This is a genomic window from Sorangium sp. So ce145 (assembly GCF_051525985.1).
GTDB lineage: Bacteria > Myxococcota_A > Polyangia > Polyangiales > Polyangiaceae > Sorangium > Sorangium cellulosum_B.
On the sequence record NZ_CP150315.1, the window covers coordinates 1,727,627 to 1,785,297 of the forward strand.

At 70.3% G+C, this 57,671-nt stretch carries 40 protein-coding genes (2 of these 40 running past the window's edge); 25 read left to right on the plus strand and 15 right to left on the minus strand.

Annotated features, from left to right (window positions below; translation table 11 throughout):
• Positions 1-654, minus strand: the 5' portion of a protein-coding gene (locus tag WMF34_RS06510) for an SDR family oxidoreductase (RefSeq protein ID WP_437992754.1). The gene continues 225 nt to the left of window position 1, outside the view; the window shows 654 of its 879 coding nt (coding positions 1-654); its start codon is at positions 652-654; its stop codon lies off the left edge, out of view.
• A gap of 251 nt (positions 655-905) precedes the next feature.
• Here WMF34_RS06510 and WMF34_RS06515 point away from each other — a divergent pair, with 251 nt between their 5' ends.
• From WMF34_RS06515 to WMF34_RS06540, 6 genes are all read left to right on the plus strand, one after another.
• Entirely contained in the window at positions 906-1,937 is a 1,032-nt protein-coding gene (locus WMF34_RS06515) for an AraC family transcriptional regulator (RefSeq protein WP_162143974.1), read from the plus strand.
• A 138-nt stretch (positions 1,938-2,075) separates the two neighbouring features.
• Complete coding sequence (locus WMF34_RS06520) at positions 2,076-3,317, plus strand: MFS transporter (protein ID WP_437992755.1); 1,242 nt, start codon at positions 2,076-2,078, stop codon at positions 3,315-3,317.
• Between the two features lie 54 nt (positions 3,318-3,371).
• Positions 3,372-3,797: an ester cyclase gene (locus WMF34_RS06525; protein WP_012233858.1), complete on the plus strand. Its 426-nt coding sequence runs from the start codon at positions 3,372-3,374 to the stop codon at positions 3,795-3,797.
• Between the two features lie 798 nt (positions 3,798-4,595).
• Positions 4,596-6,284, plus strand: coding sequence for a chemotaxis protein CheA (locus tag WMF34_RS06530; RefSeq protein ID WP_012233860.1), 1,689 nt, complete (start codon positions 4,596-4,598; stop codon positions 6,282-6,284).
• Between the two features lie 55 nt (positions 6,285-6,339).
• Positions 6,340-6,894: a chemotaxis protein CheW gene (locus tag WMF34_RS06535; protein WP_437992756.1), complete on the plus strand. Its 555-nt coding sequence runs from the start codon at positions 6,340-6,342 to the stop codon at positions 6,892-6,894.
• Between the two features lie 166 nt (positions 6,895-7,060).
• Positions 7,061-8,740 carry a methyl-accepting chemotaxis protein gene (locus tag WMF34_RS06540; protein ID WP_437992757.1) on the plus strand — a complete coding sequence of 560 codons (1,680 nt, stop codon included), beginning with the start codon at positions 7,061-7,063 and terminating at the stop codon, positions 8,738-8,740.
• 159 nt (positions 8,741-8,899) lie between these two features.
• Here WMF34_RS06540 and WMF34_RS06545 read toward each other — a convergent pair whose 3' ends face one another.
• The 3 genes from WMF34_RS06545 to WMF34_RS06555 all read right to left on the minus strand — a co-directional run bounded on the left by WMF34_RS06545 (position 8,900) and on the right by WMF34_RS06555 (position 12,637).
• The gene (locus WMF34_RS06545; protein WP_437992758.1) at positions 8,900-9,772 is read right to left on the minus strand and encodes a hypothetical protein; all 873 of its coding nucleotides are present in this window, start codon (positions 9,770-9,772) and stop codon (positions 8,900-8,902) included.
• Between the two features lie 96 nt (positions 9,773-9,868).
• Complete coding sequence (locus WMF34_RS06550; RefSeq protein WP_437992759.1) at positions 9,869-11,650, minus strand: hypothetical protein; 1,782 nt, start codon at positions 11,648-11,650, stop codon at positions 9,869-9,871.
• A gap of 360 nt (positions 11,651-12,010) precedes the next feature.
• Positions 12,011-12,637 (minus strand): TetR/AcrR family transcriptional regulator, encoded by a 627-nt coding sequence (locus WMF34_RS06555; protein WP_437992760.1) that lies wholly within the window; start codon positions 12,635-12,637, stop codon positions 12,011-12,013.
• A 68-nt stretch (positions 12,638-12,705) separates the two neighbouring features.
• Here WMF34_RS06555 and WMF34_RS06560 point away from each other — a divergent pair, with 68 nt between their 5' ends.
• From WMF34_RS06560 to WMF34_RS06570, 3 genes are all read left to right on the plus strand, one after another.
• Complete coding sequence (locus WMF34_RS06560) at positions 12,706-14,142, plus strand: FAD-dependent monooxygenase (protein WP_437992761.1); 1,437 nt, start codon at positions 12,706-12,708, stop codon at positions 14,140-14,142.
• Positions 14,143-14,330: 188 nt separating this feature from the next.
• Positions 14,331-15,977 carry a bifunctional metallophosphatase/5'-nucleotidase gene (locus tag WMF34_RS06565; protein WP_437992762.1) on the plus strand — a complete coding sequence of 549 codons (1,647 nt, stop codon included), beginning with the start codon at positions 14,331-14,333 and terminating at the stop codon, positions 15,975-15,977.
• Positions 15,978-16,104: 127 nt separating this feature from the next.
• Positions 16,105-17,283 carry a hypothetical protein gene (locus tag WMF34_RS06570; RefSeq protein WP_437992763.1) on the plus strand — a complete coding sequence of 393 codons (1,179 nt, stop codon included), beginning with the start codon at positions 16,105-16,107 and terminating at the stop codon, positions 17,281-17,283.
• 95 nt (positions 17,284-17,378) lie between these two features.
• Here the strand turns inward: WMF34_RS06570 and WMF34_RS06575 are convergent, their stop codons facing one another.
• Complete coding sequence (locus WMF34_RS06575) at positions 17,379-18,044, minus strand: DUF3455 domain-containing protein (protein WP_012233869.1); 666 nt, start codon at positions 18,042-18,044, stop codon at positions 17,379-17,381.
• Between the two features lie 192 nt (positions 18,045-18,236).
• On the opposite strand from WMF34_RS06575, the gene WMF34_RS06580 reads away from it, so the two are divergent.
• The 3 genes from WMF34_RS06580 to WMF34_RS06590 all read left to right on the plus strand — a co-directional run bounded on the left by WMF34_RS06580 (position 18,237) and on the right by WMF34_RS06590 (position 24,112).
• Entirely contained in the window at positions 18,237-20,690 is a 2,454-nt protein-coding gene (locus WMF34_RS06580) for an FG-GAP repeat domain-containing protein (protein WP_437992764.1), read from the plus strand.
• Between the two features lie 381 nt (positions 20,691-21,071).
• A complete protein-coding gene (locus tag WMF34_RS06585; RefSeq protein ID WP_437992765.1) occupies positions 21,072-23,156 on the plus strand; it encodes a PEP/pyruvate-binding domain-containing protein in 2,085 nt (694 codons plus the stop codon).
• 11 nt (positions 23,157-23,167) lie between these two features.
• The gene (locus WMF34_RS06590) at positions 23,168-24,112 is read left to right on the plus strand and encodes a lamin tail domain-containing protein (protein WP_437992766.1); all 945 of its coding nucleotides are present in this window, start codon (positions 23,168-23,170) and stop codon (positions 24,110-24,112) included.
• A gap of 175 nt (positions 24,113-24,287) precedes the next feature.
• Here the strand turns inward: WMF34_RS06590 and WMF34_RS06595 are convergent, their stop codons facing one another.
• From WMF34_RS06595 to WMF34_RS06605, 3 genes are all read right to left on the minus strand, one after another.
• Complete coding sequence (locus WMF34_RS06595) at positions 24,288-24,959, minus strand: bifunctional 4-hydroxy-2-oxoglutarate aldolase/2-dehydro-3-deoxy-phosphogluconate aldolase (protein ID WP_012233873.1); 672 nt, start codon at positions 24,957-24,959, stop codon at positions 24,288-24,290.
• 8 nt (positions 24,960-24,967) lie between these two features.
• Complete coding sequence (locus WMF34_RS06600; protein ID WP_437992767.1) at positions 24,968-26,056, minus strand: PfkB family carbohydrate kinase; 1,089 nt, start codon at positions 26,054-26,056, stop codon at positions 24,968-24,970.
• A gap of 424 nt (positions 26,057-26,480) precedes the next feature.
• Positions 26,481-26,621 (minus strand): hypothetical protein, encoded by a 141-nt coding sequence (locus tag WMF34_RS06605; protein ID WP_157906486.1) that lies wholly within the window; start codon positions 26,619-26,621, stop codon positions 26,481-26,483.
• Between the two features lie 339 nt (positions 26,622-26,960).
• Here WMF34_RS06605 and WMF34_RS06610 point away from each other — a divergent pair, with 339 nt between their 5' ends.
• From WMF34_RS06610 to WMF34_RS06625, 4 genes are all read left to right on the plus strand, one after another.
• Entirely contained in the window at positions 26,961-27,992 is a 1,032-nt protein-coding gene (locus WMF34_RS06610; RefSeq protein WP_012233875.1) for an amidohydrolase family protein, read from the plus strand.
• Between the two features lie 195 nt (positions 27,993-28,187).
• A complete protein-coding gene (locus WMF34_RS06615) occupies positions 28,188-29,201 on the plus strand; it encodes a zinc-binding alcohol dehydrogenase family protein (RefSeq protein WP_012233876.1) in 1,014 nt (337 codons plus the stop codon).
• Between the two features lie 36 nt (positions 29,202-29,237).
• A complete protein-coding gene (locus WMF34_RS06620) occupies positions 29,238-30,368 on the plus strand; it encodes a D-mannonate oxidoreductase (RefSeq protein WP_012233877.1) in 1,131 nt (376 codons plus the stop codon).
• A gap of 202 nt (positions 30,369-30,570) precedes the next feature.
• Positions 30,571-31,884 carry an MFS transporter gene (locus WMF34_RS06625; RefSeq protein ID WP_437992768.1) on the plus strand — a complete coding sequence of 438 codons (1,314 nt, stop codon included), beginning with the start codon at positions 30,571-30,573 and terminating at the stop codon, positions 31,882-31,884.
• A 97-nt stretch (positions 31,885-31,981) separates the two neighbouring features.
• Here the strand turns inward: WMF34_RS06625 and WMF34_RS06630 are convergent, their stop codons facing one another.
• Genes WMF34_RS06630 through WMF34_RS06640 form a run of 3 tightly spaced genes read right to left on the minus strand, consistent with a single transcriptional unit; the run spans position 31,982 to position 36,774 of the window.
• Positions 31,982-33,475, minus strand: a complete 1,494-nt coding sequence (locus WMF34_RS06630) for a UxaA family hydrolase (RefSeq protein ID WP_437994620.1) — start codon at positions 33,473-33,475, stop codon at positions 31,982-31,984.
• Positions 33,472-35,781, minus strand: a complete 2,310-nt coding sequence (locus WMF34_RS06635; protein ID WP_437992769.1) for a family 43 glycosylhydrolase — start codon at positions 35,779-35,781, stop codon at positions 33,472-33,474. Before WMF34_RS06635 ends, WMF34_RS06630 begins: the two co-directional genes overlap by 4 nt.
• Before the next feature lie 42 nt (positions 35,782-35,823).
• Entirely contained in the window at positions 35,824-36,774 is a 951-nt protein-coding gene (locus tag WMF34_RS06640; RefSeq protein WP_437992770.1) for a glycoside hydrolase family 43 protein, read from the minus strand.
• A 40-nt stretch (positions 36,775-36,814) separates the two neighbouring features.
• Between WMF34_RS06640 and WMF34_RS06645 the strand changes: the two genes are divergently transcribed.
• Positions 36,815-37,237 carry a hypothetical protein gene (locus tag WMF34_RS06645; RefSeq protein ID WP_437992771.1) on the plus strand — a complete coding sequence of 141 codons (423 nt, stop codon included), beginning with the start codon at positions 36,815-36,817 and terminating at the stop codon, positions 37,235-37,237.
• 573 nt (positions 37,238-37,810) lie between these two features.
• Positions 37,811-38,254: a hypothetical protein gene (locus tag WMF34_RS06650; RefSeq protein ID WP_437992772.1), complete on the plus strand. Its 444-nt coding sequence runs from the start codon at positions 37,811-37,813 to the stop codon at positions 38,252-38,254.
• A 48-nt stretch (positions 38,255-38,302) separates the two neighbouring features.
• Here WMF34_RS06650 and WMF34_RS06655 read toward each other — a convergent pair whose 3' ends face one another.
• The 3 genes from WMF34_RS06655 to tssC form a co-directional block, all read right to left on the minus strand.
• Positions 38,303-38,935 (minus strand): glutathione S-transferase family protein, encoded by a 633-nt coding sequence (locus WMF34_RS06655; protein WP_437992773.1) that lies wholly within the window; start codon positions 38,933-38,935, stop codon positions 38,303-38,305.
• 33 nt (positions 38,936-38,968) lie between these two features.
• Positions 38,969-41,083 (minus strand): M13 family metallopeptidase, encoded by a 2,115-nt coding sequence (locus WMF34_RS06660; RefSeq protein ID WP_437992774.1) that lies wholly within the window; start codon positions 41,081-41,083, stop codon positions 38,969-38,971.
• Between the two features lie 82 nt (positions 41,084-41,165).
• A complete protein-coding gene (gene tssC, locus WMF34_RS06665; RefSeq protein WP_437992775.1) occupies positions 41,166-42,638 on the minus strand; it encodes a type VI secretion system contractile sheath large subunit in 1,473 nt (490 codons plus the stop codon).
• A gap of 592 nt (positions 42,639-43,230) precedes the next feature.
• Between tssC and WMF34_RS06670 the strand changes: the two genes are divergently transcribed.
• From WMF34_RS06670 to WMF34_RS06685, 4 genes are all read left to right on the plus strand, one after another.
• Positions 43,231-43,491, plus strand: a complete 261-nt coding sequence (locus tag WMF34_RS06670) for a hypothetical protein (protein ID WP_437992776.1) — start codon at positions 43,231-43,233, stop codon at positions 43,489-43,491.
• A 46-nt stretch (positions 43,492-43,537) separates the two neighbouring features.
• Entirely contained in the window at positions 43,538-44,140 is a 603-nt protein-coding gene (locus WMF34_RS06675; RefSeq protein ID WP_437992777.1) for a hypothetical protein, read from the plus strand.
• Positions 44,141-44,142: 2 nt separating this feature from the next.
• The gene (locus WMF34_RS06680; protein ID WP_437994621.1) at positions 44,143-46,296 is read left to right on the plus strand and encodes a heavy metal translocating P-type ATPase; all 2,154 of its coding nucleotides are present in this window, start codon (positions 44,143-44,145) and stop codon (positions 46,294-46,296) included.
• A 65-nt stretch (positions 46,297-46,361) separates the two neighbouring features.
• Positions 46,362-46,934 carry a cytochrome C gene (locus WMF34_RS06685; protein ID WP_437992778.1) on the plus strand — a complete coding sequence of 191 codons (573 nt, stop codon included), beginning with the start codon at positions 46,362-46,364 and terminating at the stop codon, positions 46,932-46,934.
• Positions 46,935-46,987: 53 nt separating this feature from the next.
• Here WMF34_RS06685 and WMF34_RS06690 read toward each other — a convergent pair whose 3' ends face one another.
• Positions 46,988-52,069, minus strand: coding sequence for a sensor histidine kinase (locus tag WMF34_RS06690; protein ID WP_437992779.1), 5,082 nt, complete (start codon positions 52,067-52,069; stop codon positions 46,988-46,990).
• A 409-nt stretch (positions 52,070-52,478) separates the two neighbouring features.
• On the opposite strand from WMF34_RS06690, the gene WMF34_RS06695 reads away from it, so the two are divergent.
• The 3 genes from WMF34_RS06695 to WMF34_RS06705 all read left to right on the plus strand — a co-directional run.
• Positions 52,479-53,609, plus strand: coding sequence for a serine/threonine-protein kinase (locus WMF34_RS06695; RefSeq protein ID WP_012233891.1), 1,131 nt, complete (start codon positions 52,479-52,481; stop codon positions 53,607-53,609).
• Between the two features lie 197 nt (positions 53,610-53,806).
• On the plus strand, positions 53,807-54,922 hold the full coding sequence (locus WMF34_RS06700) for a prephenate dehydrogenase/arogenate dehydrogenase family protein (protein ID WP_012233892.1): 1,116 nt from the start codon (positions 53,807-53,809) through the stop codon (positions 54,920-54,922).
• A gap of 712 nt (positions 54,923-55,634) precedes the next feature.
• Positions 55,635-57,671: the 5' portion of a hybrid sensor histidine kinase/response regulator gene (locus tag WMF34_RS06705; protein ID WP_012233894.1), read on the plus strand. Its footprint extends 105 nt past the window's final position; only the first 2,037 of its 2,142 coding nucleotides appear in the window; the start codon lies at positions 55,635-55,637; its stop codon lies off the right edge, out of view.

Below are 57,671 nucleotides of genomic sequence, written 5' to 3' on the forward strand. Positions count from 1 at the left end.
CGCCTCCTTGATGGTGAGCGGCTCGGGCCCCTGCACGACGTACTCTCGCGACGCGTCGCCGGGCAGCGCGAGGGCGCGCGCGACCTGCTTGCCGTAGTCGCGCGCCGAGATCCAGTACGCCTTCTCGCGCGCGCTGCCGGCGAGGTTGATCCGGCTGCCCTGGCGGCTCCGGTAGGGGATCGACTCGATGAAATTCGACGGGAAGAAGACCGTGCTCGGGATCCCGCTCTCCTTCAGGATCGAGAGCGCCTCCCGCTTCATGTCGAAGACCCACCAGCGGAAGCCGTCGTATCGGTGCAGCAGCGAAGACAGGTAGGCGATCCGCTTGATGCCCGCCTCGCGCGCGGCGGCGACGATGTTCTTCATGCCCTCCGACTCGACGCGCCACGCGCTCGCCGATGCGGTGATCGGCACCGCCAGGCTCACATAGACGATGTCGTGCCCGCGGAAGGCCGCCGTCAATCCCTTCACGTCGCTCACGTCGCCGGCGACGAGCGTCACGCCCGCCGGCAGCCGCTTGCTCGCGCGGGTCGCCTCGGGGTCGCGGACGAGGGCGGTCACGGCGAAATCGGCGGCGACGAGCTCCTGGGTCACGGGCGCGCCGAGCATGCCGGTGCTCCCAATCACGACGATGCGAGGAGAAGCGCTGCTCATGAAGATCTCTCCTGAGGTCTCGGGGGTACAGCGGTACCCATGAACGGTCGTCTCGGCGCGCGGCGCTGACTGCACGCCGCGCCGGGTCCGCTCCGGCCCGCCGGCGGGGGCCGGAGCGCCGGACATGCGCCGATCTGTAGCGGCCAGGCGCTGGCGCATCCATGCGATTTTGGCTCGATCCCTTTCGAGATCGTCCACCGCGGCGGCGGATTGATGGACCGTCTCGGGTCCTCTATCCTGGCGTGGATCGCATGGACCTCCTCAGCGAGATCGTCGGCGAGCTCCGCCTCGAGAGCGTGTCGTACTGGCGGCTGGAGCTCACGGCGCCCTGGGCGCTCCGCTTCCCGGCCGGCGGGCGGGGCATCCACATCGTCACGCGCGGGAGCTGCTGGCTCGAGGTCGATGGAGGGCGGGCGCCCGCCGCCGTCGCGAGCGGCGATCTCGTCGTGATGCCGAGCGGCCGCGGGCACGTGCTCCGCGACGCGCGCGGGCCGCGTAAAGCGAGCCTTATCGAGGAGCTCGTCCGGGGCGCGTCGCCGGGGCGCGCGATCGAGCACGGCGGGGCCGGCCTGCCGACCACCATCGTGTGCGGGCAGTTCCGCTTCGGCACCCTCGGGCACCCCGCGCTCGAGGCGCTGCCGCCGGTGCTCCACCTGCGCGGCGACGAGCGGATCGGCCCCTTCATCCAGGCGCACACGCAGTGCATCGCCGCCGAGGTCAGCGCGCCGGCCGAGGGCGCGGCGATCGTGACGGCGCGCCTCTCGGACGTCCTGCTCGTGCAGGCGCTGCGCGCGTACCTCCGCGACGTGCCCGCCGACGAGCGGGGGTGGCTGCGCGGCCTCGCCGATCCGCAGATCGGGCGCGCGCTCGCGCGGATGCACCGGAGTCCGGAGCTCGACTGGTCGGTGCCCGCGCTGGCGCAGGAGGCCGGCATGTCGCGGGCGGCGTTCTCCGCGCGCTTCTCCGAGCAGATGGGCGTGTCGCCTGGCAAATACCTCGCGGACTGGCGCATGTACCGCGCGAAGGTCCTCTTGCGATCCGGGCCGGCCCTGGTGGCGGAGGTCGCCGCGGCGGTCGGCTATCGCTCGGAGGCCGCGTTCTCGTTTGCCTTCAAGCGGCTCGTGGGCTCGTCGCCGTCGGCCTACCGGGACGACCATCGCGCCGCCAATGTTGCAACTGCAACACGCGAACAGCAGCCGCTGCTGCGCCCGCAGCAGTCGCGCCTCGATCGCGGCGCCCTCGGTCGCCGTCTTGGCGTGCGGCTGAAGCGGCGTCTCCCGTGATCGGCGGCCGCCGGCCTCGGCGCGGAACTTGATAAGTCGAGGCCGCCGGCGGGGGAGCGTGGCAGTCCTGGCGCGCCGCGGAGGGCCGGAGCCGTCGCGTCCGCGAGCTCCCGCCTCGATCGGAGGAGCAGAACTCTCATGGCCACCCGTGATGTCGAGAAGACGCCGCTCACTCCCTACCAGTGGCGGCTCCTCGCGTTTCTGAGCGTCGCCTCGTTCTTCGAGGGCTATGACCGACTGGCGATCACGCAGATCCTGCCGAACCTCGGCGCGGAGATGGGGCTCTCCGCGAAGGGGGAAGGGCTCCTCATCGGGGTCATCAGCTTTGGCTCGATGCTCGCCTTCCTCCTCGTCCGCAAGGCGGACCACTGGGGCCGGCGGCGGCTCCTGACGATCACCATCGCGGGCTACACCTTGTTCTCCCTGCTCACGGGCCTGGCGCCGAACGTCTTCGTGTTCGCCGGCTGCCAGCTCCTCGCGCGCGTCTTCCTCGTCGCCGAGTACGCGGTCAGCGTGGTCTACGCGGCCGAGGAGTTCCCGAAGGACCGGCGCGGGCTGGCGATCGGCCTCATCGAGGCGTTCTCCAGCCTGGGCACCATCACGTGCGCCGGGCTCGTCCCGCTGTTCCTCTCGACCCCTCTCGGGTGGCGGACCATCTACTTCGTCGGCGCCATCCCCCTCGTGCTCGTCGCGCTGGCCCGGCGTGGCCTCCGCGAGACAGCGCGGTTCGAGCGGCTCGCGCTCGAGCGGAGGCACGAGGAAGCGCAGCCGTTCACGCGCATCCTCAGCTCCGAGTACCGCGGGAGGATGCTGAAGCTCGCGCTGATCTGGGGGCTGATGTTCGTCTGCGTCCAGAACGCCGTCACGTTCTGGAAGACGTTCGCCACCCGCGAGCGCGGGCTCACCGACGGTCAGGTGGGCACCAGCATCATGATCGCAGCGATCGTCGCCATGCCGTTCGTCTTCACGTCGGGGAAGCTGCTCGACGCCGTGGGCCGCCGCAAGGGCGCGGTGATCGCCTTCGCGCTCGCGTCCGCCGGCGTGTTCGGCGGGTACTCGCTCCGCTCGCACGCGGGGCTCACGGCCGCGCTGGCGCTGTGCATCTTCGGCGGGAGCGCCGTGCTCCCCGTGCTGAACGCGTACACGACCGAGCTGTTCCCGACGCACCTCAGGAGCGACGCGCTCGCCTGGTCCAACAACCTGCTCGGCCGGACCGCGTACATGCTCTCCCCGGTCTTCCTGGGCATCGCGGCGGAGCGCGTCGGCTGGGGACCGGCCATGTCGGCGACGGTCATCTTTCCGCTGATCGCGCTGGGGCTCATCCTGTGGTTCCTCCCGGAGACGCGGGGCAAGGAGCTCGAGGAGACGGCGCGCGTCTGACTGCGCACCGCGCGCCGCGCTTTCCATCGAAGAGACGAAGAAGGAGCTTTGGCCATGAGCACGCACGATCTCAAGTCGCTGTATCGGGAGTACGTCGAGGCCGTCTGGCACCGGAGGAACGTCGCCGCGGCGGACGACTACTTCACCGACGACGTGGTCGACCACGCGGCGCCGCCGCAGCAGGGGCCTGGGCTCGCCGGGCTCAAGGCGACCTTCGCGATGTTCCTCGAGGCGTTCCCCGACTTCCACATCACGATAGAGGACCTGATCGCGGAGGGGGACAAGCTGGTCGCCCGCGTCTCCTTCACAGGCACGCACCGCGGCGCGTACCACGGCATCCCGGCGACGAACCGCGCGATCGCGTCCGGCGGAACGCACATCGTGCGTTACGTCGGCAAGAAGGTGGCCGAGCACTGGGCGCACAGCGACGATCTGCGCACACGACAGCAGCTGGGTCTCCTCCCGGCGCCCGGGCAATAGGCCTCGACCATGTGCGCCGCGCTGGATGCCCTCGGCGTCCGTGATGGCGATCATGTCGCTGGTGACCGCCGAGCTGGATCGGCCGGGCCCGGGGAGCGAGGAGCTGGTGCACCACCTGTTCGACGCCCTGCTCCTGTAGATCCTGCGCGCGTGGGCGGACGGCGGATGACTCTGCCCTGGGCTCGACATCCGAACGCACCCGTGCGTCGCTCCTTCAGGCTTGCTGTGCGTTGTTGCTGCGCACATCCTTTGCTTCCCTGCTACATGCCTCCCTTCCAACTGCCTTCGACCTCCATGAGCTCCCGGTCGCGGAGCTCGCGCGCCTGGTCCCCGCGCGATCGCTGGCGCTGCGGAGATGGCATCTCCACTCGAGGCCGCGCGCTCCGGCTGCAGGCCTACCAGCGCCTGCCCGCCCGAATGCCACAAGAGCCGCGGCCGCGAACCTCATGGCGAAGATCCGGGGGCGCCGGGAAATCATCGCGACCGACAGGGACCAGATGCGTGCCTGCTGCAAATTTCTACTGGAGATTCCGTCTGCTCTCGTGGTAGGGTGATCCTGCTCGGGGGAGACGCCCTGCTGGCAGGTGGAAGAGGGGGAGTCGTGCTCATGCGCGATGGCACGGCTGCGCCATGTCCGCTGAATCGGATCGAGGGGGGCAACGATGCTTCGGAAGAAGATTCTGCTGGTCGACGATTCTCGGACCATCCTGCGTATCGAGCAGGTGGCGCCGAGCAAGCACTGAAGATCGTCTTCCGGACGAGCGACGGCGCCACCTCGATCCAGCCTCTGTGAGCCGCATGAACAGCGATCGCGACGAGCTGCTCCAGACGTTCACGCCGGAGGCGCACGAGCTCCTCGACGAGATCGAGCGCGCGCTGCTGCAACTCGAGACCGGCCGCGACGCTCACGAGGTCCTCCAGCGCGTCTTCCGCGCCACCCATACGCTCAAGGGGAGCGCCGGCTCGGTAGGCCTCGGCGGCTTGAGCGATCTCGGGCACGCCGCCGAGGACGTCATCGAGGCGCTCTGCCGCGGCGAGGTCTCGCTCTCGACGCCCGTGGTCTCGCTGCTGCTCGAGACGGTGGACGCAGCCCGCCGGCTCGTTGCCGAGGTCGAGCGGGGGCGGGCCGAGCGCAGCACCTCGTACAGAGAGGTCGTCGCGCGCCTGGAGGAAGCGCGGCGCGGAGGGCTGAAGGCGAAGGAGGACGCGGGGGCGACGAGCGCGCGCCGCGCGACCGAGGACGACGCGGAGGGGGCGACCGGCATCAAGAGCATCCGTGTCGCCGTCGAGAAGCTGGATTGCATGGCGGATCTCATCGGAGAGCTCACCCTCGGCCGGAACAGGATCGCTCGGACGCTCCGCGCGGTGCGCGGCGACGCCGGCGCTGCGCTGCGCGACGAGATGGAGGAGCAAGATCGGCTCTGCAAGGAGCTGGAGGAGGCGGTGCGCGCCGCGCGCATGGTGCCGGTCGGCCCCTGGTTCCGGCACTACGAGCGCACGGTGCGCGATCTCGCCCACGCCCACGGCAGGCAGGCGCGCCTCCTCGTCGTGCACGGCGACGTCGAGGTGGACACGGCCGTGGTCGAGCGGTTCCGGGATGCCCTGACGCACATCCTGCGCAACGCGATCTGTCACGGCATCGAGCCGCCCGAGGCGCGGCGCGCCGCGGGCAAGGACCCCTGCGGCACGATCACCCTGCGCGCCGCGCACGAGCGGGGCGGCATCGCGCTCCGGATCTCCGACGACGGCGCCGGGATGAGCCGCGAGCGCATCGCCGCCCGCGTCTGCGCGCTGGGGAGGCACCCGGAGCCCGAGACGCTCCCCGATCATGAGCTCTTCAACCTCGTGTTCGAGCCCGGGTTCTCCACGGCGGCGGAGTCGTCCCTCCTGGCGGGGCGCGGCATGGGCATGGATGTCGTGCGGCGCAGCGTGGAGTCGATCCAGGGTACGATCCGGATCGAGAGCCGCGAAGGGCAGGGCACGTCGCTGTCGATCCAGCTCCCGCTCACCCTGGCCACCATCGAGGGGCTCTCCGTCGGGATCGGCGGCGAGCGGTACGTGATCCCGCTCCGCGCGGTGCTCGCCTGCTGCGATCTGCCCCGCGGCGCGCTCGCGCACGGCGGCGCCCGGGGGCTCATGATCCGGCGCGGACGCGCGCTGCCGTGCGTCCGCCTCCGGGCGCTCTTCGGGCTCGGCGGATCTCCCCCGCCGGATGAGCGCGTCGTCATCGTTGCGCACGACGGCTCCGAGGCCGGCCTCGTGGTCGACCTCCTCGACGGCGAGGGGCGCACGGTGGTCAAGCCGCTCGGCCAGCTGTTTCGGCGCGTCCGGGGCGTCACCGGCTCGACCATCCTCGGCGACGGCAGCGTGGCGATGATCCTCGACGTCGACGCGTTGCTCGGCGGCGTCCTTGGGGACCTCGGCCCGGTCGACGTCCCCGACGAACGCAGGGCAGCGCCATCGGCCGCCGGAGGCAGCCCAGGATGAGCCGGCGCCCCGGCGCGCAGGGCGCCCGCTCGCCGTCTCTCTCCATGGAGGCGTCATGATCTCCGACGCGTCGAGCCCCGTGTCTCAATACATCTCCTTCGTCATCGCGGGGGACGAGTACGCGGTGAACATCCTCCGTGCGCGGGAGATCGTCGAGCACAGCGTCACATCGCGGGTCCCGATGATGCCAGCGTGCATCGTCGGCGCCATGAACCTTCGGGGCAGCGTCGTGCCGGTCATCGATCTCGCGGTCAAGCTCGGGCTGCCGCCGACGAGGGTGAGCCGGTGGACGTGCGTCCTCATCGTCGAGACCGCGCTCGACGGCGAGAACACCCGCCTCGGCCTGCTCATCGACGGTGTGGGCGACGTGCTCACGCTCTCCGAGGACGAGATAGAGCACGCGCCGGCCTTTGGCGCGCAGGCGCGCGTGGATCAGCTGCTCGGGATGGCGAAGGTGGGCCAGAAGCTCGTGCTGCTGCTCAACATCGACCGCATCCTCTCGCCGGCGGAGCTCTTGGCCTCGACGACGCCCGGCCCCTCGGCCCCCGGGGCCCCGCCGGCGCTCCCAGGCAGCCACGGTGCGCCGGCCGGCGGAGGGGACAGGCCATGATCTCGCTCGCCGAGCTGGGCCCGCGCGCCCTCAGCGACGAGGAGCTCGCGCTGCTCCAGAGGCTCGTCGAGCGCGCCTCGGGCATCGCGCCATCCGTTTGTTTATCGGCTCCTGCCCCTGGCGGGCTCGAAGGAGGCCGCACCACATCTAGCCCGGAGCATGCATCATGCTTGCGCATATCGGAGTAGGCCGGAAGCTCTACCTCGGCTTCGCCGTCATGGTCGTCATCGTCCTCGGACTGGCGGGCACGGCCTACCAGAGGTTCGCGGAGCTCGACGAGGCCCGCTCGTGGGACCAGCACACCTACGAGGTGATGCTCACGACGAGAGAGATCATGGGGGCGCTGCTCGACTCCGAGACAGGAGAGCGCGGCTTCGTCATCACCGGGGTGGAATCGTTCCTGGAGCCGTACCGCAGCGGGCGAGAACGGTTCGAGCAAAGCCTGAGCCGTGCCCGGGAGCTCACCAGGGACAACCCGCGCCAGCAGGTGCGCCTCGAGAAGATCGACAAGCTCCATGACGAGTGGCTCTCCTCCGTGCTGGAGCCGGCCATCCAGCACCGCCGCAACGCGGACGAGGCGAAGGCGCTGGCGGATCGCGCCGTCGAGGAGGTCAGGCGGGGGCGCGGAAAGAGCCTCATGGACCAGATGCGCGGGGCGCTCAAGGAGATCGACGACGAGGAGATCTCCCTCCTCGGCCAGCGGCAGGCGGCGACGAACGCGCTCGTCAGGACGATGTACGTGACGCTGCAGATAGGAGGTCTGCTCGCGGTCGTCGTCGCCGCCGTGCTCGCCGTCGTCTTCAGCAGGATGATCCTCTTGCCGCTCACCCAGGCGGTGTCGATCCACCAGCGCATCGCCGGGGGCGACTTCACGGGCGACGTCAGGGTGAAGAGCTCCGACGAGTTCGGCCAGATGCTCGGCGCCGTGAAGGCCATGTCGGAGCGCCTGGCGGGCCTCATCGGCGAGGTCCGGAGCGGCGCGGTCTCGGTCTCCTCGGTCTCGGTGCAGCTCTCGGCGACGGCGCAGAGCCTGTCGCAGGGCACCAGCGAGCAGGCGGCGTCCGTGGAGGAGACGATGTCCAGCCTGCAGCAGCTGAGCGGCACGATCGCGAAGAACGCCGCCAACTGCAAGCAGGTCGAGGAGACGGCGCACCGGAGGACGAGGGACGCGGAGCAGAGCGGTCAGGCGGTCCGGGAGACGGTCGAGGCGATGAAGGCGATCACCCAGCGGATCGTGATCATCGAGGAGATCGCGTACCAGACGAACCTGCTCGCCCTGAACGCCGCGATCGAGGCGGCTCGCGCGGGCGAGCATGGCAAGGGCTTCGCCGTGGTTGCCACGGAGGTGCGGCGGCTGGCCGAGCGAAGCCGGGACGCGGCGAAGGAGATCGGCTCGTTCGCCGCGTCGAGCATCGTCGTCGCGGAGCGCTCGGGACAGCTCATCGCGGAGCTCGTCCCGTCGATCCGGGAGACCGCGGAGCTGGTGCAGGGCGTCGCCGTGGCATCCAAGGAGCAATCGAACGGCGTGGCCCAGATCAGCGGGGCGGTGGAGCTGATAGAGCAGGCCACGCAGCGCAACGCGGCGATCTCCGAGGAGCTCGCCAGCACGGCGGCCGAGCTCTCGGCGCAGGCGGAGCAGCTCCAGAACGTGATGGCGTCGTTCCGCCTCGCGCAGGAGAGCGAAGGCGACCCGGGCCAGCGGCCTGCGGCGCCGGGGCGTTTACCGGACCGCCGCGGCGGCAAGGCGCTGTGGAGGCCGCCGCAGAAGGGCCCCCCGAGCGGCGGCGCATCGAGCAACGGGCGCGTGCCGCACGCCGCAAGCGATCAGGATTTCGTCCCCTTCTAGAGCGGCGGTCGCCCGCTTCGGATACGGGCCCACCTCGACGTTCTCGGTGCTCAGCGCACTGGAGCGCGCTTGCGCGCCGAAAACGCCGATCTGGACCCGTCTCCTGTGCGGGTGACCGCCGCTCTGCGACGCTCCTACCAGGCTCAGCTGAAAACCGCTCTAGCGCGGCGGCTCGGGCACGAACTCGGCACCAAGCCGGAAGATCAGGAAATCCTTGATCACGTTGTCGCTGGCGTTGGGCCAGATGAACGGGCTGCCGCCTGTGCGGTTCGGGTTCCACTCGTACCACATCCACCGGGCCGCCTCGTCGATGCCGCAGACGATCGGGAACTCGTTGCCGGGCTGCGGGACGTCCGTGGCGGTGTCATTCGCCTCGCCGAACACGACATGGCCGCGGTCGGACACCTCCGTCGTCACCCAGCCGGCGCTGGTCGTCTGCGGATCCAGGCCTCCGCCGTTGCAGCGCGCGATGTGCTGGTCGATCGTCTCCAGCGTCGGCCCGCGCGAGCCGAGGTCGTAGTCCTCGCCGGTCGCGCAGACCTCCCACGCGCCGTTGCCCGTGAAGACGGGCTCCGCGCCCTCGCGGAAGAACTGGCCGATCACGCCCTGCGTCGTGGACATGTCGGCGTAGGTGACGATGTAAAGATAGTGCCCGGCGTCCGCGGACGGCGCCGGCACCGTGTACGACTCGGGCCCATGGCCGACGGGACACGAGAAGATCTCGTCGGCCAAGGCGTTCTCGATGCCGCCGAAGTAATTCAGGAGCTTGTCGCCGGTCCCGTAGCCGAAGCCGTACGCGTTGTCGGCCGTGATGATGACGTTCACATCGGTCGTGAGCCCGCTCCCCCCACCGACGCCGGCGATCTCGCCGAGCTCGTTCCCGCCAGCGCCCCCTGTGCCCCCGCCGCCGGAGCCGGCCTGGGAGCCGCCGGAGCCGCCGGAGCCGCCGGCGTTGCCGGTTCCAGCATCCGAACATCCGGAACCATGGAGCGCGACAGCGAGAGCCAGAGCAGGAGCGAGACGCAGGTGCATTGCACGAGGATCGGCGAAGGCGCGACGTGCGTAAAGCCCCCGTCGCGGCGCCCGTTCGCGAGATCCCGGCGTCGCGCGCGCACGCGGCGTCCACCCTCACCGGGGCGCGTCGCGCTTCTTGAACCACTTGGAGAGGTAGCGCTCCTCGAGGTCGATGAAGGCTTCGCGCATCATGGCCTCGTAGACGATGGCCTCGAGGACCCCGGGGCGCGGGGCGGGGGTCTGCTGCTGGATGAGCCCGGCCGGGACCCGCCGCGAGATCTTGTAGCTCGCGAGCAGCGGCTCCGCGTCTCCGGGCAAGATGAGCTCCGTTTTGAACAGGAACTTGAGTCCCATGATGATGATCTGCGGCTTCTTGCTGGCATGGGCGATCCCGGACGACTCGACGCGATAGCTCACCACGAGGGAGGGGGCGGTCACGGTGAGCTGCTCCTCGGCGGCGCCCTCGAAGGGCGGGCCCGGCTCGAAGGTGACGAGCTCCGGCTCGAACCCCCGCGCGAGCCCCTCCACCAGGGCCGACGCGGTCCGCTTCTCCTGGGGATCGAGGCGCGTCGCATCCACGTAGCGGCTCGGCAGGGACGCGGCGCCGCTGAACATCGGGATCTTCCTGACGATATCGTCGGCGCGCTCCAGGTCCTGCGACGGAAGCCGCCGGAAGCGGACCTGGACGGCCGGGCCGCGGAGGCCCTGCGGCGTGCTCCTGGGCCCCACGCGCTCCGCGTAGGCGAGGAGCCGCCGCACGAAGTCCGCGTTCTGCTCGCTCCCTTCGGGCATCTCGCTCTTGTACCGATCGAGCGCGCGCGCATAGAGCGCGTGCCGGGCGTCGTTGAACGCCTTGTCCAGGCCGTGCTTCGGGTAGCGCTCCGCGAACGCCAGCAGCGCAGCGAGCGTACCCACCTCCCGCGCCCGCTCGAGCTCCGCGGCGAGCGCGGCGTGGCGGGCCGCGGCCACCTCGGCCTGGATGCCCGTCCTGGGGTAGGCGCGGAGGAAGTCGTCGATGGCCTCGACCGAGCCTTTCGCCACCGCGAGGCGCAGCTCGGCCCGTGGCAGCAGCACCTGCGAGACGACCTCCGCGTGGCCGCGGCCGCGCGCCATGTAGCTCTGGTACGCGGCGACGTCGTCGCGCTCCCGCGCCGCCGCGTACATCCGCGCGTCGCTCATCCGGTTGCGGAGGAAGAAGAGCCCCAGGCCGAGGGCCACGCCGACCGCGGCCGCGAGGAGCCATGCATAGCTGTGCCACCCCGGGACCTCGCGCGAGAGTGGGATCGGCGACGCGAACGGGCTCTGGATGGCAGGCGGCTCGAAGGGATCGAGCCGGCGCAGCTCCGCGGCGTCGGGCTTCGCTCTCATGCGGCTGCACGCCGCTTCGACCTCCCGGATCACGTCGTCCGAGCGCGACGGGTCCTCGAGGGGAAAGGCGTGCTGCGTGCCGCCGAACGTGAGGACCACGGCGCCCCGAGGGTCCGCGGAGACGCGCGAGAGCTCCGCGAGCGAGAAGACCCGGAGCCTGTGGTCGCGCGCGTCGACCAGGTTCGCGGGGAAGACGAACAGGCCGGGCGCGAACGGCAGCGTGACAAGGTCGGCGTTGTAGGCGAGCGCCCGGAGCACGCCGATGACGGTGGTCGCGGCGAGCAGCACGTACGCGGCGGCCGCCGACCTCGGGTGGAGCGCGAGAGCGCTGTTGACGTCGCCCAGGCCGGCCGCACAGAGCCCCGCCAGCAGGAGGCCCGAGGCGGCGCTGACCGCGAGCCAAGCCACGATGGTGCGCCGCGTCCCGAGCCGGCTCACGATCGGCGCCGGCGCGAACCGCCCGCGGAACGCCTCGATCACGCCGTCCTGGATGGTACGCGGAAGCTTGTAGAAATTGATCTCGTTCATCGCGCTGCTCCCACCCGGCGCCGGAGCGCGGCGCCCTTCCACGCCTCGACCTGCCGATCGACTCTAATGCATTTCGCTCCGAGCTCCGAGAGCGGAGATGGCAATTCCTTGCAGCAGGAGCGTGCGGCGATGCGTCGACTTCTGCTCCTCTGGCACTTATGCAGTCTCGCCGGCGCCGGCGCTGGCGCTGCGATGCGCTGCAGCGATGACGAGCCCCGGAGGGATCGTGCGCCCAGCGCCAAGGGCATGTCGCTGATGCTTGGCGGAAGGCTTACAGGATCTCGAGCTCGCCGAAGCGGGGGAGGGGAGCGCCGCCAGCACCGGAGTGGTGAGGCAGCGGGCTCCCTGGATCGGGATGGGTCATCCGGCCGCCTGCCAGCACGAGCCCGCCGCCATTCCGTGAGCGGCCGCAAAGCCGCGATCGATCAGCGCGATGAACGCAGCGTTCGCCTTCTTCGCAGAGCCCCCTCGCTCGAACACGCGGATCGCTTCGCCGTACGCCGTGCGCCACGTCAGCACGACCATGCCGGCGACGAGCCGCGCGAGGCCATCGGGCTTCGGACCGGCGAGCTCGACCGCGAGCCCCTCGATCACCTCGTCCCCGATCTCGCGGAGGCGCGCCTTGAGCGACGGGCTCTCCGCGACGACGCGCCACCAGCCGACCGTCTGGCTGTCGATGCGAGCGAACGGATGCTTCTGCTCGCACAGCCTGTCGACGAGGCGGCGGAGCGCGTCGAGCGGCGGCTGCCCTTGCGGCCTCCCGCGGATTGCCTCGCGCAAGAGCAGCTTCACCTCGTCCTCGCGATCCAGGAGGAGGTCCTCCTTGCGCGCGAAGTAGTTGAACACCGTCATCTTGGAGACATTGGCGGCGGCGGCGATCTCCTCGACCGTCACCGCGTCGAAGCCGCGCGCGAAGAACATCGCCGTCGCGACGTCGGAGATCCGCTGCCTGGTCTCGCGCTTCTTGCTTTCGCGGAGCTCGCCCATGGATCAAATAGTAGACCGAGATAAAAATTTTGTCTTGCTAAAAATTTTACCGAGTATAATATTCACGTATGACGCACGATGTGGTCATCGTAGGCGCTGGCCCGGTCGGGCTTTTCCTCTCGATCGAGCTCGCGACCGCGGGCGTGAGGCCGCTCGTGCTCGAGCGGCTCGCGGAGCCCGACCGCACGATCAAGGCCGCCGGGGTCGGCGCGGTGGCCGCCGAGGCGCTGGAGCGACGCGGGCTCGCGCGTGCGCTCGACGACGAGCGCCGCGCCGCCATGGCGCTGATGATGCCGGCGCTCAAGGCGCGCTTCGGACCTGGACCGATGAAGCGGCCGGGAGGCCATTTTTCTGGCCTGTTCTTGATCGACCCGAGCCTCCAGCGCGACCCGGAGCGCCACATGCGCCTCGTGCCGCAAGAGGCGCTCGAGAGGATCCTGATCGCGCGCGCGACGGAGCTCGGGATCGAGATCCGTCGCGGCGTCACGGTGGAAGGTTTCGAGCGGGACGACGACGGCGCGACCGTGCAGACGAGCGCGGGCCCGCTGAGCGCGAAGTACCTCGTCGGCTGCGACGGCGGCCGGAGCCGCGTCCGCAAGCTCGCCGGCTTCGAGTTCCCCGGCACGGATCCGACCATCACCGGTTATCAAGCCGTCGTCGAGCTCGATGCGCCCGAGAAGCTCGCGACGGGCTGGCACCGAACGCCGCGCGGCCTCGTCGCGTCCGGACCGACGCCGGGGCGCGTCTTCACGGCGGAGTTCAACGGGCCACCGCCCAACCGGGATGCGCCGATCACGCAAGCCGAGGTCGAGGCGGCGATCCGGCGCGTGAGCGGCGCCGACGTCAAGATCCTGTCGATGACGATGGCGACGCGCTGGACCGACAACGCGCGGCAAGCAACGACCTACCGGATGGGCCGTGTCCTCCTCGCCGGGGATGCCGCGCACGTCCACTCGCCCTTCGGCGGCCAGGGCCTGAACCTGGGCCTCGTCGACGCCGCGAACCTCGGCTTCAAGCTCGCCGCGGCGGTGAAGGGGCGCGAGCATCTCCTCGACTCGTACACCGCCGAGCGCCACCCCGTCGCTGCGCGCGTCCTCGAGAATACCCGCGCGCAGGTCGCGCTCATGCGTCCTGACCCGCTCACGAGCGCGCTCCGCGCCATCGTGAGCGACCTGATGAAGCTGCCCGAAGGCAACCGCTACTTCGGCGAGATGCTCACGGGCGTCGGCGTTCGTTACGACCTCGGTGACGACGACCCGCTCGTCGGCACGCTCGCGAAGGATCAGCTCCTCACGCTCGAAGGCGGCAGCGAAGAGCGGCTCTATGTGCTGATGGAGAAGGGCGGAGGCCTCTTCATCTCGCCGTCGGAACGGTCACTCCCGCAAGACGTGCACCATGCACGCACCAAGGACGGCCCGTCGATGCTCGTCCGACCCGACGGCTGCATCGCGTGGACAGACGCGTCGTCGACGTCGCTCGACGACGCGCTCGCGCGCTGGTTCTGAATCGGAGCGACGCGCGCGCCGCCGCGCCGCCGCGCCGCCGGCACCCTGGTTCGGCGGCCCGAGCTCGGGCAGGCCGCCCCATGGCCCTGCGAGGTGGCAGAGTCCGAACCCGCCTCCAGGGCCACACGCCTCGCCTTCATCTGGTTTTTCGTACCGGCGACACCCGGCCTGGCCTATCGTTCTCGACCATGCGCCGGTTGGCCCTGCTCTTCGGCTCGTGCACCGTCCTGCTTCCTCTCGCTTGCGGCCCTGCGCAGCCGCAGGGGAGCCCGGGAGCCCCGCTGAAACCCCTGGGTTCCTCGGCGGAGGCGGGCGCGGCGAACCCCGCGAGCGAGACGCCTCCGCGCGCCGTGAAGCCGCGGGGCGACGTCACCGTCACGCTGCTCTACACGACGGACGAACATGGCTGGCTCGAGGGTTTGTCCGCGGACGGCGTGAGCCGCGGCGGCGCGGCCGAGCTGCTTGGGAGGCTCGTGAAGCACGAAGGGCACTGCCCGGGGCCTGTTCCCGCGGGCATCGACGCGGCAGGGGCGCTCGCGCCCGCCGCGCCCGAGGATTGCACCTCGCCGCGCACGCTCCTCCTCTCGGGCGGCGACAATTTCACCGGCCCCGCCATCTCGACGTATTCCAACGGCGTCTCCATGGCGAGCGCGATGGGTCGCATGGGTTATGCCGCATCGGCGTTCGGCAATCACGAGTTCGATTTCGGCGTGCCTCAGTTCTCGAAGCTCCGTGACCTCGCGCGACTGCATTACCTCGCGGCGAACGTGAAGATCGACGACGCGAGGCTCGCGGGCGAGCTCGCCATCCGGCCTTACGAGGTCTTCGAGCGCAAGGGCGTGAAGATCGGCGTCGTGGGGCTCGCCGCAGCAGATACGCTGAAGGCCGCGATGGCCGAGCGCTTTCGAGGGATCACGTTCGAGCCCACCGAGGCCTCGCTCGACAGAGCGATCCACGAAGCGCGGGAGACGGGAGCGGCCGACGTCGTCGTCGTGACCGCGCACGAATGTCCCGACGAGCTCGTGCCCATCGTGAAGAGACACCCGGAGTGGCAGCTCGCGTTCGTCGGAGGGGGCCATTGCCACAGGAAGATCGACGCGCGCGCGGGCGACACGCCCGTCATCACCCCCGGCTGGCGCCTGCACCAGTACGCCCGCGTCGCCATCACCATCAACCCCAGCAATCCCCCGCGGGCCCGCGTCGTCGCGATCAGCCATTCCATCGTCGACGTGGCCACCGATCCGCAAGCCCCGCCGGATCCTCCGCTCGCGCGGCTCGTCACGGCGTGGAAAACGAAGGTCGACAGCGCGCTCGGGAAGGTGATCGGCTATTCGGAGGGAGGGATCGGCCCGGAGGAGGCCGTCGGCAAGATCGTGAGCGACGCCTGGCTCCACGAGGTGGGCGGCGACGTGGCGATCATGAACCGAGGCGGCGTGCGACAGACCATTCCACGGGGGCCGATCTCGCACGCGACCATCTGGAGCGTGCTCCCGTTCGACAACCGCCTGGTGAAGGTGTCTATCGACGGCGCGTCGCTCGCGAAGGACCTCGAGGCGACGTCGTTCATCATCTCCGGCGCGAGGAGGGCGCCGAACGGAAGCTGGTCGGTGGGCGGCAAGCCGATGGATCCGAAGAAGCGCTACACGGTCATCATCAGCGATTTCATGTACGGGGGTGGTGACGGCGCCGTGTTCGCAGCGCGAGATCCGAAGGCCGTGGGGACGGGGCTCTCGTGGCGAGATCCGGTGATCGCGTGGATCGAAAAGAAGAAGAGCGCGGAAGGGCAGCCGCTCGAGAAGAAGCTCGACGAGAGGCCGGCGGGCCAGCAGAGATGATCGATCGGACCTGTCGGGGACACGCTGGAGGCGCGGATCAGGTGCTGGTGCTCCCTCTCGCGACCGTGGGCGGAGCGCCGAACGAGCCGTTCAAATCGCGCGGACGCTGGGGTATGCTGTTGCCGGGATGCCGAGGGATCCGTCCAGTCGCGCCGCAAGGGCAGCGCTCAGCGCGAGCTCGCTCGCCGCTGCGCTCGTCTGTTGCCGGGGCGAGGCGCTCGCGCAACCGGCGGCCGATCCTCTGCCGGAAGAGCCGGCGCCTGTGGCGCAGGGGCCGGGCCGGGCGCCGGGGCTCCGGGGCGGTGCGCCGCTGTTCCACCTCGGCGCGCGCGACAACGCGCTTCGCACGAGCCGGTTCGGCTGGACCACCAGCGCCACCACCAACGTCTTCGGCCTCGACGGCGGGCCTTACAGCGAGGACGGCGAGTACGCCGGCATGACCTTCTCGCTCGTTCCCCGCTACTCGTTCGTGAGCACGAAGGAACACTGGGCCTGGGTGGGCACCGACATCGCCCTGAACGTGCCCCTGTCAGACGGCGATGTCCCCGGAGAGGCCCCCGTCACCCTGGCGGACCTTCCCCTCCAGGCCGCGTACACTTACACGATCTTCCAGGACGACAGGGGCCTCGCCCTGCTCGCCGGGCCTCGGCTCGGCGTCGCGCTCCCGACGTCGCCGGCGAGCCGGTACACCGGAGTCTACGCGCGCACGCGGCTCGGGCTCGATGTGCTCGCGAACGTCCCCCTGCTCCATGGAGAGTGGTTGAACGGCGTCTTCTTCTCGGCCGGCGGCGTATGGGAGCACCTGTTCTCGCAGGCCACCACGCCCGTGAACGGCGACCCCGTCAGACCTCGTACGTCCCCGTCGGGCGAGGTAGAGCTCGACGATCGGCTCTCGGGGGACTTCCTGCTGCGCGATCAGCTCTCCATGCGAATGAGCTTCTGGGTCAACCTCTGGGGCGATCTGTCGCTCGGCAACACGTGGGGGCTCGTGGCCCGATTCCGTGATGCGCCGTTCGATGAAGGCTGCGTGCAGACCGTGCTGACGTGCGTGCCCGTGGAGTCGCGTGGCTCGTCGGCAACGACCGGCACCACGTTCGAGGTGTCGCTGAGCTACCCGGCCGAGGACATCGCATGGTTCGAGCTCGGCTACGACAACACCGCGCCCAGCCTGGGGGAGGACGGGCAGCACCGCTCCGTGTTCTACAGCCCTGGTGCGCAGCTGTACCTCTCGATGACCCTGTTCCTCGATAGCCTCTATGCGAGGGCGACAACCCCGTCTGCAAAGCAGCTGACCGCTGCGCGCTGAGTCGGCGGATCCTTGGCGAGGGCGCCTCGCTCGGCGCGCCGGGCGGCGGCCAGCACCAACGCGGCTGTCCGAGCGGGCTCAGGCGTCGAGCGAGCTCACGGGTTCGCGTAGAAGTAGTAGACCGCGCTGTAGTCGACGCGCGCCTCTGCGCCGTCGTGCGCCTTGTCGCAGCCGTCTGCCGGAGCTTTGCCGCCCACGGTCTGAACGCGCTGAATCCACGCGACGGGGCTGAGCACGCCTTGCCCCTCGGTCGACTTGATCTCCAGGAGCAGCCAGGGGATCGCGGTGGTGTCGGGGGCATCGACCTTGGCCTTCATGGCGCCAACGATCTTGCTGCCGTCCGCCGCTTCCCACGTCGGGCCGCCGTAATGCTTGCCCAGCGCCTTTCCTGCGTCGTCGGAGAGCGTCGCGTCAGGGGCTTTGAGCGTCCATTCGAATTTCGCCTTGGGCTCCTTCTTCTTGCCGCACACGTAGATCTGTGCGCCCTTGGCGTTCGCCTTCAAGACGAGGTTGGCCGTGCTCGGCGCCTTGATGGCATCGGGGGTCTCGGGGGGCGCTAGCTTGGGGACGCTCGCGGTCGCCGCGGGCTCGGCCGCGGGCGTCGTTGGCAAAGGCGCCGGTGCCGGCGGCGCGGGCGCGACGGGCGCGGGAGCTTCGGCGCTCGCGAGCGGCTCGCTCGGCGGCGGGCTCGAGGCGCTCGGCGTCGATCCCGCGCAACCACAACCAACGACGATGAGCCCAATCGCATAACGCGCATTCATGATGAATTCCTCTCCGATCGCGGCGGCACAGGGGGCCAGGAAATCCAAACGCGATCCGGAAGTCAATCTCCTCGCGGTGGCCGTCCCACCGTACAGCCCCGCTGCATGCGTTGGCGCAAATTTCTTGACAAGTAGAAATGGATTTGCGCGGACTATCTTCCCAATCGCGGTTCATTGCAAGGTGATATCCAAATGCGCACACACGGCGGATTTCTGGCATCGGCGTTCGTCATCTTCTGCAGCTATGCCTGCGGGGACGTTCCATCCGATCCGCCCGTTGGTCAGGGCGGCGCCGGGGGGGGCGGCGGTCAAGGTGGCGCGGGCGGTGTGGGCGGCGTCGGCAGCACGGGCGGGAGCGGCGGCGCAGGCGGCGTCGGCAGCACGGGCGGGAGCGGCGGCGCAGGCGGCGCAGGCGGCACGGGTGGGAGCGGCGGCGCCGGCGGCGCGGGCGGGAGCGGCGCAGGCGGCGCGGGCGGGCGCGGCGGCGCAGGCGGCGCCGGTGGCGCAGGCGGGAGCGGCGGCCATGATGGCGCAGGCGGAGCAGGTGGGGGCGCGCCTCAGGCTGCGGAGACGATCGATTTCGATGTCGTCAGGTTCTATGCAACCGGATCGAGCTATGTCGGCACCCCATTCGCGCTCGCGGACCTCAATGGCGATGGACTCGTCGACGGCGCGCTGGCGCTGCGCAGCGCGAACCGAGTCGCGGTGCTCCTCGCCGATGGCAAGGGTGGGTTTCTTCCTCGGACAGAGCACGTCGTGAATGGTGCGCATGACGTCGCCGTGGGCGACGTGAACGGCGACATGAACCAGGATCTTGTCGTCACGCTCCTGAGCGCCGACGCTGGCGTCCGCGTCCTGCTCGGCAACGGCGACGGCACGTTCCAGGCCCCGATCTCGAGCCCGGGAGCGGACTACGTCTCGCCCGTCCTCGCCGACGTGAACGGTGATGGGAAGCTCGACATCGTGGCGAGCCGCAACGGCAATAGCATCACAGTCCTGGCAGGGGACGGCGCTGGCGCGTTCACGACGTCGAGCACGCTCACCGGGACCACGAATTGTCGCTTCATCACGCTGGCCGACCTCGACAGCGACGGCGTGCGCGACATCGTCGGTTATGACACGGAGATCTCCACGCCGGTCGTCAGCGTGCGCTTCGGTCAGGCCGGCGGCGCGTTCGGCCCCGTGACGAAGATCTCGATCTCCGCGCAAGACGGCGTGCCGGTCGGCAGCGCGGCCGATCTGGCGGTCGGCGACCTCGACGCCGACGGCAACCCCGATATCGCCGCCGTGGATACGAAGGGAATGACCCTCTTGATGGGTAGCCCGTCGGGCGCGCTCTCGGCGACCAGGCGCGTCCCCGCCGGCCTCGCGCCGAGCGGCGTCGTCCTCGGCGACTGGGATGGCGACGGACAGCAAGACATCGCGGTGGAGAGCATGGACGACTCGATCCTCAGCGTTTTTCGGGGTGACGGGCTCGGGGGGCTCGAGCCGCGGGTGACCTATTTCACTGGACACCGTGGCTCGCGCGTCCGGTCGGGAGACATCGACGGGGACGGCAAGGCGGATCTCGTCATGTCGATGAACGGCCTCATGGTCGCGCGAGGTCGCGGAGACGGGACGTTCCACGCAGCTCCGGCGCTGCTCGGGGGCAAGGGCGCGAGCGGCGCGGCGCTCGGCGACTGGAATGAAGACGGCAAGGCCGACGTGGTCGTCGCGTATGCCGGTGGCCAGTCGCTCTCGTTATTTCTCGGGAAAGGGAGCGGCGCATTCGATGTTCCCGTGACCATGCCTGCCGGCGGCGTGGATCCGGAGCAGGTCGTCGCGTGGGACGTGAACGGCGACGGGCACCTCGATGTCGTGTTCGGCACCGACGCGGCGGGAAAGGTCGGTGTGCTCCTCGGTGACGGCGCAGGCTCGTTCGGCCCCGTGACGCTCCACGAGGGCGGGAGGAGGATCGCGCTCACCGACATGAATGGAGACGGCGCCGCCGATATCGCGGCGACCACCTTCGACAACGTGCGCGTGCTCCTCAATGACAAGGCTGGCGGGTTCCTGCCGCCGATCGCGTATCCCGCGGGGATGAACGTCCTGGATGTGACGGCTCGCGATTTCAATGGCGATGGGAAGGCGGATCTGGCGACGGCGAGCTACGACAGCGATGAACTTCGGCTCCTCATCGGCAACGGAGACGGCACGTTCGAGGCGGCCACGAGCCTCCCGGTGGGCAGCTCCGCGTGGACCGTCGCGCCCGCAGATTTCACGGGCGACGGCGTGCTCGATATGGCTTTCGCGACGGTGGGTAGCGCGAGCGTCGTCGGCGTCCTACCCGGCCAGCCACGGGGGATGTTCGGCGCGCCCATCACCATGCCGGTCTACCTCCCCATCGAGACAGCGCTCGGCACGGCGGATTTCGACTCCGATACGCGGCCCGATATCTTCCTTGCGCTCGGCGGCGGTGGGACGGTGGGTGTGTTTCGCGGCAAGGGCGACGGCACGTTCGACGCAGCGCTCATGTACCAGAGCGTCTTCACCAGGGCGCTCGCGATCGGAGACGTGAACGCCGACCAGAGGCCGGATGTGCTCGTCGTCTCCACCCCGGTCCAGCAGGACGGGAGCGTGAACGTCTTCGTCAACATCTCTCATTAGGGCCATCTCCGAGCGTCGACGTCCTCGTGGCGCGGGGAGGGCGCATGCGCTCTTCCACCTGGCACGCGGCGAGCCGGCCGAGCCCGGCGTGTTCGTGGCGAAGCGCAGGGATCCCCAGGTGGACGGCGGGTTCTCGCCGGTGGCGTCAACGGGCTCTGTGCCATGACCGCCGCGGCACACTCCGCGACGCGGATGTCACGGCTGCGGCCCTTCGAGCGCCGCTTCCGGCGGCGACCAGCGCGGCCGCCTGCCTGGCATCACGCTTGCTCGACTCCGGCCACGTCGGGGAGGGAAACCCAATCGATGCAACCTTGGACCTCGGCGCCAGTATCCGCGTTGCTTTCGGCGGTCGCGTTGACCGCATGTGGCGATTCCTCGGCCGTGAACGCCGCCGGCGCGGGGGGAGCGCCAGGGGCTGACACGGGGTATCTCACGGAGCTCGTCACGCGCGACGACTACACTTCCCTGGCAGGTGAGGGCGCGGAGGTGAAGTACCTGACGATCGTCGACGGCCGCGAGCCTCCGCCGGTGTTCGCCGGCGCAGCGTGCCTGTTTCAGAATACCGACGACTACCCGTACCATCTGCAGTTCCTTCGTACCTTCCCGGAGTACGCGGCGCTCGCGCCGGAGCGTTATTCGGACATGGTGCTGCGCCGCGCCAGCCGCGTGATGTGGGGCGGCGGCCTGAAGCTCTACCCGGCCACGCCTCATCCGCTGACCGGAGCGGCGGGCGTGCTGGCGTACACGGTCTACAGCGAAGCCGCGCCCGATGAGCTCCTGACGGTCGGCGACATCGTGCAAGCCGACCGGCGGCTCAAGGGGTGTAGCCCGTTCGCCGAGCGATTCCTGGTGTTCTCACCGGATGGAACTGCCCAGACCGCGGCGGTGCAAGCCATCGCCGGCGAGCTCGTGGCAGCTGGCGTCGCGCTGGTCGACCCGGATACGCTGTTGAGCGGGCTGTCCGCCGCGACGTACAGCGAGGGCGAGGCGTACGGTTACCTGAAGATCGTGGATGGCGCCGCCGCAGGCAGCGCCGGGCCGCGCGACGTGCTGGTGATCGACGCGGCGCCGAGCGATCTGGGGCTGGTCGCCGGCCTCGTCACGCGGCAGCCGCAGAGCCTGGCCAGCCACCTGAACCTGCGCTTGCGCGAGAAGGGGATCCCGAGCGCCGCGGTGCCGGGCGTGTTCGACAACAGCGTGCTCCGCGCGCTCGCCCATGGCCTGGTCCACCTCACGGCCCGGGGAGCCCACGTGGAGATCGAGCCCGCGCGCCTGGAAGACGCCGAGGCGTTCTGGAGCGCCCGCCGGCCGCCGCTCGGAGATCCAGCCGCGGACCTGGAGGTCGCCACGCCGGCGGCCCTGGCCTCGCTCGGCTCGGCGGATGTCGCGGCGTTCGGCACCAAGGCCGCGAACCTCGGAGAGCTGTCCCGGATCCTGCCCGAGCAGAACCGCGTGGACGGCTTTGCGATTCCGTTCCGCGCCTATGCAGACTTCATGGAGCGGCGCGGGTTCAACGCCGAAGTCGCGGCGCTGCTGGCCGATCCCCGGGTGTTCACGGACGCCGATACCAAGCAGCGCCGCCTGTCGGAGCTCCGGGGCCGCATGCGTGCCGCCGAGCACTTGCCCGAATTCGGCGAGGCGCTCGAAGCGGCCGTTCGCCAGGCCTATGGCGCCGCGGGGCTGGTCACCCGGCTGCGTTTTCGCAGCAGCACCAACGCCGAGGACCTGCCGGGTCTGTCGGGAGCAGGTCTATACGACTCCCGGAGCGGCTGCCTGGCCGACGACCTCGATTCGGACACGCTCGGGCCGTCGGCCTGCTTGAGCCCGGAGCACGAGGCCTACCTGCGCGCCGAGCTCGAGCGGCGAGAGCTCGAGCTCGCCGAGCACCCCGATCGGAGCCATCTGCTGCCGATCATCGAGGATCTGGAGCAGGACTTGACCGAAGAAAAGAGCGCCCTGCTCGCGGTGCGCCGGGTCTGGGCCAGCTTGTGGAACGAGCGCGCGTTCGACGATCGCGCGTACTATGGCATCGATCACACCAAGGTGTTCATGGGCGTCGCGGTCCACCCCACGTTCGTCGGTGAACGCCTGGAAGCCGTCGCGCTCACGGGGCTCGAACCCGACGCGCCGGAGCCTTTGGTTCGTGTGGTCAGCCAGGTGGGAGAGGTCGGCGTCGCCGAGCCGCTGGATCCCACCGCCAGCCCTGAGATCCTGACGTTCCGGCGCGCTGCCGGCGGAACGCCGAGCGAGGTCACGCTCGTGTCACCGTCCTCGCTGGCAGCGGGCGGCGCTCGGCTCTGGTCCGATGCCGCGTTGAACGAGCTCGCGGGGCTGTTGTTCGTGGTGCAGGACCATTTCGCGGCCAGCGTGTACCCCGGCCTCGCCCCGCTGTCGCTCGATGTGGAAGTGGACGTCACGATGGACGGGCGCACCGTGATCAAGCAAGCCAGACCCTACACGCCATGATGGAGCCAGACATGACCTTGAAAACGATCCTGTACGGCCTCGTGTTCTCGCTGGCGTGCGCCGGCTGCTCCAGCTCCGAGCCGGGGAACGGAGCGGGCGCGGGCGGAGCCGGCGGAGCACCGCCGGACTCGAGCGACGCGCTGTGCGGCGAACGTCCCGGCGGCCGCCTCGGCGCGACCCACGTGCTGCGCTTCGAGGCCTCTGACGGGCGCGCGGTGGTCCAGCTCAGGCGGACCTGGGAAGACGTCGGTGTCGGCGAATCCTCCTTGTATCGATTGGACGGTTTCAGCGTATCGCTCGACGGAACGACGGCGTGCGTCACCGAGCCGAGCCGCCTCGAGTACGTCAACAGCCATCATAACTGGACGGACGTCGCGCGAGCCGATGCGGGCACGGCTCGCTACGAGCTCAAGTTCGATTTCGCTGCTCCGTTCACGTTCAGCGCCTTCGCCGCCGACGGCTCCGTGCTCGTCGACGCCATCCCGATGATCTCGACCGGCAGCCCGGCGTTCTGTTGGGGGTGTCCTGCGCCGCTGGCCGTGTCGATCTCGGAGGTCATGCTCAACAACACGACCACGCTGGCGGATGAATCCGGCGAGTACGAGCCGTGGATCGAGCTGTTCAATCCTTCGGCGGAGGACGTCGATCTGACGGGCTGGACGCTGTCCGACGACTTCACCGAGCGCGGCAAGTGGCCGCTGCCCGCCGTCACCCTTCCGCGTCACGAGGTGCTCGTCCTGTTTGCCGACGGCGACACGGACCAGGGCGAGCTCCACACGAGCTTTGCGCTCGATCCGAGCGGCGGCGAGCTCGTGCTGACGGCACCCGGCGGGGTGAGCGATGGCGGCCTCGTGCTCGAAGCTCAGGCACCCGGCGTGAGCCTGGCCTACCAGTGGGCCGCGGACGGCTACGTCGCCGGGCAGCCGACCCCCGGCGTGAAGCCGCCAGAAGAGTGATCGCGCCTTCGCGCTGGACCGTGGAATGAGCGGCGGGCCACGCCGCGAGGCCTCTCGGGCACCCGAGCGCCCACTCTAGCACGACGGACGCGCTGCACGGCCACGTGGAGGGGCTGCACCACCGCCGGCGGGCGCAGTGTTTGCCCCGCCGAGCGCTGCCCGCCGGAGCCGTTCTCTACGACCGCGCGCTGTTCTTGAGCTCTGCACGCGCGGCGCTGACCACGGACATGAACTCACGCGCGCGCTCCGTGAGGACCTCGTCCTTGCCTGCCGCGAGCGCCGCGGCGTCCACGAGCTCGCCGCCGACCCCGAGCGCCACGGCGCCGGCCTCGATGAAATCCCTGGCTGTCGTCAGGTTGACCCCGCCGGTCGGCATCATCTTCACCTCCGGGAGCGGCGCGCGCAGGGCGCGCAGGTACTTCGCGCCCCCCATCGCGGAGCACGGGAACAGCTTCACCGTGTCGGCGCCGGCGTTCCACGCGGTGATCACCTCGGTCGGCGTGAGCGCCCCCGGGAAGACCGCCCTCCCGAGATCGTGCGCCGCGCGGATGACCTCCAGGTCGAGCCCCGGGCTCACGATGAACTCGGCGCCTGCCTCGATGCACCTGCGGGCCGCGTCCGCGGTGAGCACGGTGCCCGCGCCGACGAGGACGTGGTCCCGCATCCGCGAGGCGATCTCGCGCATGACGGACAGGGCGTCGGGGACGGTCATCGTGATCTCGACGACCTCGATGCCGCCCGCGCAGAGCGCGCGAGCGGCCCGCACGGCGAGCTCTCCGCTCGGCGCGCGCACGACGGGGACGATGCCGATCTCCTCGATGCGGCGGACGACTTGCTCGCGGTCCATCGCCTGATTCATCGCTCGATCCTCGCGCCGGCTCCGCTCATGGCCCTCCGCACCTCGGCGAGCGACGCCATCGAGGTGTCCCCCGGGGTCGACATCGCCAGCGCGCCGTGCGCGACGCCGCACTCGAGCGCCCACTTTGGGCTCTGCTCCGTCAAGAGGCCATAGATGATCCCCGAAGCGAACGAGTCGCCGCCGCCCACGCGGTCCAGGATCTCGATGTCTCGCTGCGGGACCTCGTGGAACTCGCCCTCGTAGTACAGGAGGCCACCCCAGCCGTTCACGCTGGCGGTCTTGGCCGTCCGGAGGCTCGTGGCGACGACCGAGATGTTGGGGTACGCCGCGACGACCTCGGAGATCATCCGGCGGAAGCCGCTCGTGTCGAGCTGGCTGTAGCTGCTGTCCACGCCGGACACCTCGAAGCCGAGGCCCGCGACGAAGTCCTCCTCGTTGCCGAACACGCAGTCGACGTACGGCATGAGGGCGCGATTGACCTCGCGCGCCCTCCGCTGGCCGCCGAAGTTCTTCCACAGCGAGGGCCGGTAGTTGAGGTCGTAGGAGATCCGCACGTCATGCGCGCGCGCGACCTCCATGGCCTCGTGCGCCACGCCGGCCGTGGTCTCCGAGAGAGCGCAGAAGATGCCGCCGGTGTGGAACCAGCGCGCGCCGCGCTCGCCGAAGATGGTCTTCCACGGCGCGTCGCCGGGCCTGAGCTTGGACGCCGCGCTGTGGCCGCGGTCCGAGCAGCCGGCGGCCGCGCGGGGCCCGAAGCCGCGCTCGGTGAAGTTGAGGCCGTTGCGCACGTCCCGGCCCACGCCGTCGTAGTCGACCCAGCGCAGGAAGGACGTGTCGACCCCGCCCTGGAGCATCAGGTCCTCGATGAGCCGCCCGACGGCGTTGTCCGCGAGCGCGGTGACGATGGCGGTGCGGAGCTCGAAGCAGCGCCGGAGCCCCCGCGCCACGTTGTACTCGCCCCCGCCCTCCCAGACGTCGAACGTCCGCGCCGTGTGGACGCGGCGCTCACCCGGGTCGAGGCGCAGCATCACCTCGCCGAGGCTCACCTGGTCCCACTGGCAACCCTTTGCACTGCGAATCTGCATCTTCTTCTCCTCAACAACTCATCCAGCCGCCGTCCTCGTCCGAGCGCCGGGCGGCCGACGACCTGCGGATCCGCCCGCCGCGAGGACGTCGAGGCGACCGAGCTCTGCCCCGCCGTCCGTGGAGTGAACGCCGCCCCTTCGATGCATGGATGAGTTATTGAACTAGCGGGCTGTTCGGCAAGGCGTTCAACACAGTCTCCGATGCCCCACGCCGTGCGCGCGGGAAGCGAGCCGGCAGCGTGCAGCGCCGCGCAGCGACGATGTTGGATAACTTATCGAACAGTCCTCCAGCGTCGCTTTTCCAGGATTGGTGATCGATCCCGATCCCAGGGACGAAGGACGGCCGCGCAGGGTGGCCTGCTCGGGGGAGAGCGAAAGGAAACCCCAAACCCAAGACAAATTGTGAACGTTCACATAACGGGTGTCAACCAAAATGGATCGGCGCGAGGCCATCCTCGATCCCGATGGGCGCGCAGCGGCGGCCGGCCGCGGCGTCTATGACCCAGGTCGAGAGGAGATGGCGGGTCGCCGCCGCCGCGCCGTCGTGTTGGTCGACGGCGACCACCGGGACCGAATCGTCCAGCCCGCCCGCGGCAGCGGTGATCCCAGGTGCTCCCTGCTGGGGATAGGCCCTTGACCGGAGGCAAGCGGATTGGAAATTGGAATCTATATCGAACATAACGGCGGTCCGGTGCCTGCCTCTCTTGCCGCGGCGCTCCGGAGGAGACTTGCCCGCCACCCGAGTCCGAGCTTGGCCTCAGGAACGAAATGGTGTTGACATCGCTGATGTGAACGTTCACATTGAGGCCTCCTTATTCTGCTTCGCCATGAGGGGGGCCGTCATGCGCAGCGACACCTTCGCTATCGGGATCGCGTTCGGCACCGATTCCAAGAAGACTCCATCATGAAAATACTCACGAGGTTTCCGACCACGTTCGCCAAGTTGTGCCTGATGATGACGCTCTCGCCGCTCGCCGGGTGTGCGTCGTCTTCCGCGACCACCGCGACGCCGCCCGAGACCGCGGGCGACACGAGCAAAGCGGCGGCCCCGCTGGCGGTGCCGGCGGAGCAGCGGGGGCCGATCCTCGACACGCACATCCATCTCTACCAGGTCACGCGTCCGGGGGGCGTCGTTTGGCCGGAAGCCAAGCAGAAGCCGATCTACCGAGACGTGTTGCCCCCGGAGTATGAAGCCATCGCGAAGCAGAATGGCATCATCGGCACCGGCGTCGTCGAAGCCAGCCCCGTGGTCGACGACAACTTCAAGGTCCTCGAGACGACGAAGGGCAACGACTTCTTCAAGTTCCTCGTCGCGCAGCTCGAGATCGGCTCGCCGAGCTTCAGCGCCGATCTGGCGCGCCTCGCCGCGGACCCGCGCGTCGTCGGCATTCGCGGCTTCCTCTGGAGCCCGAAGCTGACGCTGGACGCGAAGCAGCTTGCCTCGCTGGAGGAGCTCGCGGCCAAGGGCATGACCCTCGACATCATCAGCCGCGGCGCCCTGAACCCGAAGGACAAGGTCGAGGCGCTCGCGACCGCGGTGCCCAAGCTCCGTATCATCATCGACCACCTGGCGGGCGCGAAAGGGCCGACGCCGGATCCGGCATGGGTCGATGCGATGCAGCGGCTGGCCAGGCTCCCGAACATCTACATCAAATTCTCGTCGTTCTTCGACATGTACAACCCGGCCGCCACCGAGGACGATCCCTGGAAGGCGCCGACCGACCTCGCGGCGTACAAGGCGCACTTCGATGTGCTGATGAAGGCCTTCGGCGAAGACCGGCTGATCTGGGGCAGCAACTGGCCCGTTGTCGACATGGGCGGCAGCCTCGCTTCGGAAATCGAGATCGCCGAGCTCTACCTCAAGGAGTTTGGTCAGGAAGCGCGTGACAAGGTCATGTACAAGAATGCGCAGAAATTCTACGCGCGTCACCCCTGAACAGCGGCGTCCCGGGCGCCACCGCGAAGGCGGCGCTCGCCGCGCCGCTCAGGGATCGTAGAGCAACGCCACGTCGATTCGGCTTCGGCCATTCGACATGGCGCTCTGTTCTCTGGCAGAACGAAGCGGCCCCGGCTGCGGAGCGCGCCGTGAAAGCCGCGAGTGAACGAAGTCGCTCAGCGAGGCAATGACAGCATGAAAGCCCTGACGATCACGGGTCCGTCGGTTGCACAGGTGAGCCAGATCCGCGAGCCCAAGCCGGCGCACGATGAGGTGTTGATCCGCGTGCAACGGGTCGGTCTGTGCGGCTCCGACTTGAACACGTTCTTGGGCAAGAACCCGATGGTGACGTACCCTCGGGTGCTGGGGCACGAGGTGGCCGGCACGATCGTGGAGCTCGGCTCGGGCGTCGAGGCGGACTGGCGCGTCGGCGCCGACGTCACGTTCACGCCGTACACGGCGTGCGGCGGGTGTCCCTCGTGCCGCGCGGGACGGCGCAACGCCTGCCGCGACAACAAGACCATGGGTGTACAGCGCGACGGCGCGCTGACCGAGCTCGTGGCCGTGCCGTACCAGAAGCTCTTCACGTCACGGAAGTTGAGCCTCACGGAGCTCGCGCTCGTCGAGCCGTTCTCGGTAGGCTTTCACGCGGCGGCGCGAGGTCGCGTCGAGGCCGAGGAGACCGTGCTGGTGATGGGCTGCGGCGGCGTGGGGCTCGGGGCCATCGCCGGCGCGGTGAGCCGCGGCGCGCGCGTGATCGCGCTCGACACGCAGGAGGAAAAGTTCGCGCTCGCCAGGGCGCTCGGCGCGCGGGAGGTGGTGCTCGGGAACGCCGATGCACGCGAGCGCGTGATGGACCTGACGAACGGCGACGGGCCGGATGTCGTGATCGAAGCCGTTGGCGCGACCGCGACGTACCGCAACGCAGTGGAGTGGGTGAAGTTTTGCGGTCGAGTCGTGTACATCGGGTACGGCAAAGAGCCGGTGAGCTACGAGACCAGGCTGTTCGTGATGAAGGAGCTCGACATCCTCGGCTCGCGCAACTGCCTGAACGAGTTCTCGGACGTGATCGCCTTCTTCGAGCGGCGCACGTTCGACCCGAACATCCTGATCTCGAAATCGATCCCCATCGAAGGCGTGCCCGAGGCGCTCGCCGACTGGGCTGCCCACCCCGGTCGAACGTCCAAGATCATGGTGGGCATGTCGTGAGCGTGCACACGCCTGCTGAGCCGCCGGAGCACTGACATGGGCAATCCGATTCTTCAGTTCGGCACGAGCCGGTTCCTGCAGGCTCACGCGGACTTTTTCATCTCGGAGGCGCTCGGCGTCGGCCGCGCGCTCGGGACGATCACCGTGGTGCAGACCACGTCGAACCCCGAGAGCCGCGCGCGCATCGACGCGCTGCGCGCGCAGGGGCGCTACCCCGTGCGGATCCGCGGGCTGCGCCGCGAAGAGGTCGTCGACACGACGATCGAATGCGGCTCGATCACGGAGGCGCTCGACGCGAACACCGATTGGCCGCTCGTGCGCGAGCGCTTCGCGAAGGACGCGCGCGTCGTGATCTCGAACACGAGCGACAGCGGATACGTCTGCTTGCCCGAGGACACGGCGACATGGCTCGCGCCCGGCGCGGGCGTGCCGCGCGGGTTCGCCGCGAAGCTCGTCGTCCTGCTGCGCGCGCGCTTCGAGGCGGGCGCCGCGCCGCTCACGCTGCTGCCTTGCGAGCTCGTCTCGAACAACGGTGACACGCTGCGTGCGATCGTCGCCGGCGTCGCGCGCCAGTGGGGCGCCGACGCCGCCTTCCTGCGCTACATCGAGCACACGTGCATCTGGGTGAATTCGCTCGTCGACCGGATCGTCTCCGAGCCGATCCGCCCCGTCGGCGCGATCGCCGAGCCCTACGCGCTCTGGGCGATCGAGCGGCGCGAGGGAATGGTGCTGCCGTGCCAGCATGAAGCGATGGTCGTGACGGACGACCTGCTCCATTACGAACGCTTGAAGCTGCTGTTGCTGAACCTCGGGCACACCTACCTCGCCGAGCGCTGGCAGCTGGACGGGCGCCCCGCGGGCGAGAACACGCTGCAAGCGATGCGCGATCCGGCCTTGCGCGCCGATCTCGAGGCGCTCTGGCGCGACGAGGTGATGCCCGTCTTCGATGCGCTCGGCAAGGGGGCTGCCGCGCGCGCCTACCTCGACGAGGTGCGCCAGCGCTTCCAGAACCCGTTCCTCGATCACCGGCTCTCCGATATCGCGCGCAACCATGGCGAGAAGAAGCGACGCCGCCTCGGGCCCGTGATCGAGCTCGCGCGCGAGCTCGGCCTGAACCTCGATCAGCCCCGGCTGCACGCGGCGCTCCGCACGGCCGTGCCCGCATGAGCATGCGAGGCTGCCACGGGCGGCTTCGCGCGATCGACGGGCCGCGCGAGCCGCCGCGATCGCAGCGCCGATAACCACGACGACCCGATGCGGTCGCCGTTGCGCCGCCCGCGCGACGCACCGCAAGGCAGCGCCGCTCGACGGGCAGCGCGCGAGGGCTGCCGAGCGCACGAACAGATGCCGTATCCAAGGAGACATGCCGATGAGAAAGATGCGTTGGGTCGTGCTTTTTCTGTGCTTTCTCGCCGTCGCCATCAACTACATCGATCGCGCCAATCTGGCGGTCGCGGCGCCCCAGATCGAGAAGGAGCTCGGCATCGGCCCCGCCCAGATGGGGTTTATCATGAGCGGCTTCTTCTGGACCTACGCGCTCATGCAGATGCCGTTCGGCTGGTTCGTCGACCGCGTGGGCGCACGCGTCGCGCTGCCGATCGCCGTCGGCTGGTGGTCGCTCTTCACCGCGGCGACCGCCGGCGCGTCGAGCGTCGCGGCCATGTTCGGCTGCCGGTTGCTGCTCGGCGTGGGTGAAGCCGGCGCCTACCCGGCCTGCGCCAAGCTTGTGAGCCAATGGTTCAAGCCGCGCGAGCGCGCGCTCGCGACGGGCATCTTCGACAGCGGCGCGCGCGTCGGCTCGGCGCTGTCGATTCCCCTCGTCGCGCTCATCATCGACACGCTCGGATGGAAGGCGGCCTTCATCATCACGGGCCTGTTCGGCGCGGTGTGGATCCTCGGCTGGGTCGTCATCTACAGGAGCCCCGCGCATGGCGACATGACGGGCGAGAAGGACGTCGTCCACGCAGCGCCCGCAGAGGACGCGCAGAACAACGTGACGTGGGCGTCGCTCTTCCGCCATCGCACGCTCTGGGGCATGATGCTCGGCTTCTTCTGCCTCAACTTCACCAACTACTTCTTCATCACGTGGTTCCCGAGCTACCTCGTGCAGACGCGCGGCTTCTCGCTCAAGTCGCTCGGCACGCTCGGCATGATCCCCGCGCTGATGGCGATCCCGGGCGGCTGGATCGGCGGCTTCGTCTCCGACGCGCTCTATCGCCGTGGCTGGAGCCTCACCGCTGCACGCAAGACCTGCATGGTCGGCGGCATGCTGGTGTCGTCGGCGATCACGTTGTCGGCGTTGACCTCCAACATCTATCTGATGCTCGCCTTCTTCGGCATCTCCTACGCGAGTCTCGCGTTCGCCGGCGCCAGCATCTGGTCCCTTCCCGGCGACGTCGCGCCCACGCCGCGCCATGTGGCTTCGATCAGCGGCATCCAGAACTTTGCGTCGAACCTGGCCGGCATCGTCATCACGACGTTCACCGGCGTGATGCTCTCGCTGACCAAAGGATCGTTCACGATCCCGCTCGTCGTGGCGGGCGGCTTCTGCCTGCTCGGCGCGTTCAGCTACCTCGTCATCGTCGGCAAGATCGAGCCGCTCCAGGTCAGGTCGGCACCGATCGCGGCGAGGTCCCCCAGCCTGGAGTTTGACCGAGATAGTTCGCCTACCAGCGCAGGATGAGATCGTCCATCCGGCCCGGTGACTGGAGGCGGCCAGGCGGGCCGTTCGACGTGCGGCGGAGCGAGGCCGAGCCTGGCCTCCGACAGGCGTCGTAGGCTCACAGGGTGACGCCCCGCTTCCAAAGTGCGATCTCGCGCTCGCCGTTCTCCTCGGCGCGGGTTGGACGGCCCGAGGCGGTGGCCAACACCAGGTCCATCAGGGCGTCGGCGGCCGCGTCCATGGATTCGCCCGAAGCGATGCGGCCGGCGTCGAAGTCGATCCAGCGCTGCTTGCGCTGGGCCAGGCTGGAGTTGGTGGCGAGCTTGAGGGTCGGCGCGGGGAAGCCGAGGGGCGTGCCCCGGCCGGTGGTGAAGAGGATGACCGTCGCGCCGGCGGCCGTGAGCGCCGTGGACGAGACCGCGTCGTTGCCGGGGGCCTCCAGCAGCGCCACGCCCGGCGTGCCGCGGATCTGCCCGCCGTAGTGGACCACCTCGGTCACCGGGGCGCGGCCGGCCTTCTGCACCGCGCCCAGGGACTTCTCCTCCAGCGTCGTGATGCCTCCGGCGATGTTGCCGGGCGAGGGGTTCTCCGACACCGGCTCGCCGTGGGCGATGAAGTAACTCTTGAAGTCGTTCACCACGCCGACGATGTCCTCGTAGACCGCCTCGCTCTCGGCGCGGGTCATGAGCAGGCGCTCGGCGCCGAAGATCTCCGGGATCTCGGTCAGGATGGCCGAGCCACCGGCGGCGCAGACCTTGTCGGCGATGCGGCCCACCAGCGGATTGGCGGTCAGCCCCGAGAAGCCGTCCGAGCCGCCGCACTTGAGGCCGATCACCAGGTCGGAGACGGGGCAGGGCTCGCGGCGGTCCTGCTCGACGATCCTCACCAGCTCCTCGACGGCCTCGAGGCCCGCCTCGAGCTCGTCCTCGGCCGTCTGGGCGCTGAAGGACCGCAGGCGATCGGGATCGATGTGCGCGGCGCTCTCGAGGAGCAGGCCGAGCTGGTTGTTCTCGCAGCCCAGGCCGATGATCAACACTCCGCCCGCGTTCGGGTGGCCGGCCAGGGCCACGGTCATCCGGCGGGTGGCCTCGAGGTCGCCCCCCAGCTGCGAGCAGCCGAAGGGGTGGGTGAGGGCATAGACCCCGTCCACCCGGCCCTTGAAGCGTTTGTCCGCCTCGGCGGCCACCTTCTGGGCGGTGCGCGAGACGCAGCCCACCGTCGATAGGATCCAGATCTCGTTGCGGGTGCCCACCCGCCCGTCCTTCCGCCGGTAGCCCATGAAGGTGCGGTTTCCGGTGGCGGGGAGGGGCTCAGGGGTCGTGGGCTCGTAAGCGTAGGTGTCGAGGCCGGAGAGCGCGGTGGCCAGGTTGTGCGTGTGAACGTGGTCGCCCGGCTGGATGTCCACCGTCGCCCGCCCGATTGGCCAGCCGTACTTCCGCACCAGCTCGCCAGCGGCCATCGCGCGCAGCGCCACCTTGTGTCCGGCCGGGATGTCGACGCGGGCGGTGATCGCGTCGGCCACCGAATCGCCGGCGGCCAGGCCGCGCACGGCGACGGCCACATCATCTCGGGGATCGATCTGCAACAGGGAGGCTGCCAAGCTCATAGTCATTCGCCAATCGTATTCGCGCCGTTCAGGAGCGGTACGCCGAAGTTCGGCGTTCCGTCTGCATTCCATTCCAGCCGCTGGACGCGCGTGTGACGGTTCGGGTCGTAGAGCGGGTCCCCCGTGATCTTCTCGTAGTTACGCGCGTGGTACACGAGCACGTCGATCGATCCATCCGCCGAGGTCGTGAACGAGTTGTGGCCCGGGCCATACAGCCCGTTTGCGCTGACGAACACTGGATTCTCGTTCTTCGTCCACGAGCTCGGGCTCAGCAGGTCGTCCGTCGCGCTCCCCGTGAGCAGGCCGAGGCAGTAGCGGTCGTCCGTTGCGCTCGCCGAGTAGCTGATGAAGACCCGCCCATTCCGCTCGAGCACGGCGGCACCTTCGTTGACCGCGAACCCCGCCGTCTCCCAGGCGTGCTCGGGCCTGGCGATCCGCACGTTGGGCCTGGCCAGCGTCCACGGGTTCACCATGGCCGCGATGAACAAGCTGCTGTTGTCGCCCGCGACGCTGGGGTCCTCCTGCGCCCACACGAGATAGCGCTTGCCGTCGTGCTCGAACGTCGTCGCGTCGAGCGCGAAGGTGTCCGAGTCCGTCACGATCTGCCCTCGCTCGATCCACGTGCCATCCATCGGGTTGGCCGATGCGTTCTCGAGCACATACATGCGAATGGCCCAGATGTCGGTCGAGCTTCCGGCGGCGAAGTAGATGTACCACTTGCCGTCGATGAAATGTAGCTCGGGCGCCCAGATGTGCGCCGCCATCGGGCCGGTCGCGTGCTTCGTCCAGACGACCTTAGGGGTCGCGCTGGTCAGGCCTCGTATCGTGGTCGCGCGCCTGATCTCGATGCTATCGTACGTCGGCACGCTCGCGGTGAAGTAGTAGTAACCGTCCGTATGCCGCTTGATGTGGGGATCGGCGCGCTGCGAGATCAAATAGCCGAGCGGCTCGAGCGCGAACGACGCCTCCGAGTTCTTGACCTCCGTGCCGTCGAGCACGTGCGCGTAGATCTGGTAGTTCAGGTGCCGGAGATAACGTGTCGCATCCGAGTACCACTGCAGCGAGACCATCGCCGGATCCCCGTTCAGCGCGGGCACGATCCGGAACGTGGCGTCCCTCCGGAACGCGGTGGACTCCGTGAACGGGTCGAGCCAGAGAAGGTGACTCCTCTCTTCGGGTGGGGTCTGCCAGAGCCCGCTGGCCCGGTTGGACGTCTCGCTCTGCAGCGGGTACCGGGTCGAGTTCACGCTGTCGACGTGCAGGTAGCGACCGCCGAAGCCCACAGACTCGAACGACACCAGCGCCGGATCATCCGGGTTCGCGAGGCCGGGCACCACTCTCCACTGGAAGTCGGCAGGAACCTGGTTGTTCGCCCTGTCGTCGAGGTCGGTGATCATCGCGTGATAATAGGAGTGCGCGACGTAGAGCGGGGCGCCCTCCGTGTGCGTCGTGCGAATCTGGTAACCCCCTCCGGCGTCGTCATCGAGATTGGAGAGCTCGAGGACAGCGGGGGCGGCGAGGGCCGCATACTCGGGGTCCTCGCTGGCCGGTGAATCGAAGACGACGCGTACGGGCTGAGCTCCGTCGGCCTGCCAGTCATCGACGCTGCTCAAGGTCACGGTCTGCGCCGTGTTCCAGTTCGCCGCCGTGAACGTCAGGTCCGCATGGCTCAGCGTCGCCTCCGTCGTGTCGCTGACGCTGAGAGCGATCGTCACGGGCGCGCTCGGCTGCGATGCGAGGAGCACGGTGAATGTCACGGGCGCGCCGCGCTCGGCGAGGGTCCCCGACGGGTCGCTGACGACGATCGCCGCCGTCCCTGGACCGTCGTCGTCCGTGTTCGTGATGTCAGCGGACTCCGCGACGAGGCCGTCGCACGCTGGGTCTGCAGAGGCCGAGGGCCCGAAGCGGACGCGGAAGATCTGATCCCCGTCGCTCTCCGCATCGTCCACCCCCGTGACCGTGATCTCCCGAGGGACGCTCCAATCCTCCACCGTGAAGGAGATGGTCGCCGGTGAGACGGAGCCTTCGGTCGCATCCGAGCTCGAGACCGGCACCGTGATCGGCGCGCTCGGCGCGCCGTCGAGCGCCACGCTCACGGTCACCCGCCCACCGGACTCCGAGGTGCTGAGCGCTGTGCCCGCCGCCATGATCCGCAATGAATTGGTCGACGCGCCCGGCGCATCGGTCGAGGGCCCATCCGAGCACCCGACCACCACGAGCAGCGCGGCGAACGCCCGAGCTGCCGCCGTGAGCGTGACGCGTGGCGCAGAGAGGGAAGTGCACTCTGGATGGGAATATCTCGGTGCGCGCATGACAAGGGGAAACTCTACCCGTCAATGGGTGCGGTAGAATGTTCAGTAGTGGGCGATGAGCGCGTCGAGCTCCGCCTGCGTGACCCGGACCGCGTTCGCGTGGCGCACGCCGGACGGAAAGCGGTACTGCGTGCTCGGGAGCTCCGTCCAGGAGCCCGGATCCGCATCGAGATCCGTCGTGCTCCAGCACCCGAACACACCGCCGTTCAGGTAGTAGTCGGCGAACAGGTACCATCGACTCTGCCGCGGATCCTTGATGACAAACGGCCCCTCCGTCGCTCGTCTACTGCTCTGGGTCGACCCGCGCGTGATGTAGTCCGGACTCCATCGCGTGAACGTCCCCGGATCGAGCGCGAGCGTCGGGGAGCGCGCGATCTGGATGTCCTTGCCCGATCCGGTGAGCGCGCTCCCGCTGCTGTCCGTCTCGTCCTTGAAGAAGAGGTAGTTGCGGTCATTCCATTGCGTAATCGTCGCGTCGATGACGCTGTAGCCCGGATCGAAGAGCACGTCGGGTGTCGGGTTGACGATGGTGACGAAGTCCTCGGTGTAGCTGACGTAGATGCGGTTCGCGCCCGTGGTGTCGTTCCCGGACCAGATGATGGCATAGAGCTTGCGATCAGGGTCGTAGTAAGCCTCCGGGGCCCACGCGTGCATCGGGGTGTCCCTGGGGCCCGGAAGGTTCGTGAGCGTGATCAACCGGGGGTTCTTGAAGGTGATGAGATCGGTCGAGTCCGCCACGAAGATCTTGGAGCTCGGATTATTCCAGTAGTTCGCGTCGTTCTCCGAGAGCGTCCAGTCGGTGGCGATATAGATGTACGTTCCATCGTTCTTGCGGAACAGGAACGGATCGCGGATGTGATTCGTGCCCATCCCGGTGAGCTGGTACGCGGGCTGTCCACCGGCGAGGGTCGACCAGCGAAGCCCGTCGGTGCTGTAGGCGAGATGCAGCGAATCGCTCGCCACGTCCTGATGCGGCCCGAAGTAGCTCAGCACCCAGGCACCCGGGGAGCAGCTGGCTGCATTCATCGTGGCCGTGTGCTCGCCGTTCGTACACGCGACGCAGCTGCGGTTCGTGGTGCTGCTTCCCTCCGTGCCGACGTGCTCCCCTGGCACGCAGTCGGTCCACGCGACGCAGGTCGTTGCGGGATCGGCGTCGTCGTCCCAGGTGCCGTCCGCGCAATCGACAGGCGCGGCGGTCCCGCCTGCGCAGTACGTGCCCGGCGAGCAGCCGTCACACTGCGCGGGCGTGGAGCTCGTCCCCGGCGCGGTCTGCCTCGTCCCAGGCGCGCAGGGCGTGTGCGTCTTGCAGCTCGGCGCGTTCATCGTGTCGCTGAAGGTGTCCTCCGGGCACGCCGTGCACCGCCGGTCCGCCGTAGGCGAGCCCTCGGCGCTCGCGAAGGTGCCAGCGGTGCAGCCTGTCCATGGGACGCAGCTCGTCGCGCTGTCGCCATCGTGATCCCAGGTGCCCTCGGAGCACGCGGGGGGCTCGTCACCGGGTCCTGCGTCTCCGCCGGTCGTCGTCACCGGGTCGCTGCACCCGGAGGTCCATAAGAGCGCCACGAGGAATCGTGCTCTCGATCTGCTTCCCGGACGTGCCATCTCGCTCCTCTGTTTCCCGCGTGGTTGCTACGCCGATGGACGCCGGCGCCCGTCCGGTCCGATGTCCGGAGCTCGGGATCACATCCTGGTCCACAGCCGGTTCGAGCGAGCGGAGCCGCGCCGGGATCGATCCGAGGACGAGCGCCCTGCGCGCTCGACGGCCTGTCCTGAACAAAGCGAAGGGGTGGTTCGCGAGCAACTGTGAACGCTCACATCAGCGGCGTCAACCGAAATGGCCCGGCGACGAACCTGACGTGCGCGTGGCGATTCGCCATTGATGTCGCCCGGGTCATGTCGTCACAACCTTGCTTGGTTCGAGAGAGCAAGTTCACACACAGGAGAGAACTCCATCATGAGCCGAAACTGAACTGCCCGGGGCGCCTTGCTGGCAGCCATGCTGGGGTCGGTACCCTCCGCGGGAGCGGCGACGTTGCAGCAGGTCAACGACTGGGGGGAGAGCGGTCTGCCTGGTGACGTGAGCATGTACGTCTATGCTCCGGACCACGTGGCGCCGAATCCTCCGATTCTGACTCTGGTGCACTACTCGAACCACACGGAGGCCATCAAGCAATGGACCGATGTTCTGGGCGTGGGCGCGAGCCCGACGCCGACCGATACGGGAGTCCGGCTCGGCAATCACGATGCGACGCGGCAGCGCTGGGAGAATGAGTGCGGCTACGTGGTCCTCGACGCGTTCACCTCGATGGGCGGTGATCACGGCCCATCCGACGCGTTATTCCCTGCTGAGTACGTCATCCACTTTCTGGGTCTCGACAAGACCGGGCCGGTCGATCCCGAGATAGAGGAGTGCAGCGGTGGGGCGGGCGGAACCGGCACCGCAGGCGGAAGCGGCGGGAGCAGTGGAACCCGGTGACCCGCACGCACTGGCAGCCGGGCCAGCCGGACAACCCCGCACGCGGCGCTACACGGCCACGTGGAGGGGCTGTACCACCGCCGCGAACACCGGGAGCGCCTCGCAGCGCGCCGCGTGCGCGGCCAGCGCCGGCCGCCTCGCGGCGTCGGTGAGGGCCGGGTGTGCCTCGGAGGTGAAGCGCAGCGCGCAGGCGACCGCGATGTCGGCGTGGCTGAAGGCGCCCAGCCAAAAGGCGTCGCCGCGCCGGGCGGCGCGCTCCCGCTCCAGCAGGTCGAGCGTCTCGCCGATCTGCGCGGTGCAGCGCTCCACCCAGACGGGGCTCCGGCGCTCGCCCGCGCGCAGCACGTGCTCGTAGAGCAGGCTCACCGCCTTGTCCGCGAGCCCCGTGGCGAGCGCGGAGACCCGCAGCCCGGCGCGGCGCGCCTCGCCCGAGCGCGGCAGGAGCGCGCGATCGGGCCCCACCAGGTCGTCGAGGGCGTCGAGGATCGCCGCGCTCTCCACGAGCGGCTCCCCGCCGTCCGTCACGAGCACGGGGACCCGCCGGAGCGGGTTGTACTTCGCGATGGACTCCGCGTCGGCCCACACCGACCACGGGCGGTGCTCGTACGCGAGCCCGTAATGCTGGAGCGCCACGGCGACGCGGCGCACGAAGGGAGAGTCGTACTGGCCAATCAGGATCATGGCGGCTCATTTAACCGAGCCTGCCGCGCGCGGCTACCAGACAGCGCACGTCTTGGTCGGCCGCATCGGCGTGCCCGGCGCGCACTTGAAGGCCTCGCCGAACTCCGGGAGGTTCACGAGCGGGCCGTTCACGCGGAACCGCGGCGGGGAGTGCGGGTTCACCTGGACCATCAGCCGGAGCGCCTCGTCGCGCAGCTTGCCGCACCAGGACTGCCCGTGCGCGAGGAAGAACTGCTGATCTTCCGTGAAGCCGCCCGCGACCGTCTGCTCCGCCGCGCCCTTGCGCATCGCGCGGTACGCCATGAAGGCGAGCTTCACGCCCCCGAGATCCGCGATGTTCTCGCCCAGCGTCAGCTTGCCGTTCACCTTCAGCCCCGGCAGCGCCTCGAAGGCCGAGTACTGCGCCTCGACGCAGCCGGTCTTCTCCTTGAACGCCGCCCCGACCTCCTTCGACCACCAGTCCTCCAGGTTGCCCTTCTGGTCGAACTGCGAGCCCGCGTCGTCGAACCCGTGCGTGAGCTCGTGCCCGACCACCATGCCGATGCCGCCGAGGTTCACCGCCGCGGCCGAGCTCACGCTGTAGAACGGCGGCTGCAGGATGCCGGCCGGGAAGACCATGTGGTTGCGCTGCGGGTCGTAATAGGCGTTCACGGTGGGCGGGCTCATCTGCCACTCGTCGCGATCGAGCGGCTTGTCGATCTTCCCGAGGTCCCACTGCGTGTGGAAGGCGCGCGCGGCGAGCGCGTTCTTCGCGTACGATCTCGGATCGACCTCGAAATCGTAGGTCCTCCACTTGTCGGGATAGCCGATGAGGTACGCCATCGCGGCGAGCTTGGCGAGCGCGCGCTGCCGCGTGCCCTCATCCATCCAGTCGAGCGCCCGGACGTCGCGCGCGAACGCGTCGCTGATCTGGTGCACCATCGCCTCGGCCGCGGGCTTGCTCGCGCCGGGGAAGCTCGTCTTGACGAACGGCTGCGCGAGCAGCTCGCCGAGCGCGTCATCGGTCGCGTCCACGCAGCGCTTCCAGCGCGGCCGCACCTCCTTCTGCCCGGTGAGCGCGGCCTGCAGCGTGAAGCTCTCGTCGACGAACGCCTTGGGCAGCGCGGGCGTCATGGACCGCACCACGTGCCACGAGAGGTAGCTCTGCCACGCGGCGGGCTTCACCGACGTGAGCAGCCGGGAGAGCCCCTCGAAGAACCGGACGGAGGTCACGTTGACCTCCTTGACGTCCTGGAGGCCGAGCCCCTGGAAATACGCGTCCCACGAGAACGCCGGCGCGGCCTTGGCGAGCGCCGCCCGATCCAGCTTGTTGTAGAGGCCCGCCGGGTCCCGCCGCTCGACCCGCGTCTTCGAGATCTTCGCGAGCTCGGTCTCGATCTGCAGAACATCGAGCGCCGCCGTCTTCGCCGCCGCCTCCTGCGCCCCGGCGAGCCGCATCATCCGCGCGACGTGCTCCTCGTAGGTCTTGCGGAGCGCCTTCGATTTGTCGTCCTCGTTGAGGTAGTAGTCGCGGTCTGGCAGGCCGAGCCCGCTCTGGTCGAGCTGCGCGATGACGCGCGTCGCGTCCTTCATGTCCTGCGCGGATTCGATGTCGAACAGCGCCCAGATGCGGCGGCGGTGGAGCTCGGTCACGAGCGCCCCGAGGCCCTTCGGGTCGCGCACCCGCCGCGCCTTCGCGAGGAGGTCCGCGATGGGCTTCGCGCCGGCGGCCTCGACCGCGGGCTCGTCCATGCACGCGCCGTAGTAGGCGCCGATCTTCTTGGTCACCGGATCCCGGTCGCCGGCGCTCGCGGCGTCCTCGAGGATGCGCCGGAGCTCCGCCTCGTTGCGCTTCTCGATCTCGTTGAAGCTCCGCATCCAGCCGGACTCGTCCCCCGGGATCTCGGTCTTCGCCAGCCATCCGCCGCACGCGAACTGATAGAAGTCCTCGCAGGGGTTCGCCGAGCGGTCGAGCGCGGCCTCGTCGAGCCCGACGCTCTCGAGCTTCGTCTCGACGACAGGGAGGCCCTGCGGCGCCGGCGGCATCAGCGCCTTCACGCTGGGGGGCGGGGGCGCCGGCGGCGGGCTCGCGGCGGGGCCGCAGGCCGCCAGCGCGGAGAGGGCCACGGTGAGCGCGAGGGGAGCGGCAGGCTGTCGGAGCGTGCGCATACAGCGCTCTACCACAGGCCGGCCGTCGCGCGGGCTCGCGATGGCTGCCCGCCGCGGGAATCCGCCCGGAGCGGGGCCGGCCTCACTCCCGGTCGAGCTTGCCCATCAGGCTCAGCGTGAAATAGGCCCCCATGTACTTGAGGTGCGGGCGCACCTCGAGGTGGACCCGGTACCAGCCCGCGCTCCCCTCGACCTCGGTCACCGAGGTCCGCCCCTTGCGGAGCGGCCTGCGCGAGCGCACGGCGGGCGACACGACATCCATGTCCGCGACATACTGGCTGAGCCAGCTGTTCAGCTCGCGCTCGAGGTCGCCGCGCTCCTTCCAGGTGCCGATCTGCTCGCGCTGCATGACCTTGAGGTAGTGGGCGAGCCGGCTGACGAGGAAGACATAAGGCAGCTGTGTGCCGAGCCGGTAGTTGACCTCGGCGGCGCGCCCCTCGTCGCTCTGGCCGAAGTACTTGGGCTTTTGCGCCGAGTTCGCGGAGAAGAAGCAGGCGTTGTCCGTGTCCTTGCGGAACGTGAGCCCGATGAAGCCCTCCTCGCTGAGCTCGAACTCGCGGCGCTCGGTCAGCATGATCTCGGTCGGGATCTTCGTCTGGATGGCGCCGAGCGCCTCGTACTCGTGGAGCGTGAGCCCCTCGACCGTGCCTCCGGATTGCGGCCCGATGATGTGCAGGCACCAGCGGTGGCGCGCGAAGCTCTCGGCGAGCCGGGTCGCCATCGCGTAGGTGGGCGCCCCCCAGCAGTACGCCGCGTGGTTGCCGACGACGTCTTCCTCGTAGGAGAACGCCCGGATGGGGGAGGTGCTCGCCCCGTAGGGCAGCCGCAGGAGGAAGCGGGGGAGGAGCAGGCCGACGTAGCGCGCGTCCTCGGACTCGCGGAACGCTGTGTACTTCACGTACTGCGGCCCCTCGAACAGCGCCTTGATGTCGCCGAGGTGCGGCACCTTCCGGTAGTCCTTGAGCCCGAAGAACTGCGGGCCCGCGACGGCCAGGAAGGGCGCGTGCGCCATCGTCGCCACCGCCGCGCATTTCTGGAGGAGCGCGATGTCCTGGGGCACGGGGCCGAACTCGTAGTTCGAGATGACGGCGCCGAACGGCTTGCCGCCGAAATTGCCGAACTCCGACGAATAGACGATCTTGTAGAGGCCGCTCCTCACGACCTCGGACGAGTCCTCGAAATCCGCGAGCAGATCGTCCTTCGAGCAGTTGAGGATCTCGACGCGGATGTTCTCCCGGAAGTCGATGTGATCGATGGCGAACTTCAGGCCGCGCCACGCGGCCTCGAGGCGCTGGAACACGGGGTGATGCAGGATCTCGTCGATCTGCCGCGACAGCCGCTGGTCGATCTCCGCGATCCACAGGTCGATGAGGGCGCTGTCCAGCGCCGCGCCGGCCTCCGGGCGGCCCGCGACCTTGCCGACCACCGCCTCCACGCCCCGCTTCACATCGTGGTAGGCGCCGCTCGTGGAGGCGACCCCCGTCTCCGCCAGGAGCTCCGCAAGGAGAGAGCCATTGCTCCCCATCACCGGCTCTTCGTGCTGCCCCGCTTGCATGTCCAGAAATTTACCACGGTCGCTCGCCGGCTGGAAGCGACGGACACGCCGGCGCCCGCGCGCCCCGCCCCGCCCGGGCGGGGCGCGCGGCATGGCGCGGCGCCGCCAGAGGAGAAACGCGCGGCATGGCGGCGCCGCCAGAGGAGAAACGCGCCTCGGACGCCCGCGCGGAACGCTCCCTCAGCACGCGAGTCAGGTGTCGACCGGACATGAAAAGCCCATGGCGAACGCGCGACTGCAGTGTTACAAATCACGTGTGGGTGCTCCCACGGAAGCCGAAGACATAAGGGCTTTCGTTCGAGTCTGCCCGCTCGAACTCCCGGATCAGGCGCCGACGCCCCCGCGGCGACGCCCGTCCTGGTCGTGGCCGCGCGGCGCCGCGCGGCGCCAGCGCTCCGAACGGCTCGGGACCGAGTGAAATGGGCAGTGGGAGCACGGAGGGACAGCGGACATCGCCTGTCTCTATCTTTCCGTGTGCCCGGTGCCTGTGGGATCCAGATTCTCTGTCTTTCATCCGGCGCGCGTCCGCGCGTCGCCGGCATTCGGCGTCAGCGCGCGCCATGGGTCGTGGATTTCGAGGAGAGGAGTGGGGATGGAACGCCTCGGGCTCGGCATCATCATCGGTATGGGGCTCGCCAGCTTGACGAGGATCACCCGTCCGACCGTCAAGAGGGCCATGAAGCTAGGCTTCGTCGCCGTGGACAGGATCAGGGGCTCGCTCGGCGAGGGCAGGGAGAGGCTCGCCGACCTCGTCGCCGAGGTGAGGGAGGAGATGGCGCGCCAGGAGCAGCGCGCCGGCTCGGGCGGCGCGGGGGGGTGGTCGCGCGCGGAGATGGAGCCGCCCGGGAGCTGACGAGAGGTGTTCCGGTGACCCGGCCGCGCAGGCCGGGAGGTGAGCCATGCCGAGCGATCGAGGGGTCGTCATCATCCACTGGGTTCCAGGGCGCGTGCGCCTCGCCGTCCCCGCGCTGCGCGGGGACCCGGCGAGGGCCGAGGAGATCGCGGAGCTGGCGCGCGCCTGCCCCAGCGTCGTCGACGCGCGGGCGAGCGCGTGGGCGGGGAGCCTCACGGTCGAGCACGAGCCCGATGTCCCGCTGGAGGACGTCTTCTCCGAGCTCGCGCACATCCCCGAGCTCTCGGGTTGTAGCTGTCGCCCGATCGATGGGCTCACGCCCTCGCCCTGCGCGGCGCCCGCCGAGCCGCCGAGCCCGGGCCGGACGGCGCGCCTCGTCGTCCAGGCCGCGGACAGGCTGAACGCGGCGTCGCAGGTCGTCCCGCCGGCGCAGGTCGACCTCAAGCTCCTGGTGCCGGCGCTCCTCGTCGGGTCCGGGATGCTCCAGCTGCTGATGCGGCGCTCCCCGGGCATGCCCCACTGGATCACGCTCGTGAAGTACGGGGTCGACTTCTTCGTGGTGCTGAACCACGGCCGCATCCAGAGCTTCTTCGCGAGCGCGAGCGCGGGCGCGAGCGCGGGCGCACCCACCGGCGGCGGGGCGGGGTGACGATGGCCGCGCTCCTGTCGACCGCGACCGAGCCGGTCTCGGTGGTCCACGCGATCCCGGGCAGGGTCCGCCTGCGGCTCCCGCGCCTCGGGAAGGACGCGGCCTTCGGCCCGCTGCTCGAGGCGGGGCTCACCGCCGTGCCCGGGGTCCTGTCCGTGCGCATCGCCGAGGGCGCGTCGAGCGCCGTCGTCGAGCACGACCCGCGGCACGTCGACCTCGAGGCCATCGTGGGCGCCGCCGCCTCGGCCTCCGCCGCGCCGGCCCCGCGGGGGGCGCTGCGCGCCGCGCGCGCCGCCCGGGAGGCGCGCCGCGCGGCCGCCCTCGCGAAGCGCCCGCTCTACCTGTCGAGCGTCGGCATGCTCCTCTCGCTCGGCAGCTTCGTCTCGCCGCTGCTCGCGTACCCGTTCATCGCCGCGACGTCCGCGCCCATCCTCAAGAGGGCGTGGGGCTCGGTGGTGCGGGACCGCAAGCTCAACGTCGACCTGCTCGACAGCCTGGCGATCGCCTCGGCCGTGGCGACCGGAGACGCCATCAACGCGGCCGGCATCATCTGGCTGGTCACGCTCGGCGACCACATCCGCGATCTCACCCAGGCGCGCGCCCGGCGCGCGATCAGCGGCCTTCTCGAGTACCAGCAGGACCTCGCGTGGGTGGTCCGCGGCGACGCGAAGGTGCAGATCCCGGTGGCCGAGCTCGCCGCCGGAGACGTCCTCGTCGTCTACACCGGCTCGGTCATCCCGGTCGACGGGACGGTCACGGACGGCGAGGGGCTCGTCGATCAGCAGACGCTGACCGGCGAGTCGATGCCCGTCCTCAAGGGCCCCGGCGACCGCTGCTTCGCGGCGACCGTCATCAAGGACGGCAAGCTGTACATCCGCGCCGAGCGGGTCGGCGGCGACACGACCGCCGCGAGCACGGCGCGGCTCATCGAGAACGCGCCCGCGCTGGAGACGCGCGCGCAGAACTACGCGGAGCTCGTGGCGAACCGGCTCGTCCCGCCGGCCCTCGCCTGCTCGGCGGTCGTGCTCGCCGCGACCAGGGACCTCGGCCGCGTGTCCGCGATCCTGACGATCGACTTCGGCACCGGCCCCCGGGTCTCGGCCCCGACGACGGTGCTCGCGTCGATGAACGCCGCGGCGCGGCGTGGGATCCTCATCAAGGGCGGCGCTTACATCGAGAAGCTCGCGAAGGTGTCGACCGTGGTGTTCGACAAGACGGGCACGCTGACCTCCGGCATCCCCGAGGTGACGGACCTCGTCGTCCACGACGCCCTGTCCGAGCGCGAGGCGGCGACCCTCGCCGCCGCGGTGTCCGCGCGGCAGACCCACCCCGTATCGCAGGCCGTGCTCCGGCTCGCCGAGGCGTGGTGCCTGACGATCCCGGACCGGGAGGAGTCCCGCTACCTCGTCGGCCGGGGCGTGCAGGCCAGGGTGTTCGGCAAGGTCGTGCAGCTCGGCAGCCCCCGCTTCCTCGACGAGCTCGGCATCACCTGCCGCGCCGAGCCCGGCGCGAGGAGGGCGCTCGAGGCGGCGGCGAAATCGCTCCTCTTCCTCGCCGTCGACGGCCGGCACGTCGCCACGCTCGCCTGCCGCGACGGCATCCGGGCCGAGAGCCGCGCGACGATCCGCAGCCTGCGCGCGCGCGGGATCGAGGATATCGTCATGCTGACGGGCGACAGCCGCGAGGTGGCCAGGCAGGTCGCGCTCGAGCTCGGCATCACCCGGTACTTCGCGGAGATGCTGCCCGAGGACAAGGCGGAGATCACGCGCCGGCTGACGCAGGAGGGCCGCACGGTCGCGGTCGTCGGGGACGGCATCAACGACTCCCCGGCGCTGTCGTACGCCGACATCGGCATCAGCGTGTCCGCGGGCGCCGAGATCGCCCGGGAGACGGCGGGCGTCGTCCTCGTGGAGGACGACCTGTCGAAGCTCATCGAGGCGATCGACATCTCGCGCGCCGCGATGCGCCTCATCCACCAGAACTTCTCGATGATCCTCGCCGTGAACGCGGTCGCGTACGCGCTGTCGATCCCCGGGCTCCTCAACCCGGTCGCGGCGACGCTCATGAACAACGGCTCCGCGGTCCTCGCCTGCGTGAACGGACTCCGTCCGCTCATGGCGGCGCCGCGCAGGAAGGCCCGCGCCGGCGGCCCCTAGCGCGCTCGTCCGCGCGCCACGCCTCAGCCCGGCACGCGCGCTGCACGAGGGATGGAATGGTTGGAATGCAGAGCGAGACGCGCGCCGGATCGAGATCGTCCGCCGCGGACCGGGCGCGCGCGGCGCGCCGGACTGTGCAGTGGCTGCCCGGCGCGGCGCTCCTGGCGTCGATCGGCTGTGCAGCCGTGGCACGGGCGCCTGCCTCGCCGCACGTCGCGGGGGGGGGGAGCCCGGAGGAGGCCGGCCGGTACCTGATCCTCGTGGGCGGGTGCAACGACTGCCATACGCCCGGGTGGGATCGATCGGGCGGGAAGCTCCCGATCTCGGAGTGGCTGACGGGCAGCGACGTCGGCTACCGAGGTCCGTGGGGGACGAGTTATGCGGCGAACCTCCGGATCTCCGCCCAGAACCTCGGCGAGGAGGCCTGGGTGCGGATGTTCCGCGAGGCCGCCGGCCGGCCGCCGATGCCATGGCTCAACTACGTGACCCTGCACGAGCGCGATCTCGTCGCGATGTACCGCTTCATCCGGAGCCTCGGTGAGAAGGGGGTCCCCGCGCCCCGCGCGGTGCCGCCGGAGGAGGAGCCTGCGACGCCGTACATCCTCATGGTCCCGCAGCAGCCGAAGAGCAGGCCGTAGTCGTCGGTTCGCGTCGGTTCGCGTCGGTTCGCGTCGGTTCGCGTCGGTTCGCGTCAGGCGTGCAGGCCGCCGAGCGTCGCCGACGCCGCGTGGCTCGCCGCCGGCCGCTCGCAGGGCAGCTCCACCGTGAACCGCGCCCCCTCGTCCGGCCGGCTGACGACGCGCACCGCGCCGCCGAGCGCCTCGACGATGCTCTTCACGACGTGGAGCCCGAGCCCGAGCCCGCCGAAATGGCGGCTCGACACAGCGCGCTCGAACCGGTCGAACACGTGCGGGAGCCGCCCCGCCGGGATCCCGATGCCCTGATCCTGCACCACGAGCTCTGCCGTGCCGTCCTTCCGCGCGACCGAGACCTCGATCGGCTTGCCCGCGCCGAACTTGAGGGCGTTGTCGAGCAGGTTCGAGACCACCTGCTCCAGCCTGCTCCTGTCCCACGATCCCACGACGGACGGCTCGGCGCGCACGCTCACGGACGAGCCGGAGTGCGCGATGCGCTCGGTGAGCCGCTCCAGGACGTCGTCCACGACCTCCGCGAGATCGACCGGCTCGACGTGCAGCTCCAGCCGGCCGGTGTGGAGCTGCGACACGTCCAGCACGTCGTCGATCAGCCGGACGAGCCGTTGCACCTGCCGATCCATCCTTTGCAGGGCGCGCGCGAGGCGCTCGTCGGACGCGTGGTCTCCCCGGCGGAGCAACGCCTGGAGGCCGAGGCGCAGGGAGGTGACGGGCGTCCTGAGCTCGTGCGACGCGACGCTGAGGAACTCGTCGCGGACGCGCACCGCGTGCTGCGCCTCGCGGTAGAGGCGGGCGTTCTCGAGGGCGATCGCGATCTGGTCGGAGAGGAGCTCCAGCACGTGGACGCGAGCGCGCGTGAAGGCGTACGTGGCGAGGTTGTTCTCGAGGTAAACCACCCCGAGCCGCGCCTCGTTCCGCTGGATGGGCAGGACCAGGACCGACCGCGAGCCGCCCCCGGCGAAGTGAGGATCGCGGTCGCGCGCCGGCGCGCTGTCCGCGTCGTCGAGCACGAGGAGCTCGCACGCCATGTGGGCGTGCTCGACGACCCGCCGGGGGATCTCGCGCGACCGGGAGAGCGGCGTGCGCTCGATGGAGACCGGGGTGGCGACGGACCCCTGGGCCCGCACGAAGAGCTCCCCCTCTTCCTCGAGCACGAGCGCGCCGCGCTGCGCGCCGGCGGCCTCCAGGCAGACGCCCAGGAGCTTCTCGAGCAGCCGATCGAGCACGATCTCGCTCGAGAGGGTCTCGGCGGCCTTGAGCAGGCTGAGCGCGTCGAGGGCGACCGCCGGGAGCCGCTCCGCGAGCTCGGGCTCGTCGCCGGGCCCGCCGAGCCTGAACTCCTCCGCGAGCGCGTGGGCCTTCTCCGAGGCCCCCCAGCGGGCGAACCCCTGGTGCGCGGCGCGCAGGTACATGGCCGCGATCCGCGCCCGTCCGAGCCCGTGGTAGAAGCGCCCAGCCAGCTCGTTGCCGAGCGCGGCGATGTGGAGGAACCCCCAGCGCGTCGCCGCCTCGACCGCCTCGTCGTACCGCGCGCCGGCGAGCTCGAACCTGCGCTCGACGCGGGCGATCTCCGCGTCGACGAGGAGGCGCCGCGGGCGGAAGTTCTCCGGGCAGCCCAGCTCCCACCTCCGCAGGGCGCGCTGCAGGTCGGCCACGCGCGCGAGCAGCGCGGCCCTCTCCTGCTCGTCGGCCTCATCGCATCGCCACAGCAGCGTGAGCGCGGTGAACAGCGCGTACTGGCACTCGGGGATGTAGCCGCCGAGAAAATGGATGAACGGGGCCGCCGCGTCGGCGTGGGCGATGGCCTCGGCCAGGTCCCGGAGCAGGTACGAGACCTGAAGGCGCCCGATGTGATACACGCACCTCGCCGGCGGCTCCCGCTGCGCCGCCTCGAGGAAGGCCCGCTCGTCGAACTCGGCGTCATCGGCCACGTTCCGGCCCCTCGTCAGCCCCTTGAGGCACCGGATCATCTGCCGGAAGGCGAGCTGGTAGAAGAGCGTCGACTTGTTGCCGGTCTGCCGGCTGAACGCGAACCCGTCGTTCAGATCGACCAGCACGCGATCGAGCTCCACCCCTGCGGCGAACGAGTGCGCCATGAGCCCCGTGCGCGCGTACGAGGAGAAGCGGAGCTCGCCGGACGACACGCCCAGCTCGATGATCTCTCGGAACGGCGCCCCGCTCGAGGCGAGCGGCGCGATCCACGGGTAAACGAACTCGTTGTACATGTACCGGGCGATCGTCTCCTGGGCGCGATCCTCGAACCGCCGCGCGAGCTCCACCGCGAGCTGGCCGAAGCCCTGGGCGCTCGCGAGGTCGCCCTCGGCCGCCAGGAGCATCGCGTGCCCTGCGTAGGAGAGGATCGACTCGCTCGCGTTGCCGTGCTCCAGCGCGAAGCGGACGCCTAGGGCGGTGAGGAGCACCAGCTGCTTCCGGTCCGCGAACCAGGCGGGGGCCACCATCTCGGCGAGGAGCCTCATGCGGGCTCGCTCTTCCGGGCTGGTCACGCGGGGGAGATCGACGAGCGACTCGGGCGAGCGCTCCGCGAGGTACCTGGCGATGATCCGCCTTCGCGCCGCGATCTCGCTGTCGAGGTCCGCCAAGGACAGCTCGACCCCGAAGTGCGCGCGCAGCGCGTCGCGCCCCCAGCCGAGCGCCAGATCGTGCTCGCCGGTGATCGTCGCGCTCATGATCCGGAGCGCCTCCAGATCGACCTTCTCCGGGATCGACGCCGCGTGGCGGAGCCCCTCCTCCACGAGCGCGCGGGCCATCGCGTGCTGATCGGTCAGCGCGGCGCACTCCGCCGCGTCGCGATGGAGGGAGAACCAGAGCTCGTAGCGCGAGCGGAACGCGCCGTCCGGCAGCAGCCGGAGGCCGCTGCGGAAGTACGCGAGCGCCGGGCCGAAGGCCGCGGCGCGGCGCGCCTTCACGCCGGCGCGGTGGTTGAGCTCGGCGAGGCGGCCCCGCTGCTCCGCGTCGAGCAGCGCGGCGCCGAGGTTCAGCTGGTCCGCGGCGTCGAACAGCGCGGCGTCCGTCCCGTTGGTGCAGGTGGCCTCGAGGAAGCGGCCGATCTGCAGGTGCAGCTGCATCCGCAGCCGCTCCGGCCCGAGCTCGTAGGCCGTCTGCTGGACCCGATCGTGGACGAACCGGATCGCGAGCCCCGCCTCGCGCTCGCACGTGCCGTCGGGCACGACGAGCCCCTCGCGGAGCGGCTGGAGGAGCGACGCGGTCGTCTCGTCCACGGAGCGGCCGAGCACCGCCGCGATGAGCCTGAGCTCCGCGCGCTTGCCGATGCACGCGGCGACCTGCAGGAGCTCCTGCGCTGCTTCGGGCAGCCTGCGGACGGACTCCGACATCAGCTGGACCACGTTGTCGGTGACGCCGACCCGCTCGATCCGGCCGAGATCCCACGTCCATGTCGAGCGGATCGCGTCGAAGAGGAGCAGGCCTTTCTCCTGGAGCGACCGGAGGAGCTGGCGGATGAAGAAGGGGTTGCCGGCCGTCTTGGCGAGGAAGAGCTCTGCGAGCGGGCGCGCCCGCTCCGGCTCGCAGCGGAGCGCCTCGGCGAGCAGCGCGACGACCGCCTCGGCGCCGAGCGGGCCGAGCGAGAGGTGCGTCATCGGGGGCACCTGCGCGCCCCGGATCTCCTCGATGGCCTGGTGGAGCGGGTGCGCGGCGCCGACTTCCCTCGACCGGTACGCGCCGAGCAGGAGCACGTGCTTGCTGCCTGGATCCGCGGCGAGGGCGCGGAGGACGCGGAGCGACGCGGCGTCCGTCCACTGGAGGTCGTCGAGGAAGATCGCGAGCGGCGGCCGCTGGCTGGCCACCGCGCGCACGAAGTCCTGGATCGCGAGCAGGAAGCAGTTCTCCGCGCGCATCGGATCCGCGGCCGGCGGCGCGGGCGCGTCCCCGAGGAGCTCGGTGAGCTCCGGGCAGAGCTCGCCGAGGGCGCGGCTCCGCTCGCTGACGGCCTCCGTGAGCTGCGCGCGGCTCTCCTCCGGCTCGGCGCGGAGCGCGGCGGCGAGGGCGCGGAGCGCCTCTGCCAGGGACGCATAGGGGACGTTCGCCGCGCGCAGGTCGAACTTGCCCTTGATGAACCGCCCGCCCCGCTCGGCGACGGCGGCCTGCAGCGCCTCGACGAGCGCGGTCTTTCCGACGCCTGCCTCCCCGGTCACCAGTACGAGCTCCGTCCCGCCGTTCGACACGCGAGCGAGCGCGCCGCGCAGCGCGGCGAGCTCGCGCTCGCGGTCGATCAGGCGCTCGGGCAGCGGGAGCCGCCGCGCGAGGTCCATGCGGCCGAGCTCGAACGGCGCGATGGTGCCTGCGGCGCGCCATCGCCTCCGCGCCTCGTGGAGGTCCTGGGCGAGGCACTCGGCGCTCTGGTATCGCAGGTCCGGCATCTTCGCGAGGAGCCGCTGCACGAGCTCGGAGAGGACCGCCGGGACGCTGGGGCTCACGACGTGCACGGGCACGGGGCTCCTCGCCATGTGGGCGTGCACGAGCGCGAGCGGATCGGCGTCCTTGAAGGGCGGCGCGCCGGTGAGCATGGCGTAGAAGGTCGCTCCCAGCGCGTACAGATCCGAGCGCGCGTCGATGAACCAGCAGCTGCGCCCTAGCTGCTCGGGGGACAGGAAGGGGAGCGCGTCGAGCTTCTCGAGCTCCACGGCGCGGGGCATGCTCGTGAGCTCGGCCGCGTCCGAGAAATGGACGAGGGTGACCTGCCCGTCCTCGCCGAGGACGACGCGGCCTGGGGCGATCGCGCGGTGGACGACGCCGCTCCCGTGGATGCGCGCGCACGTCTCCGCGAGCGCGATGGCGACGTCGAAGAACGCGTCCAGCGCCAGCGGCCCTCGCGCGAGCCGCCGCTCGAGATCCTCGGGTCCCGCGTCCTCGAGGAGCAGCGCCGGCATGCCCTCCGGGCCCTCCAGCGCGAGCGGCCGCACGACCCCCGGCACGTCGAGCCGGCGCAGGAAGGCGTGCTCGCGCAGCAGGAGGGCCGCCGCGCCAGGGGCTGGATGACGCCCCCGAACGGTTTTCTGCACGACCATCCTCCCGGCAAGCGTCTGTCTGCGGAGCAGAAATCGGCTGCAGCGGTGGACCTCAGTCGCTTCCGCCCGAGTCATACGCGTTCCCCCTCGCGCGTTGCCGCGAGAATATAAAGCAGGATGTGTGCTGGTGCGAGCCGGGAAGTCCCGGGTCTCGTGATATGGGAGAGACGTCGGGTTGTGCGGTTCGCGCCATCGTACGACGGCGCCACCGCTCCCTCCCTCTCGGCACGACGGCGCGCGCTGCGCGGCCTCACCCTCGTCGCGAGGGCTCCCCTCCAGCGGTCTTTTGCCAGGCCATCGGGCCGCGCGGACAGGGGTAACAGGGGTAAACGGGCGGGGGTGAGAGGGGAGCTCGGCGCTGGCCTCGAGCTCCGGCGACGACCGGCGACCGCCAATCCGGCGAGCGAAGGTGCTAGGATGAATCAGCGCATGTACGGGGGGCGGGCGGCTGCCCCCGCGCCGGTGCGCGCTGCGGGGAGCTTTGATGAACGCACCTGTCGTCGCAGGGGACGTGATTGCCGAGAAGTACCGGGTCGACAGGATCTCGGGCAGCGGCGAGCTGGGGACGGTGGCCTTCGCGAGCCACCTCGTGCTTCCGCAGCGGGTCGCGATCGAGCTCCTGCTCGCCGACGGCAGCCCGGAGCGCGTGGAGCGCTCGCTCCGGGAGGCGCGCGCGGCGGTGGCGCTCAAGGGGGAGCACGTCGCGCGGGTGCTCGACGTCGGCCAGCTCGCCTCGGGGGTCGCGTACATCGTCACGGAGCACCTCGACGGGCAGGACCTCTCCGAGCTGCTGCGCAGCCGCGGCCGGATCGAGCTCTCGGAGGCCATCGATTGGGTGCTGCAGGCCTGCGTGGCGGTGGCCGAGGCGCACGCCGCGGGGATCGTGCACCGCGACCTCGAGCCGGCGCGCCTGTTCCTCGCGACGACCCCCGGCGGCGCGACGCTCCTCAAGGTGCTCGGCTTCGGCGCGTCCAGGGAGCTGCCCGGCGCGAGCGACGGCGGCGCGCCGGCGCAGACGCGGGAGGATCTCGGCGCGCCGCTCTACATGTCGCCGGAGCGGATGCGATCCTCGGTCGCCGTCGACGCCCGCGCCGATGTCTGGTCGCTCGGCGCGATCCTGTACCGGCTCCTGACAGGGCGGCCGCCGTTCGAGGCGAGCTCGCTCGCCGATCTCGCGCCGCGCATCGCGAGCGCGGCGCCGGCGCTCCCGAGCGCGCTGCGGTCCGACATCCCCCCTGCCATCGACCGCGTGCTCCTCTGCTGCCTCGAGAAGGACCCCGCGCGGCGGCCCACGAGCGTGGCCGAGCTGGCGATCGCGCTCGCCCCCCACGCGTCGGCGGAGGGCCAGGATCACGTCGAGCGGGCCGCGCGGCTCCTCGGCGCGACGCTCCCGACGCGCCCCCGCGCCTCGCTCCCGACGATCGGGCTCGGGCTCAGCGCGAGGCCCCGCCCGCCCGAGAGCGCCGGACCGAGCTCGGAGGCGGGCCCGGTGACGTCGCGGTACGGCGCGTACGGCGCGCAGGACACGGGGCGCAACAGGGCGCGCATCGCGCTGATCGCCGCCGTCGCGTCGCTGCTCGCGATCCTCGGCGTGGCCGCGACGCAGCTCAGGTGAGCCGGCGCCGGCCGAGCCGCCGCGGGCAGAGGAGCGCCGCCTCCGGCCCTCGCCGGAGGGGCATCGTCGCCGCGAGCGCGGCAGGCGTGGAGAAGCCGGAGAGCCGTCCTGTCTCCCACGGACGCGGTCGCAGATCCTCGCGGCGATGCCGAGAAAACGTGACATCCGCGTAGACCGGCTGTCGTAGTATCCGCCGCATGCCGCATTCTCTCCCGCATTCCGGGGGCGGTCTCGCTCCGCCCGCGCGCATCGGCAAGGTCGCATTCCTCGGGTATGGCCGCTTCGGCGCGGCGCTCGGGTCGTTGCTCCACGATGCGGGGATCTCGGTGCGCGCGTTTGACCCTTCCGCGGAGATCCGCGGCGCCGCGCGGGCCGCCTCGCTCCCGGAGCTCGTGGACGGCGCGGATCTCGTCCTCGTCGCCGTCCCGGTGCCGGCGGTGCGCGAGGCCCTCCTGGCGCTGCGGCCGCACCTTGCGCCGGGGCAGCTGGTGGCCGACGTGGGCAGCGTGAAGAGCGTGCCGGCGAGCGCCATGGCCGAGGTGCTCGGCGAAGGCCGGCCCTGGGTGGCGACGCACCCGCTGTTCGGTCCGGCGAGCCTCGCCCGCGGCGAGCGCCCGCTGCGCGTCGTCGTCTGCCCGAACCCCACGCACCCGGGCGCGGTGCGCCGCGTCGTCGCGCTGTTCGAGCGGATCGGCTGTCAGGTGCTGGAGCAGGCGCCGGAGGAGCACGACCGCGTCATGGCCTTCACGCACGCGCTCGCGTTCTTCATCGCGAAGGGCATGATGGACGCGGGCGTGCCCGCTGGCGCGCCCTACGCGCCGCCCTCGTTCCAGGGCATCGCGCACACGATCGAGACGGTGCGCGTGGACGCGGGGCACCTGTTCGCCGCGCTGCACCGCGAGAACCCCTTCGCGGGCGAGGCGCGCCGCCGCCTCATCGACGCGCTCGTCGCCGTCGATCGGAGCCTCGACGTCCCGACCAAGGACGCCGCGCCCGAGGACCTCGCCGCGCTCGCGATCCCCGATCTCGGCGCGCTCTCTCCCGAGCTCCGCGAGACGCGGGAGCTCATCGACGACCTGGATCTGGAGCTCGTCGGCCTGCTCGCGCGGAGGGCCGAGCTCGTCCAGCGCGCCGGGCGCGCCAAGGCCACGATCGGGGCGGCGGTCCGGGATCCGGTGCGCGAGGCGCGGCTGATGGAGTCGCGCCGCCGCTGCGCCCTCGAGCTCGGCCTCGACCCCGACGGCGTCGCCGAGGTCTTCGAGGTGATCCTCCGGCACTCGCGCTCGCTCCAGGAGCGGCGCTCCGCCGTCTAGCGCGCGGCGCAGGCGACGGGCTCCTCACGACCGAGACACGAGGCGCACCGAGCGCGTCGAGCGGGGTTCGACAGAGCGTCAGGAGAGCGTCGATGCATCGCTGTCCACGCCACTTGCGTCGGTTTTCTTCGTGTTCTCTCCGATTCTCGCGTTGCGCTCACGCCCTCTTCGAGGGGGCGCACGGTGGCGCACGAATTCCTCTTTTCACCCTGGCGTGCTCCGGTGTAGGGTCTGCGTGCGGGGATCATGCAGCGGCGTCAGGCGCCCCCTTGTGGATACTGCAGGCGAGACCTGGGTCGCGGGTAAGACAGCGCCTCGATTACGATACGAGCTCGTCGGCGCAGCGTACGGGAGGGGCTGGAATGGATCTGCGGAGCGGCCATGCCGGGCGGGCCGAGCGTTCCGGGGCTGAGCGCGGCCGGCCTGCGCTCCGCGCGCCGGCGCCCCCGCGCAGGGCTGCCTCCGAAAAGGCCCTCCGGCGCCCGGGGGGCGCTCCTGCAGGCGGGCTGGCGGGCTCCCCCTCCGCCGCGGGCGCGCGCTGCGTCCCCCCGGCGACGTGGTTCCCCGAGCGTCCTCGCACGGAGCGCTGGAGCGGGCTGGAGCGGACGCGGCAGGCGCCGCCCGAAAGCGGTGGACACAGCCCCATTCCTGAGGATGCTGCGAGGCTGGCCGCGGCGCTGACAACGGAGCAAGGGGGGCAAGGAGACGCGGGATGAGGGCGGAAGTAGGCAGAGTCAACATCCTGATCGTTGACGACAGGCCTGAGCAGCTCCTCTCCCTGGAGGCAGTCCTCGCGCCGCTCGGCGAGAACATCGTCAAGGCGGCGTCCGGGAGGGAAGCGCTCCGCCATCTCCTTCAGGAGGAGTTCGCGGTCATCCTCCTCGACATCAAGATGCCTGAGATAGATGGGTTCGAGACGGCGTCGCTCATCCGCAAGCGGCGGAGCACGCTGCACACGCCGATCATCTTCCTGACGGCGCACACCGAGCGCGTCTATGTCGAGCGCAGCTATTCGCTCGGGGCGGTCGATTACATCATGACCCCGTTCGCCCCCGAGGTCCTCCGCACCAAGGTGTCAGTCTTCGTCGATCTCTTCAAGAAGACACAGAAGATCAAGCTCCAGGCGGAGTCGCTGCGCGCGCACGCGGAGCAGCTCCAGCGGCTCAACCGCGCCGCGCTCACGATCAACTCGGCCCTGTCGCTCGACGCCATGGTCGCGGCGATCACGGAGGCTGCCCGCGACGTCGGCGGCGCCCATCAGGCGATGACCCTCGTGAAGCTGGAGCGGCCCGGCGAGCGGGCGCGGACCGCGGTGTCGCTCTCGGAGCGGTACACGACGTTCCAGAAGGAGGCGCCTCCCCCCATCGCGGGCAAGCTGTGCGCGCTCGTCTGCGCCAGGAACAGGCCTCTCCGGTTGACGCAGCGAGAGCTCTCGCTGCACCCGGAGTGGCTGGACAACCTCGGGCAGAGGCCGCCGCCGCGGGGGTACCTCGCGGCGCCCCTCACCGCGGCCGACGGCCAGAACATCGGGACCATCCAGCTCTCGGATCGGAACGACGGCGAGTTCTCCGACGACGACGAGAACGTCCTCGTGCAGCTCGCGCAGCTCGCTTCCATCGCCATCCAGAACTGCGTGCACGCCGAGGAGCGCGAGGCGAACCGCCTGAAGGACGAGTTCCTCGCCACGCTCTCCCACGAGCTGCGCAGCCCGCTGAACGCGATCCTCGGCTGGACGCACCTCCTGCGGTCCGAGCCGTTCGATGAGCAGCGGGTGTCCCACGGGCTCGAGGTGATCGAGCGCAACGTGGCCGCGCAGACGAAGCTCATCGAGGATCTCCTCGACGTCTCGCGGGTCACGACGGGCAAGCTGAGCATCAGCGCCGCGCCGATGGCGCTCGCGCCCGTCGTGGAGACCGCCATCGACGCGATCCGCCCCGCCGCCGAGGCAAAGGGCCTCACGATCGACGTCTCGCTCGATCCCGACATCGAGGTGAACGGCGACGCGGATCGGCTGCAGCAGGTCGTCTCGAACCTCACGTCCAACGCGCTCAAGTTCACGCGTCCCGGGGACCATATCCTCGTCTCCCTCCGGCGGGCCGGCGCGACGGCGGAGCTCACGGTGCGCGACACGGGGGAGGGGATCGCGCCGGATTTCCTCCCGCTCGTCTTCGAGCGCTTTCGCCAGGCCGACAGCACGAGCCGCAGGACGCACGCGGGCCTCGGCATCGGGCTGTCCCTTGTGCGCCAGCTCGTCGAGATCCACGGCGGCTCGGTCGTGGCCGACAGCCCTGGGTTGCACAAGGGGTCCACGTTCGTGGTCCGGCTCCCGCTCCTCGGGGTCGAGCGCAGCTCGCTCCCGGCGCTCACGAGGGAGGGGCGGTCGCGCTCGCTCGCTTGCTCGGAGTCCGCGTCCAACCTCGGCGGGCTCCGCGTCCTGCTCGTCGAGGACGACGCGGACGCCAGGGAGCTCCTTCAGGAGGTGCTGTCGCAGCACCACGCCGAGGTGACGGCCGTGGCTTCGGCCCACGAGGCGCTCGCGGCGTTCTGCGCGGATCTCCCGCACGTGCTCGTGAGCGATATCGCCATGCCGGGCGAGGACGGCTATGAGCTCATCCGCGCCATCCGCCAGCGCCCGCCGCAGGCCGGCGGCGATTTGCCCGCGCTGGCCCTGACGGCCTATGCTCGCAAGGAGGACCAGAAGCGCGCGCTCGACGCCGGCTTCCACATGCACGCCACGAAGCCGATCGAG

Excerpts from the sequence above, each read along its gene's own strand:
- WMF34_RS06515 (WP_162143974.1), top strand. The coding sequence starts at position 906 with ATGGACCTCCTCAGCGAGATCGTCGGCGAGCTCCGCCTCGAGAGCGTG.
- WMF34_RS06520 (WP_437992755.1), top strand. The coding sequence starts at position 2,076 with ATGGCCACCCGTGATGTCGAGAAGACGCCGCTCACTCCCTACCAGTGG.
- WMF34_RS06525 (WP_012233858.1), top strand. The coding sequence starts at position 3,372 with ATGAGCACGCACGATCTCAAGTCGCTGTATCGGGAGTACGTCGAGGCC.
- WMF34_RS06530 (WP_012233860.1), top strand. The coding sequence starts at position 4,596 with ATGAACAGCGATCGCGACGAGCTGCTCCAGACGTTCACGCCGGAGGCG.
- WMF34_RS06535 (WP_437992756.1), top strand. The coding sequence starts at position 6,340 with ATGATCTCCGACGCGTCGAGCCCCGTGTCTCAATACATCTCCTTCGTC.
- WMF34_RS06540 (WP_437992757.1), top strand. The coding sequence starts at position 7,061 with ATGCTTGCGCATATCGGAGTAGGCCGGAAGCTCTACCTCGGCTTCGCC.
- WMF34_RS06545 (WP_437992758.1), bottom strand. The coding sequence starts at position 9,772 with ATGCACCTGCGTCTCGCTCCTGCTCTGGCTCTCGCTGTCGCGCTCCAT.
- WMF34_RS06550 (WP_437992759.1), bottom strand. The coding sequence starts at position 11,650 with ATGAACGAGATCAATTTCTACAAGCTTCCGCGTACCATCCAGGACGGC.
- WMF34_RS06555 (WP_437992760.1), bottom strand. The coding sequence starts at position 12,637 with ATGGGCGAGCTCCGCGAAAGCAAGAAGCGCGAGACCAGGCAGCGGATC.
- WMF34_RS06560 (WP_437992761.1), top strand. The coding sequence starts at position 12,706 with ATGACGCACGATGTGGTCATCGTAGGCGCTGGCCCGGTCGGGCTTTTC.
- WMF34_RS06565 (WP_437992762.1), top strand. The coding sequence starts at position 14,331 with ATGCGCCGGTTGGCCCTGCTCTTCGGCTCGTGCACCGTCCTGCTTCCT.
- WMF34_RS06570 (WP_437992763.1), top strand. The coding sequence starts at position 16,105 with ATGCCGAGGGATCCGTCCAGTCGCGCCGCAAGGGCAGCGCTCAGCGCG.
- WMF34_RS06575 (WP_012233869.1), bottom strand. The coding sequence starts at position 18,044 with ATGAATGCGCGTTATGCGATTGGGCTCATCGTCGTTGGTTGTGGTTGC.
- WMF34_RS06580 (WP_437992764.1), top strand. The coding sequence starts at position 18,237 with ATGCGCACACACGGCGGATTTCTGGCATCGGCGTTCGTCATCTTCTGC.
- WMF34_RS06590 (WP_437992766.1), top strand. The coding sequence starts at position 23,168 with ATGACCTTGAAAACGATCCTGTACGGCCTCGTGTTCTCGCTGGCGTGC.
- WMF34_RS06595 (WP_012233873.1), bottom strand. The coding sequence starts at position 24,959 with ATGGACCGCGAGCAAGTCGTCCGCCGCATCGAGGAGATCGGCATCGTC.
- WMF34_RS06600 (WP_437992767.1), bottom strand. The coding sequence starts at position 26,056 with ATGCAGATTCGCAGTGCAAAGGGTTGCCAGTGGGACCAGGTGAGCCTC.
- WMF34_RS06610 (WP_012233875.1), top strand. The coding sequence starts at position 26,961 with ATGAAAATACTCACGAGGTTTCCGACCACGTTCGCCAAGTTGTGCCTG.
- WMF34_RS06615 (WP_012233876.1), top strand. The coding sequence starts at position 28,188 with ATGAAAGCCCTGACGATCACGGGTCCGTCGGTTGCACAGGTGAGCCAG.
- WMF34_RS06620 (WP_012233877.1), top strand. The coding sequence starts at position 29,238 with ATGGGCAATCCGATTCTTCAGTTCGGCACGAGCCGGTTCCTGCAGGCT.
- WMF34_RS06625 (WP_437992768.1), top strand. The coding sequence starts at position 30,571 with ATGAGAAAGATGCGTTGGGTCGTGCTTTTTCTGTGCTTTCTCGCCGTC.
- WMF34_RS06630 (WP_437994620.1), bottom strand. The coding sequence starts at position 33,475 with ATGACTATGAGCTTGGCAGCCTCCCTGTTGCAGATCGATCCCCGAGAT.
- WMF34_RS06635 (WP_437992769.1), bottom strand. The coding sequence starts at position 35,781 with ATGCGCGCACCGAGATATTCCCATCCAGAGTGCACTTCCCTCTCTGCG.
- WMF34_RS06655 (WP_437992773.1), bottom strand. The coding sequence starts at position 38,935 with ATGATCCTGATTGGCCAGTACGACTCTCCCTTCGTGCGCCGCGTCGCC.
- WMF34_RS06660 (WP_437992774.1), bottom strand. The coding sequence starts at position 41,083 with ATGCGCACGCTCCGACAGCCTGCCGCTCCCCTCGCGCTCACCGTGGCC.
- tssC (WP_437992775.1), bottom strand. The coding sequence starts at position 42,638 with ATGCAAGCGGGGCAGCACGAAGAGCCGGTGATGGGGAGCAATGGCTCT.
- WMF34_RS06670 (WP_437992776.1), top strand. The coding sequence starts at position 43,231 with ATGGAACGCCTCGGGCTCGGCATCATCATCGGTATGGGGCTCGCCAGC.
- WMF34_RS06675 (WP_437992777.1), top strand. The coding sequence starts at position 43,538 with ATGCCGAGCGATCGAGGGGTCGTCATCATCCACTGGGTTCCAGGGCGC.
- WMF34_RS06680 (WP_437994621.1), top strand. The coding sequence starts at position 44,143 with ATGGCCGCGCTCCTGTCGACCGCGACCGAGCCGGTCTCGGTGGTCCAC.
- WMF34_RS06685 (WP_437992778.1), top strand. The coding sequence starts at position 46,362 with ATGCAGAGCGAGACGCGCGCCGGATCGAGATCGTCCGCCGCGGACCGG.
- WMF34_RS06690 (WP_437992779.1), bottom strand. The coding sequence starts at position 52,069 with ATGACTCGGGCGGAAGCGACTGAGGTCCACCGCTGCAGCCGATTTCTG.
- WMF34_RS06695 (WP_012233891.1), top strand. The coding sequence starts at position 52,479 with ATGAACGCACCTGTCGTCGCAGGGGACGTGATTGCCGAGAAGTACCGG.
- WMF34_RS06700 (WP_012233892.1), top strand. The coding sequence starts at position 53,807 with ATGCCGCATTCTCTCCCGCATTCCGGGGGCGGTCTCGCTCCGCCCGCG.